Source organism: Brevibacillus sp. SIMBA_040, assembly GCF_046535075.1.
In the GTDB taxonomy this organism is placed as follows: Bacteria; Bacillota; Bacilli; order Brevibacillales; family Brevibacillaceae; genus Brevibacillus.
This window is the reverse complement of record NZ_JAWRXI010000019.1, coordinates 57,085-114,755: the sequence shown is the minus strand read 5'-3', so window position 1 is coordinate 114,755 and position 57,671 is coordinate 57,085. Positions and strand designations below refer to the sequence as shown.

Sequence of the window (57,671 nt, the reverse complement as noted above, 5' to 3'; positions counted from 1 at the left end):
GCCGAGCTGGAGAAATGAGGGGTAGGTTATGGCAGTAAAACCTTGTGTCATACAGCTGGTGGGCTACTCCAATAGTGGGAAAACGACGCTTTTGACCAAGCTGATTCCGCTATTGGAGCGATCAGGCATACGAGTAGGTGTGATCAAGCATGATGGCGGGCATGATTTTGAGTGGGACCAGCCTGGAAAAGATACGTGGCGCTATCGGGAAGCAGGGGCTTCACTCGTTGCGATTACCTCGAAAACAAAGACGGCGATTATGGAGCAGCGGCCGATGCAGCTTTCCGTTCTCGTCGAGCGGCTGACACAGGCCGGGGCTGATCTGATTCTCGTGGAGGGCTTCAAGAGAGAGAGCTATCCCAAGCTCGTCGTATTACGCAAACCAGAGGATCAGGAGCTGCTCCAACTCGTTACCCACGTGTGCGGTATCGTGAGCTGGGGCGCAATAGAGCAAACAGAGTTGCCCCATTTTGACATCAACGATATCGAAGCGATTATCTCGTTCATACAGGCCAAGATGAGCGAATAATATCAGATTTGTCTTTTATGCAGTGATCTAGCAGGAAGGGGGACGTCATGGTCGTAGACAACCAAGAATTTGAAGTAAATGAGCTGCTTTATACGATTCGCTCTGCGAGCATAGCAGATGCCCAGGAATTGTCTGCATTACGCGTGCAAATCGATGGCGAAACGGAGAACATGGACAGGGAACCAGGAGAGGCGTTCATCGATGTACCTGGATTCGAGCGGATCATTATGACGGATACAGAAAGTCCAAGGAACCTGTTTCTCGTTGCTGTCGTCCATAATCGAATCGTTGGTTTTTCCAGATGCGAAGGCGTTAATTTAAAGAGATTCGCGCACAAGGTAGAGTTCGGCGTATGTGTATTGAAGGAGTTCTGGGGATACGGGATCGGAAAAAATTTATTAAAGCAATCGATAAAATGGGCAGACGCAGCTGGGATCAAAAAAATGACGTTGAGTGTGGTCGAGACCAATGAGAAAGCCATCGACTTGTATAAAAGACTCGGCTTTGAAATCGAAGGCATTTTAAAAAACGACCGAATCCTTGCTGATGGCAACTACTACAACGCCATTATTATGGGAAGATTCAATCTATAAAACGGCGCAGATGCGCAAGGAGTGTGGCGATAAACATGGCTCATGCAAAAGACGTAGTAGCCGATCAAATGTTAGCCAACGCGAACGATCCGAGCTGGTATCTTCCTTTTTCTGACTCCGTGAAGGATGTTTCTGAGGAAGCAGCATTTTGGAGGCCAAGCGAGGATAGCAACAGTATTGCAGAGCTTACACAGCATCTCATCTATTGGAATGAGACGTGGCAAACCAGATACATAGAAAACGATGTTCAGGCAGTGCCATCCATCGGAGATAACAACAAGAGCTTTTTCATTCCCGAAAATCATACCTTTGCGATATTAAAAGAAAAGCTGCTAGAAGTACTGCTAAAGTGGCAGCCCCTGTTATCGGAGGAAAAGGTGGCAAGTAACGTACATGGATTCGGGGAACCTGTGTCATGGTGGGCGGTACTCGGCAACGTATCGACACATAACGCTTTTCATATCGGGCAAATCGTGTACATTCGCAAGCTTTACAAAAGCCACGGGGCAGTGAAGTAAAGCTTATCGTCACAAATCGTTTCGTTTTCCTGTGATTAGAATCACATGAGCAAGAAGGACCTTCCTATAAACTTGTGACATAAAGATGACACGATGAAATCAAGGAGGGTCCCAATGCTAAGCCAACAAACCATTGATGTGATTAAATCTACTGTACCCGTTTTAGAAGTGCACGGGACAGCGATAACAAAACGATTTTATGAAATGTTGTTCGGGAAGCATCCAGAACTGTTGAACATTTTTAATCATGCTAATCAAAAACAGGGCAGACAGCAAACCGCACTGGCAAATGCGGTTTATGCAGCAGCTTTGCACATAGATAATTTGGAAGCAATCTTACCAGTAGTGAAACAAATTGCTCATAAGCATCGCAGCCTCGGTATTCTGCCAGAGCACTATCCGATCGTGGGAGAGAACTTGCTCGCTGCCATCAAGGATGTGCTGGGAGACGCTGCAACGGATGAAATCATTCAGGCGTGGGCTGATGCGTACGGAGTTATTGCTGATGCGTTTATCAGTGTAGAGGCTGAGATGTATGAACAGGCTTGTGAACAGCCAGGTGGATGGGCAGATTTCCGGGAGTTCGTCGTACAGCGCAAGGTCGCAGAAAGTGACGTCATTAATTCGTTTTATCTGGTGCCAAAAGACGGCAAGCAGATTTCCGCTTATGAGCCAGGGCAGTATGTAAGTGTCAAGGTAGAGATACCTGGAGAGAAAAATACGCATATCCGTCAATACTCTCTCTCGGATGCTCCGGGAAATGCGTATTATCGTATCTCGGTTAAGCGAGAAGACGCGCTGGGGGACAAACCGGCAGGAAAAGTATCCGTCTATTTGGCGGAGAAAATAGGCGAAGGGGATGTCTTGCTCTTGTCCGCTCCGGCAGGGGACTTCACACTCGATCAGGAAGATAAGCGACCACTCGTTCTGATGAGCGGTGGCGTCGGTTTGACACCAATGATCAGTATGCTTACAGAATCGCTGAAAAAGAACCCAGAGCGTCCGGTAACCTTCATTCACGCTGCGCAAAATGGCAATCTGCATGCCATGAAAGGTGCTGTGGAGGAGCTGGCCATGAGGCATTCGCAGCTCAAGTATTACTGGTGCTATGAGAAACCGACCGATCGGGATCGCGAGGTAAACGTCTTCCATAAAGAGGGGTATGTGGACCTGCCTTGGCTGCAGAGCGTGGTTTCGCAAAAAGAATCGAGCTTCTATTTCTGCGGTCCCGTCCCTTTCATGAAAGCGATGAATCGGGCGCTAAAAGAATGGGGAGTTCCAGCAGCAGATATTCACTATGAGTTTTTCGGTCCTGCTGGAAGCCTGGAATAAACCACGAAACATTTAGGAAATTGCTCGGCTATTTTTTCTCTGCTTGAGCCTGAGCACGCAAAAGTCGGTTGACTGTCTCACGGCGCAGGCCGATGAACTGACCGATCTCGTCTTGGGTTAGCACCTCTGAAAGGGAGGCAACAGGAACAAACGACTGAAACCAGCGTTGAAGCTTGTTCAGTTTTTCAGCTGGCGATACCTCTGACAACTGGTCAATACGCTGCTGCATCATGCGGAGCTTGCCTTGCAGCTGTAAAGCGATTTCTCTACATTTGGTGTGGTTATGCTCCAGCTCGCGGTACCAATCCGAAGCGGACAGAACCTCTACCTCACAGGTGACAAGAGCTACTGCTGTCCCGTAATATGGATTCGGACTAAGCAGCGAGTGATGAGGGATAATTTCGTCGGGGATGATGACATTCACCAAGGTCAATGTTCCGTCAGCGTGCACCCGATTGATTTTCAATAGACCACTCTTGAGATGAAAAAGCGGCCCTGATTCTCCTTGGCGAAACAGTACCTCACCCTTGTGCAGAATCATGAGAACCTCCTTGATTGTGGCATATGTGGCCGTACGTAATAATGATGATCGCAGTTAGCAGTATATCATAAAAACAAAGCAAAGCATCTGATATCCGTACATGTGATGGATAATCAGGTGCTTTTTGCTTGGCTTTCTTGCACTCGGGAATTCTTTGCAATTTCAACAGTTTGCTCAGCTTTTACCCTTGCTAGATCAACGATGCTGTTTGCTATAATGAGGGAGTCAGTTTTAGATAAAAGGAGGTATTCCATGCTTGGCACCTTTTTTCTCTGGGCTGGTTCCCTCCTTGCAGTGCTGATTTTGGCGTTGATTGGATATGTGGGTTATCGCTATTGGTACCACATGGGCCAGCTTCCCAAACCATCGTATCGGCATTTGGATGCCAAGCCGAAACCAGCGGATTGGCGTGATGATGAAGTAACCTTCACATGGGTGGGCCACTCGACTATTTTATTCAATCTATTCGGTACGAAGATTCTCACTGATCCGGTCATCGGAGAAAAGCTGGGACTGCGTGTTGCCGGGGTGCTTCATTTTGGCCCTACACGTTTTACTCCTCCAGCCCTCACCTTTGATGAATTAGGTGAAATTGATTTGATTCTCTTGTCTCATGCGCATATGGATCACGTAGATTTGCCGAGTCTTCGCAAGCTGGCTCGTCGCTCTACCCATGTCATTACGGCGCAAAATACAAGTAGACTGATCGCCAAAATGCCGTTTGGGTCGTACGAAGAAATACAGCCAGGGCATAAGGCAACCACAAAAGAAGGCGTAACCATTACGGCAATACCAGTGCGTCATTGGGGTAATCGTTTTCCGTGGAATCACGATTACGGGTACAATGGATACGTCATCGAAAAAAACGGCGTGCGCATTTTGTATCCCGGAGATACAGCGTACATTTCTATGGAGCACTATCCGCAGCAGTTCGGTAAAATTGATCTTGTCTTTATGCCGATTGGTGCGTATAAGCCAGATTCCTATCAGCAAGCACACTGCACACCGGAGCAAGCGTGGCAAATGTTTAAACAAAGCGGTGGGCAATGGTTGGTGCCGATTCACTGGAATACATTCGTCCTCTCCCGTGAGCCTGTCGACGAGCCGATCGAGCGTCTTTTGGCTGCGGCAGGCGAAGAAAGAGACCGGATTGTAGTGGAGCGCCAAGGGGAAACCTATTCATTGCCAGGAAAGTAGTGAAAAAGACTGTGTACTGCGCAGTCTTTTTTTCTACGGAAGGAAACAGCTGATACGGGGAAGGAATCAAGGGATTATTATAGAAATTAATTGATCGTTAGAGTTTTATTTGGTTTTGAGCCATTGAGATGTTTAGGAGGGATACATATGGGAAAAACATTGCCACAACGCTGGGATTTGGATGTCCTTTTTCCAGGTGGAAGCGAGTCAGAACCATTTCGTTCGTTTCTTGGGCAGCTGGAAACGGATATTGCAAGCCTGAAGGGACGGGTCGACCAATCCGATCTGGCGTGGAACGAAAAAAATACGTTTATGGAAGTCGTTGATGAAGTCCAAAGCATCGCTGTGCGCGTGCGACAAGCGGGGGCATATATCTCTTGCCTGACCGCACAAAATGTCAAAGACGAGCAAGCAAAGCTGCTCGGTGGACGTGTAAAGACGATCTCTGCTAGTTTTGGAGCGGCTTTGACAGGATGGGAAGAGCGTCTGGTAAGCATCGAGGAGTCAGCTTGGAAAGCGCTGCTCGCAGAGGAAGACCTGCAGCCAATCGCGTTTGTGCTGGAAGAAAGACGTCGCCGTGCCCAGGAAAAATTGCCTCCTGAGCAGGAAGTTCTGGCGAATGACCTGGCAGTGGACGGCTACCACGCTTGGCAGGACTTGTACAATGCTGTTGTAGGACGCATGACGATCGAGATCGAGCAAGATGGTGAACTGAAGCAGTTGTCAGTGGGGCAAGCTGCTAACCTGATGAGTCATCCTGATCGCACTGTTCGTGCGCAAGTTTTTGCAAAATGGCAAGAAGCGTGGGGTAAGGAAACCGAGCTATGTGCACAAGCTCTCAACCATCTGGGCGGATTCCGTCTGTCCTTGTATCGTCATCGCGGTTGGGACTCCGTACTTCGTGAGCCGCTTGATATCGGACGGATGCAGGAAAAAACACTGGATGCGATGTGGCAGGCGATCGATAATCGCAAGGATCGTTTGGTTGCTTACCTGGAGCGCAAGGCGAAACTGCTCGGTATTGAAAAGCTGAGCTGGTACGACGTTTCGGCTCCAGTCGGAAAAACACACAAAAAAGTTTCCTACGATGAAGCAGCAGAATTAATTGTTCAGCATTTCGACCGTTTCAATCCGAATATGGCATCGTTTGCTCAGCAAGCCTTTGATGAAGCATGGATTGAGGCAGAGGATCGTCCTGGCAAACGCCCAGGTGGCTTCTGCACGAGCTTCCCGGTGAGCAAGCAGTCCCGCGTGTTCATGACTTACGCTGGCAATGCGAGCAATGTATCGACATTGGCTCATGAGCTGGGGCATGCTTACCATCAGCAAGTGATGTGGGATCTGCCGCCACTCGCACAAAACTATGCGATGAACGTAGCGGAGACAGCGTCTACCTTTGCTGAAATGATCCTGGCTGACGCCGCGGTGAAAAATGCAGCCAATGACGATGAGCGACTCGTTTTGCTGGAAGACAAGCTGCAATCCGTAGTGGCCTTTTTCATGAACATCCATGCTCGCTTCCTGTTTGAGAAAAGCTTCTACGAGCAGCGTAAAAATGGTCTCGTCAGTGCAGCAGAGCTGGATCGACTCATGCTCGAAGCGCAAGAGAGTGCATACAAGGGTGCGTTGTCGGAATATGAGCCACACTTCTGGGCTTCCAAGCTGCACTTCTACATTACAAGCTATCCGTTTTACAACTTCCCCTACACGTTCGGCTACCTGTTCAGCATGAGCGTTTATGCACGGGCACTGGCAGAAGGCGAGAGCTTCGCTGCGAAGTACGATGCGCTTCTGCAAGACACCGGACGCTTGATGGTCGAGGATTTGGCGAAAAAGCATCTGGGCGAAGACATGACCTCTGTCGATTTCTGGCAAGCAGCGGTTGATCTGGCTGTAGCAGATATTGAAGAGTTCCTGCGTCTGACGGAAGAGGCGTAGTTTCATTGGGATATAGAGTAAGAGAGCCTGTCGATTCGTCGGCAGGCTTTTTTTATTGCCAGCACCTGTCACAAATTGATGAAGGTTATTACGACGTTTTGTAAGGGGAGGGAATTATTGTGATTACTACATAACGTAAGGAGGAAAATATTATATGTACCTGGGGGTTCTTCATCTAATGATTTATACCCGCAGCAGGGGCAGGTGTATTTTTCTGAGATGACTAAATGATACCCGAAATTGTCAGTATGTAACACTTTGTGTATCCAGTTAAGAGAAAATAAAAAACCGACTCATGTTAAACGAGCCGGATCTTGAAACGACTTTATTAAGTGGTTGGCACTCCTGGTGGAGTAAAAGGAGGGGGGGGAATCAACCATCCTCTATTGCGCATAACGTTCTTGAGAGTGACGCCAAAAGTTAATTGTTCTGCCTGGAATTCTGTCCACATTAATCCAACGTCATTTCGAACTGCTTGAGCAGCTGAGGTCGCAGACGCGATAACAGCAGTGGAAACCTTTAGGGCTGCCGCATTTGCGATTTCTGCATCAGTTGATTTTACACCTAAAGGGATGGAGGCTGGATCAGATTCAGGCCTATTCGGTGAAGATGGAGGCAACGGTACACCTTCATTTCTCATGAAATCTTCAAGGCGCTTAGATTGACTGTTACACATGTCAATTGCCTTGTGTAAGATGTGTCGTAATTCCTCGTCTACGGTCGTGTTCAATGCAGCTTGTTCCATAACTACTGATTCTTTAAGAGATCCTAGATAAACCCAACAAGCCATAGCTTCACCAATATGTAGAGGTTGATCAGGATCTTTTTCCATTAATGCATTCATTGTAGTTGATAGAGCCTCTAATACATTCGGCACTTAATATCACCTCCGAGCTTTATTATGAACAACTTCAAAAAATAAATGCATGGTAGCAAAGCATACGCAATTTCACAAATTAGTTATTTTGTTGAAAACCTCTTCTTATAAAAAACATAGGCAGCCACTAAAAGAGGGAATGTTACACATCCGTACCAGAACAAGGTTTCATTGGGATGAAACAGTCTATGTTATTTATTTAGAATGACTGAGTATACAATCAATCCTTATGTTAAACAAGCAGGCCCTATAAAAGAATGGTAAAGAAAAAAGAAACGAGCCATACTGCAACACTTGTTAGGCAATACCTCCAGATACTTGAGGACTTTCGGGCAAAAAGAAAATTGGTTCCCAAACAAATGAATAAGTACATCAGGATAACCAAATATCCTAAGGGACTAGTACTTGGAGACTGACTACCATCAAGTGCACCACCATTCATTATCACAAATATTAAAACATAGACTCCTGCGATCCCAAAAAGGATGTTCAAGGCGACAGCAGTTAGCTTCATCCACAAAGTTATTCACCTCGACTAAGTTGTTATTTGTTTGACGCGCTTTAATCAATAATGTTGTCTTAAGTTGGTTTGGAAAAATATGCTGGGTTTATTTATCACAATGTGTAAAGGAAAAAGTACCCTTGCAAATTACAAGGGTACGGTTTCACCTAAATAAAAATTGTGTCCGAGCTGGTCACTGTTATTCGATTATGAGCGGTGCCAAATACAGATGCAATTGCTACAAGGAAAATCCCCTTAGGTGATACTTCTACGGAAGTTAACAGTAAAAAAGCATCTTAAAAATGAACTGGGCCCAAAAGTCCAATGATTAGCACTTGGGCCCAGCAGCTCTTCATTTTCTCACGCCCTTCTTCCGGATATACCAGCTGCGTTTATGAAAGGAGATGGACCTATAATTCTGGGCCAGTCTGATGATTCGTTTACGAGTAAGTGAGGCTGGTTTTGAAGTGAAGCTTTTGTTAAGGGAACTTCTTATAACCAGATGACCGGGGTAGTGAGCTTTCACGAAGTTACCGTAAGTTTCGAACTCGGAGAAACCGGCATAACTCTGTTTGTTGGTATTCTTGATAATCGCCCAGTACCACCTAGTCCTATGCCTGGCCTCAATTTTATACTTCAGCCGGGAGAGCTTCGATTTGTCGAACAGCATATAGTGGGCAACGAAAGAGCGCGAGGCGGTTGGCTTGGTCCCTAGTAATTTCTTATAGGTGCGAAAATACTCGGGACGACTCCAGTTACGGCAGTAAAAAACGGTTTTCCCGTTGACGAGGAAGACATGAGGGCGGATGAGAATGGTGTCGGCGTCAATCACAAGATAATACCTTTGTCTAGTCAAGCTTCCTCCCGCCAGCTTCAACAATTGTTGGAGCAGCCAGCCTGAGCGATTGGTGCGTTTGGTTTGGTAGTGAATGTCTTTTTTTGTAATCGGTAGGACGCGTTTTTCATTGATGAAGATGCAGTTTTTACGCCGGCAAAGGGCCTGGATTCGCTTGCTTGGTGGCGATATAACCATGATCTTACCGACGGGATGCTTCACTTGCTTATGGATGCTGTCAATGACATAGGGAAGAGTGCCAAGGTCTTTCTCAATAGCTGGGATCAGGACATCAATTTTGATAGAGCTGTTGAAGGCGCTTTTCGCTGAACGTGTCAATTTCTCACATCCTTTTCGCTAAGCAGTTTTAATCCTATGTGGGTTCATTAAAAAAGCCCCCAAATAAAGGGAGCCTGTGATGGTATTAACGACGAAGTGAATGCATCATCATTCTATGGTGATGTGCCCTCATACGATGGAAATGTTCCCTTTGAGCGAATGTGTGATGCATCATTCGGTCGTGCCTATGTGCAGTACTTAAAGCGCGAAAGCGTTCTGCTTGCCTTAAATGATGGCGCATTCTGTCTCGGTGATGCTCGATAGGATCCATAAATACATCATCTCCTTTCGCCGTAATAATTAATGTTATGAGATCAGATTTTAAACTGCTTGTGCGTTAGTGGATAAAGAACAAAATGGGTAGCAAGCGAAGTGGTGGTTTAGAGGCAACGAAAGAGGCGCTAAGGCTTTAATACGCTTAGCACCTCTATAATCAATCGGTTATTTCAGTACATCCAAAGCACGCCGTAGTTTCTTTGCAAACTCTAAGGGTGGCTCTACAGATTCAAGATGCAAATACATGAGACGTGGCTTATCAAAGAGCCAGTGATTGTGCAGGGCAGTAACGATAAAACCTTGTTTACGAACAGCGTCAATAAACTTTTGGACTTCGGATTGCAGGAGTGTAAATTCACCCGTATTCAAGGTGTTTCCTTCTTTATCAAGGGATTCAATGGTAATTTCGTGCTCAGTATCATATGGTTTACCCAAGATTGTTGCATTGAGATTACGCTTAACCGTGATAGAACAAGTATCATTTGACATGCCTGTCCCACCTAGAATTTTGGCTATACGATCGCATAAACTTTTCGGTATCTTCAAGTTTTATTCTCCTCTTCTTGTTTTAATGTATTTTATGTAGAAGAGAATAAGAGGTTCTGGACAAAGGTAAAAAAGGGTGCATGTACCAGTAGAATAGTGGTAATAGGACTACTATAAAAACATTACGTGTGACCCATTGATAAAGCTTTACATGGAGTGGGAGTTTTAAAAATGTATTTTTAAACAAGAGATATCGAATGATTGCAGGGGCATTGTTGAAATGAAGAAAACCCTCTAAGCAAGTGGGCTTAGAGGGGGTGAGGAAACAAACGTTTTTAGAAAATGAAACCCTATGACTTCTCGGGATTAGCTGTGTCGTTAACTCCCAGATATCTATGGTAGAACAACTCAGCAACACCTAGTAGGACAACAGTGACGAAAAGTTCTCCAAAACTTAAATCCCAGTTCAACATACTGGCTACAGCCCATAAATAAACGGCAGCAATTACAGCATCTGCTATTGTTGCAGTTACATTGTTCGTAGCACGGAGGATTAACTGATCTCCAATCAGATAGGCTATGACTGTTAATCCAAGCGCTGTTACTATGGCTGACAGCCATGTAGCGTTAGTAAAAGCTAAAAGGGAACCAACAACTATAACACCATTAATTATTACTTTGATTAAAAAACGATTGATTGTTATCACCTCACTTTATGTATTTACTTTGAGCAAAAACAAAATGTTTATACGGAAGTAACATTAGTTTAAATGTGAGGGTGAAGTGCCAAAGTATCTAGAAAATATAAAGTGGCGTTTGCACGAAGCAAAACGCCACTAGGAAGGAGATATTCTCCTTAATTCAATACATTAAGAGCACGTCGGAGTTTCTTTGCAAACTGAATGGGGGGTTCCACCGTTTCGATATGCAAATACATGAGACGTGGGTTATCGAAAAGCCAGTGATTGTGAAGAGCAGTGATTCTTAGTCCTTGTCGACGGGCAGCGTTAATGAACTTTTGAACATCCCTTTGCAAGAGCGTAATTTCTGCCGTGTTTAACGTATTTCCTCGGCTATCCAACGACTGAATAACAATCTCATGTTCAGTATCGTATTTTTTACCTAGGATTCTTGCATTGAGATTACGCTTAACCATTATTGAACAAGTATCGTTTGACATGCCTGTCCCACCCAAAATTTTAGCTAAGCGATTACATAGACTTTTTGGTATCTTCATCGATTCTCCTCCTTTTCTTGTCTTATTGCATACTATGAGGAGTAGAAAAACTTGTTCTGGACAAAAGAAAAAAAGGGTACATGCCCTTGCTAGTTTTCAGGGAATTAAAAGAAAGCCCCGATTGAGGTGCTTTCTTTTGCCATTTCCATCTTTCCTAGTTTTTCAAGTTTAGGGCTATACAAAGTGAACCTTAGGATGGTAAACTGAGAAAAATAAATATTCGATGGTGATCGAATGCATAGTTCATATTCTATTAAAGTTGAATGGTCTGCTGCTTACGAATGTATCATTAGTCTGTATGTGTACATCTATGAAAAAGAACGGAAGCACCTGCAACTAGGAAGCGCTTGGAAAGAAGAAACGACGCGAATGCTGCCTGATTCATTCGCTGCCGAGCTCGCTGATGAGCGTTGGGAAGTCCTACACCGACTCGTACTTTTGGTGGCACAGTCACCACGAAAAGCATCGGTGGCTGATTTTCTGGAATGGTTGGAGCTTATCCCGCCAGGTGAAATTTACGAACGACTCGCACCATGGGTGGAGACGATACCGCTCAACCTGGGTGAAATACGTGACCACAGCCTCTCTCTGCTGAAACGTTGGAACGAGCACTACTTTTCCAAGGTCGAGCCGCGCATTTTGGAAAGTTTGGAGCAAAGTGCTCGGCAAACGGAGGAACTGGCAAAAACATTGTCTGCGATCGAAACCATCGATCAGGTTACGCATGGTATCTGGATCGAGCCGATAAGCGAGCTGCAGGAGGTTGTGCTGATCCCCCAGTATCACTGTGCACCTACCTCGGTGCTTGATTTTCATCGTGGAATCGCGACCTGTCTATACCCTGTGCGGGATGCGGAAAGGCTGCGTCCCGAGCCGCTACTGGAGCTGTTGCCAATCACGCAATGCCTGGCAGATGAAAAAAGACTCCAGATTCTTCGCTGTCTGTCTGACGGGACATGTACGCTGGGAGAGCTGCAGCAGCAAGTATCTCTCGCCAAAAGTACGGTTCACCACCATGTTACGGCGCTGCGTCGGGCTGGCTTGATCCGTGCTCATTACACTGGCAGCTCCACTATCGCTTACTATAGCTTGCGTGGGCAATTTGTAGAAAGGCTGCCTGTCCTGCTGCGCTCCTTTTTAGAAAGCGGGGGAAAACAGCAATGAACAAGCTAAAGCAAGCATGGGGGGCGTATCATCCCGTTGTTCATCTTTTGATGGGCGGAACCGTATTTGTCATGCTTACACAGTGCATGAGCTTGCCGTTTTTGGCGATCTATCTCAGCGAAACGACGACACTTTCTCCGGCTTATATTGGAGTCATTGTTGGCGCAGGACCGCTGGCGGGGACGTTCGGCGGCTTTGTTGGAGGGGTTTTGTCTGACCTGTTTGGCAGACGCAAGCTGATGATTTTGTCCATGCTGATGATGGCTGTGGCGTTTGCCTGCTTTATTGTGTTCAGCCAGCCGCTAGCGCTGCTTTTCATCAGTTTGGCGCTAGGACTCGCGGCATCCTTTTATGGCACCATTTCCAAGGCAATGATGGGGGATTTAACACCTGAGGACAAGCGATTTCGAGTGTTCTCCAACCGGTATTTGGCAATTAACCTCGGTGTGGCGATTGGGCCAATGCTGGGTGCCTTTTTAGGAATTGCGGGCAGCGGAATTGCCTTTTTGCTTACGGCGATTTCGTATGTCTGCTTTGCTGTACTGCTCGCGATTGCGTGCAAAAAGTACGCGATCGTCGATACGACTGCAAAGCAGGGCGAAGGAGAAGCGGAGAAGCCGAGCCTGGGCAAGATGTGGCAAGTGCTGAGCAGGGATGTCGTTTTGCTTACCTTTGTTATCGGAGGAATTCTTTTAGTGACGGTGCATGGGCAGATGTCTGTCACCTTGTCCCAGTATTTGCGTGAAAATATTGAAGAAGGCGTAGCACTGTTTGGTGTCGTGATGAGCGTGAACGGGATGACGGTCTTGTTGTTGCAGATTCCTTTGACGCGACTCGTGGAGCGATTCTCCTTATTTTCGCGTATTGCAGGAGGGGCGATCCTGATGGCTGTTGGTGAGGTAGGCTTTGCCACTTCGTTATCGTGGAGCTGGTTCATCGCTGCAATGGTCGTATTCACTTTGGGCGAAATATTGATTGTTCCTGCCGAATACGCCCAAATCGACCAAATTAGTCCAGCCAATATGAGAGGGACGTATTATGGAGCGCAAAGCATCAGTAATCTAGGCAGCTTCCTCGGGCCTTGGGCAGGAGGGATGGTCCTATCAGCGTATGGGGGACCCGCGATGTTCCTGGTCATGGCAGGGCTTGCTCTTCTAAGTCTGATTTTTTACAGGCTAGGACAAAGACTGCATGAAAAAAAGCAGCAAAGAAGCAGCGTGGTGGTTGAAACCGCAAGCTAAAATATGGTTTTTCCTTGATTCGCTGCCTGAACTTTACTATACTAAGAAGTAACTTTTTCAAAGGGGATGTCTTTTTGTCGGTGGTCGTTCTTAACTAAGGAATTTCATATGGCTTGGTCCAATTTATTCGCGAAAAACCATGAGTGTAGTGGTTTGTTTGTAATGCGGAAAAATGACCAGACCTGATTAGTTAAGAACAGCGGTCATCTACCTATCTCTATGTCAACCAGAACCGTGCTCTTAGGCACGGTTTTTTTGTAGGATCACTGAGGCTCGGCCAAAGCATGGCGTAGCCCGGTTTCCTCATTTGGCAGAAGGTGAACTTTGTTCATTTTCTGCCTTTTTGTGTTCTGGTGGGCATCATTCCTTTTGAAAGAGGGTTACCCATAACTATGAAAAAATATATCGAAGAAACATATAAACGTGTAGAACTTCAAGAAGGCCAACGTGTGATTGAGCATTTTCTCATTCAGTGCTATTTGAATCCAGATATCTCAACAAAAGAGCTTGCAAGGAAAGTACTGCTGCCGCTCCCTGTTGCTACGGCGATCAAAAAAGAATTGATCAAGGCAGGGGCTTTGGAGCAAGGAAGCGGTGTTCGTTGCAGCGCCAATGGACGTGAATATGTGGAGCAAGCGTTGGGCTATGGCGGACTAGACCATGCTTTGTTTCAAAAGCTGATAAGTGAGGACGATGCATGGAGGACAGAGCTCGCTGAGGTACGCACAAGTATGGAAGAGATATTCTCCTTAAGGCCACAAGTGGATGTGCTGCTGGATCAGTCCAAAAGTACAGTGGAGACGAGCTTGCGCCGTGCTCTCTTATGCCTGCGTGATCAGGCGCTGCTTGGGAAACGAATATTATGTGTAGGCGATGATGATCTCGTAAGCGTAGCACTCGGCTTGCTGCTCAAACGATTGTATCCAGCTGCCGAGAAGCAAGCAGCCAAAATCGATGTGGTTGATATTGACCAGCGATTTTTAGGATATATTGAATCGATAGCAGCAGAGCAAAAGCTGCCGATTACATGCCATCAGGCTGATTTGCGGCAGCCACTCCCCAAGCGATTGCACGGCAAGTACGATTGCTTTTTCACAGACCCGCCGTATACACTCTCGGGGATGTCACTCTTTTTGTCGCGAGGAATCAGCGGCTTGCAGAAGCAAAAGGGCTTGTCCATTTATCTTTCCTTTGCACACAAGTCTCCCGATTTTACGCTGGCCATGCAGCGAGAATTCGTTCGCGCTGGCTTGACAGTACGTGAGGTCATCAGCCATTTCAATGAATACGAAGGGGCGCAGATGATTGGGAACCGCGGACAGATGATTGTGCTGACGACAACCGAGATGACTGCTGCAAGTATTCCACAGGCTTTTCACGATGCCTTATATACAGGCGAAGAAAAGCAGACGCTCCGTACTTATCGGTGCAAGCGTTGTGATGAAGCTATTCGAGTAGGCATGAAGGGGGCGTACAAAACGATCGAGGAATTAAAGAAGCGAGGCTGCCCCCGTTGTAAAAATGGTACCTTCAGGCTGATCTCCCGCAAAAGAGTCTAGGCCCCTCTGATAATAATGACGAGCCTCTACTGATTGTCCACTTGTCGGCATAAAGTAGTGATGAGGAGGGGGGATCGCATGGCCCAAGAAAAAGCTTTCGTGGCATTACGGATGGTTACCGGCATCATCTTTCTCATGCATGGATTCGCCAAGCTGCAAAGAGGGATGGATACGGTTACGGCCATGTTTGTGGAGCTGGGCTTACCCAGTTGGCTTATTTATCCAGTGCTTGCAATCGAGCTGATGGGTGGACTTGCCTTGATACTGGGGGTAGGGGCGAGCTACGCGGCATGGGGGCTTGCCGTTATTATGGCGGGCGCGATTGTGACGGTAAAATGGAAGAATGGCTTTCTCGGTGGTCCGGAAAAAAGCGGTTATGAATTTGATTTGATCCTGCTCGCCGTCACCGTATGTGTGGGGTTAAAACGAACAGAAAAGAGACCTGGCTGAACGTGTGTGAGTCGTCAGCCAGGTCTTTTTCGTGTAGAGAGGATGTCCAGCATAGCGGCTAGGATGTGACAGCCGCGAGGAATGGGCTTTTTTCACCTATATAGTAAAGGTGCAGCTCGTGCATGGCGCGAGTACATGCCGTATAAAACAGCTTTCTCTCGCTTTCCTGTCCGTAGCAAGCGCTGGACGCGTTGTAAATAATGACGGCGTCAAATTCCACCCCTTTTGCCAAATAGGAAGGAATGACTAACGTGCTCGCATCGTAGGAGGTCGTCGTGGTTCCGATCAGACGCACAGGTAGCTGCTGGTGCAAGGCATCGTAAGCAGCTTGTGCTTCCTCTGCCGTTTTGGTAATAACGGCTATGGTTTGATGACCGTTTGCGGACAGCTCCTTGATTCGTGAAATGATCGATTCGTTCAGTTCTGCTGGATTAGCAGCTTGGGTCATGCTTGGTTTACGCCCGTCTCGATTGAACGTCTCGATCAGCTCGCCGCCAACGATCAATTGGCGAGTAAACTCCACGATGGGTCGTGTCGAGCGATACGTTTTCGTCAAGACGAATGTTTCCGTTTCAGTCGGAGCATACAGCGAGCTTACGGCGTCAAAGCTGTCACTCTGATAGGCATGTGCATAAATCGCCTGATTCCAGTCACCTAATACCGTCATTTTGGCGCGGGGAAAGAGTCGCTGGATAAGAGCAAATTGGAACGGCGAGTAGTCCTGTGCCTCATCGATAAATACATGGCGAACGAGATTGTTCGTTTGAAAGCCCTCCAGTCGCTCCTGCAAATACAAATAGGGAGGGATATCCTCGTAGGCAAGCTCGCCTGTCGCCAATTTCTCCAGTGTTTGCTCGCAAATAGTCGCCCAGTGGCTGGGAAGCTCTTTTTCGGTTGGCAATAATGTCGCCAGAAGCGCAGGCTGTGAAAAGAGCAGCCTGTAGATGGCGGGAGTGTCGATGAATTGCAGCTCACGAATGGAGTCGCGAATCGGCTGAAAATGCTTTTTCACGATCCTGGCGGCCAGCAATTCCTGCTCCTTGTCAAAGTCGTCAAACGAATCTTCACGGAACTGATTTTTCCTGCGGAGCTCCTGGTAAACGGCAGCGTAGGCATCTTTATCGAGCAGCTCCATCTCATCTTCCACCCACGGCTTTGTTCGTTCGCGAATCTCCAGCTGCTTAAGCTCACCATAGAGCGCCTTTGCGACGAGGCTCATCCGATTGGGAATAGGCAGGGAGGTATCATACGAGTAAAAGATGTCATGAATATGCTCGGAGCTAATGAGGACCTTGCCGCGAAAGGTGATGGGCGAAAAAAGAATACCTGCTTGTTTTAGATGTGACGCATATTGATCAATGGCCTGCATAAACAGGGCAGAGGATTTGAATTGAATTCCTTCCAGGCGCTCAGTGTAGCCGGGAAGCTGCATAGCGGTCAGTACGTATTCCATTTGTGTCAGTGGACTTTCCAGTTGAAATTGGTGCCCAAGACGATGCTCCGTATACTCCTGAAAAGTGGTTTGCTGCATATTTTCCTCGCCCAGCTCTGGCAAAACAGTCGACACATAGCTGTTGAAAAGCGAGTTGGGTGAGAACAAGACAATCTGTTCGGCGCGCAGGGTTTGGCGATAACGGTACAGCAAGTAGGCGATGCGCTGCAGAGCTGCTGATGTTTTTCCGCTGCCCGCTGCCCCTGATACGATGACGAGTCGACTGCGCTCGTTGCGAATAATACGATTTTGATCGCGCTGGATTGTAGCAACGATGCTTTTCATTTGGGAATCCGCCTGTTTGCCGAGCACTTCCTGTAACAGCTCGTCACCGATCGTTACACCCGTATCAAACAGATGCAGCAGACGACCATCCCGAATGACGTACTGCCGCTTGCCGGTCATTTCACCTGTGACGGTCCCGCTCGGTGTTTCATATTGGACAGGACCAGGCGAATAATCGTAGTACAGGCTAGAAATCGGCGCGCGCCAATCATACACGAGAAAGTTTTCGTCGTTTTCGTCGAGCAAGGAGGCAATCCCCAAATAAATCGGCAGAGTCTCTTGCTCGAATTCCTCCCGAAAATCAATCCTGCCAAAATAGGGAGAGTGCAACAATCTGTTCAGGGTTCGCAACTGATTTTGGGCATGGCGGTGAATACGCTCTCGCTCAGACAGTACTTCCGCTTGTTGCTTGATGCTGGCGTAGGTTTCTACCGCTTCAATAGCATCCTCGAAGTTGACGGTGACATCATCCCAAAAATGCTTGCGGATGCCGATGATATCAGCACTTACCTCGCTGACATGCTCCTTTAGATCGTCAATCCGCTTATGAATCTCTGAAATCACTTGCTCAACCCGCTGTTGCTCATGTAGCCTGTCTTGGTCAGCCGCGTTCATGGAACCGCTCCTTTTTCATTCCCCATTTTTGGTCGAAGGGTTTGGTTTGACAACCAGCATTGGATGTGGTACTATTATATTGGAGATAAAATGTGGTGTTTCAAACCATGCGCCAAAAGACCAATTTCCATTTTAGCATAGGAAAGTTGGGCTTTCAACATGGTTTCGAACATTTTTTTGTGTTGTTAACGACTATGAATAAATAGCAAGCGGAGTGCCTGTCTCAGGTTTCCGCTTTTTTGTATTGTTTATAACCTAAACCGTCACAGAGAAAACGCAGGAGATTGTCCCTGCGTTTTCTCAACGTATCATGTTCCAGCTAAATAAAGCTTGTTTTGCCGCCGGTCACAGGAATGACCGCTCCTGTGATGAAATCGGACCGCTCTTGTGTGAGAAACTCGACCACCCGCGCAATATCCTCGCCCGTCCCTAGTCGACCGATCGGAGTATTGTTGCTGTCCAAGCCTGTGACATCTTGTATGCTCGCTTCCTTCCATGGATGGACAATATCACCGAGATTGACCATATTGACGGTAATCCCATGGGGAGCTTCTTCAATCGCGAGGCTTTTGGTTAGCGAGACCAGACCCGTTTTTGCTGCGGCATAGGCTGCCCGCTGCGTCCAGCCGGGAGCTGTTTCTGCCAAATGATACCCGAAATTAATAATTCGTCCCCATTTGTTTTCCCGCATGATCGGGACAATGCGCTTCGCCAGGTAAAAGACAGCACTCAGATTACCATTTACCATATAGTTCCATTCATCGAGTTCGTAGTCTACGAGATTTTTATACTCAAATACAAATGGTCCGGCATTATTGATCAAGACATCGATAGTGGCAAATGCTCCGAGGGATCGATTAACTATTTCATTTACATCGTCTATGTTTGCTACGTCGCCTTTGACACAGAGCGTTTTGACCTGATAGTGCTCCTCTACAAAGGCGGCTAGGGCTATTGCTTCCTGTTCATTTGATCGATAGTTAATGATGAGATCAAATTGGTGCTTTGCCATTTCCTTGACGATCCGATGACCGATCCCCGTGGCTCCACCAGTGATTAAAGCTACTTTTCTGTTCAACCTCTCACCCTATTCTGGTTTCATTACCATTACTATTATGAAGCAATGCTTCGGGCATATTCCTACTTAATTACTTCATCCGCTAGCATAATTCCTTTTGAATTCCAGGAAAAGTGGCGAATTGTATGTAAAAAGCACATAAAAAAGCTTCGGACAGATGAGAGTCGAACAAGAAGCAGTCAAAAGAAAAAACCGCTCACTGAAGCGGTTTTCGTTAACCGTATACAGATTGTTCCCACCAATCCACCGAAAAAAAGAATGCTGTAGCTTCTTCCGATTGTGGCACATGGATCATCAACGCCATCCCGGGTCCGATAATCCACTGACCGTTTGAATTCCCACCCGCCGTAGTCATAGGAGGAATGATTCGTGTACTTGCCACGATGCCGTCTCGCGTGACGTCTGCACTGTTTGAGCCGTAGAGGATTTGACCTTGTGAAGCAGGAGAGGGAGGAAGCTGAACAAAGCCAGATGTCACTTGTCGTGAGGTCTTGCCACCAATGATTGATTCTGCTTTTCCGAACCATATATGTGCGACCAGAGGCTGGGTCGTGCTGTTAGTAATCGACCAATGCTGGACGTACAGGAGGGCGGTGGAGCGCAAAGGGTTGATCAAAGCTCCAAAGCCCTGGTCCTTGTCTGTAGCTGCGATTTTCTCGGTTTGCCCCATGTAATATTTGGATTGGGAGGCCATCGACATGGCATAAGGAACGTGGACACTCCTAGGCAGTTGCTCTGTCTGGGGCGGGGTGGGGAACGGATAATATCCCATTTGCATGTATACATCAGGCATGCCGTAAAAGTAGGAGGGCTTTGTCATCGGCTTACGCTCCTTTTGATAAGTGCTAGCCCTGTAGTATATGGCAATCGTTCTGCTAGGGTGCGGATGAGCGAATCAGTCTTCCTGTGAGAATATGTCTACGCCCATCGCATTCAGTATGGTAACGGCTTCACGGATGGGTAGACGAGGCAGTCGGAACTCCTCTGTGATCGCGGCTTCCAGCTCGTTTATAGACCGCAGTACAAATTTTTGATCCTCTCCGTTTTCCTGCATGATCCAGAGCGAATTGTTTTTGAGTGAGACGCCACGCTGGCGATCCAATTGATAGATATGAATTCGCAGCATAGATAAAAAAGTAGCTCCTGGCGCAAAGGAACGCACAATAGCTGCCGAAAAATCACCTAATTCCCGCGGTTCAAGATGGGAAAAGTGCCAGCTGTCGCTCACCAGCTCTTGGCTGCGCATGCGATGGAAGCGAAAGCGGGAGGGAGAGAGCGGATCAGGAACAAGCTGGACTGCTTCCTTGCCAAACGCAGAGAGGTAGTCGGGATCAGAGAGGAAGCGAACAGGTTGAAAAAAAGGGGCTGCGGCACCTGCATCTACATAGAGAGGCTCTCCATCTGCCAAAAGACCCGTGATGATGATCGCAGCATGATCATCTGCGAGAGACACGAGGTATCCCGAATAGCCCAACTCACGCAACAAAGCAAGAAAATTGGCATTAATGGCATAGCAGGTACCCCCGTAATCGTAACGGCTTGCATTTTCCACGTATTCAGTTGGAGCGGGAACAATGCTTTTTTTGTATGTATGGTAATAGAGCAGCTTGCTGACGTTTTCGTAGGGAAAAGCTTGCAGATGAGAGCGGCATAGCTCATTTAGAAATTCGAGATCGGCGGCTCTTTGCTCTACCCCTAAACGCTTTAGGTACGCCTTGCTCCAGGCTGGTATTGCTGGCAATGGTAATGCTTTTTGCATGATCTACACCCCTTCTACACAAAAGAAAAACGCCCGAATCTACTGCTCCCAGCAGGGATTGGGGCGCTCGCCTATGATGTCATATTTAAGAGACTGTTTTCCAGGCATGGATGGCGAGCAGTGCCCAGCCAACAAGAAACAGCACTCCGCCAATCGGTGTGATGGCTCCCAGGACTTTGATTCCGGTCATCGCCAGCGTATACAGGCTTCCGGAGAATACGAGCGTACCTGCGACAAAGCACCAGCCAGCCCATACAAGCCCAGAGGAATCCGGATACCATTTGAGCAGAAGCGCAACCAGCACGAGTGCCAGCGCGTGTGTCGTCTGATAAGTAACGCCTGTATGGAAAATGCCAAGCGAATACTCATCCAGCTTTTCTTTAAGTGCATGGGCACCGAATGCTCCAAGCGCAACAGAGAGAAATCCGCTGATACTCCCGAGCATCAAAAACAGTTTCATGAGTGAATCACTCCTTTTTCAATTCAAACCTACACATGTGTCCGATATCTATTTTACCGTATCAGGACTGCCCCTGCCCAATTGCAATTTGATGAACACGGTTTGGACTCGCGTACAGACCGCTTGTCAACTCCCGACATAAATTGAAGTATCGCAGCGGAATCACTGTCACACCGCTGGATCGGGAGGTGAAATACGACATGAACAAATGGCTCTCTCTTGCTGGTGGACTTGTTGGCGGATATGCTTTGCTGAAAACGCCGTTGGACGGTACTTTTCTGAACGGATTGAATCCGTTGGTCGATGGAATTGGCCTGATTGCCATGCTGGTCTTCTCGGGTGCTCTTATTTATACTGGTGTACGCGACTGGTTCCAGCGATAAGAAAACCTCTATCGAGCCTCCTATAGGGAGGAGCGACCGCGTTTTAGCGGAAGGTTATTCTTGGTAAATCAATGTACTGCTAGATAACACGTAAAGGTATCTCCTAGTGGGATGCCTTTTTTCCTGACCGCTTTGACTCGATTTGTGTCATATTTGCATATTTTGGTAAAAATGTAAGAAAATTTGTTTTTCGTGACAGCATTCGACAGTATCTGTAAAACTCCTGCGGTATACTTTTGGTAGCTAAAGGAGGATTATTGATAAACATGGATATTATTTTGTTTGTCGTTGGTTCTGTTTTAGAATATATGGCGATATTTGCTTTCATGTTTTCCCTTTTTAAATTAGGATTTCGAGAGTATTTGACTGAAATCTTTATCTCATGCTTGATGCTTACTTTCGTTTCATTCGCGATGAGATACGCCTTCCAACTAGAACAATACTCCTCCTTTGTTCAAATTGTAATCTTCTGCCTCTTACTGCGTAGTGTTTTTCACTTCCATATTCTTTACTCCATTCTATTGAGCTCAATCTATGTCATTTATGGCTTTTGGCAAGTGTTTGTTGTCTTGAACGTCCTCGAAGCGCTGCATGTTTTGTCCCTCGACCAGGTGCTCGGCAGGGAGAATTCCTACTATATTTTACAGGCAGTTACGATCATTTCCATTTTCTTCATTTCAAAAGGCATAGGCTCCGTTATACAAGGATTCGATGTGCCCCATGGAAAAACCGTTTTTTTTAAGAACAAAATGAATTTTATTTTACTTGGACTCGTTGTCAGTCTCATATTCATTTTTAGCATGGGTTATTATCTGCTCATTACAGGCGGGAACGTCAACGAAATGGTAGTTATGCTGGCATTGTCCCTTTTCATTATTATTATTTTCTCATACATAATTGCGAGGCGAGCCCATTGATAGAAACGATCGCATTAAAGATTGCAACGGGGATCAAGCGTGTAAATCCAGACGTGCCGCAATCCGTGGAGCGGATGGAGTATGCATTAATCATTTTGCTAAACGGCGTGACGGTCATCATCGCTTCCCTAGTCGTCGGGGCTATCTTGGGAACATTGCAGGAAACGATGATCTTTTTGATCGCATTTGCCCTTTTGCGGCAAGTCTCGGGAGGCTACCATTTATCGACTGCACTTGGCTGTGCAATCGTCTCGATCTCGCTAGCTGCCGTCATTCCGCTCATTCCTGTAACGGACAGCATTTGCTACGTCATGAGTGGGATCAGCGTGATTCTCGTAGCCTGGTTTGCTCCATCCAAAATCGAAAATCAATCTCGTATTCCCAGCAAGTATTATCCGCTATTAAAAGCGATATCGATAGCCATCGTCTGTGCGAGTGTATTCATTGCCTTGCCTGTCATAACGAAAGCTTTGTTTGTACAAGCACTGTTTCTGATCAGGAAAAGGAGGTGAAAAATATGCGGAAAATGATGGAGAAAATGACGAAAGCAGCTACCTTTGGATTTGCAAGCTTCTTGTCAGTCGTTGCTGTCACCACTGTCAATGTAGCCTCTCCTTGGCTCACGAATAGCCCGAAGGTTCCCAATGAATTGCTCAAAAAGTAACATAGGGAAGGGAAAAGGCGCGTAAATGCGCCTTTTTCTTTTTGCGCAGGCCGGATCAAGCAGCGCTTTTTCATCGTATAGGAATTTATAAGCGTGATGCTTATGAATTCCGGAGCGCATGACAAGGTGCCTCAGCGTACGCATCCGGCATAACTACGGTAAAACTTTCCGCTATACGCGGTCGCTACTCCTTGAGGAAGCCTCGTTAGAGGTTTTCTTATGAAAATCTGGCTTCTTTTGCACCACATCCCCATATACATATAATAGGCTTTGGCAAATGGGGGGGAACGGTCTTGACCAATGATGAGCGGAAAGAACTCGAGCGATCGATTGACGAAATTACGGAAATCGCCAAGGGCTTCAACCTCGATTTTTATCCGATGCGATATGAGATTTGCCCGGCGGACATTATTTATACGTTCGGGGCTTACGGAATGCCGACGAGATTCTCGCACTGGAGCTTTGGAAAAAGCTTTTATCGCATGAAGCTGCAGTACGACCTCAACCTGAGCAAAATTTACGAGCTGGTGATTAACTCTAATCCATGCTACGCGTTTTTGCTGGATGGCAACTCGCTCATCCAAAACAAGCTGATTGTCGCCCACGTTCTGGCGCACTGCGATTTTTTCAAAAATAATATGCGCTTTTCCAACACCAATCGAGATATGGTGGAGAGCATGGCCGCCAGCGGTGAACGGATTCGCCAGTATGAGATTGAATATGGAAAAGAAGCCGTAGAAAACCTGCTGGATGCAAGTCTGGCCGTCCAGGAGCACATCGATCCGAGCCTGCTCCGGCCGAAGCTGCGCTGGAAAAAGGAAGGAGATGTCGCTCCTAAAAAGACAACGGGAGAACGAATCTCGCCCTATGATGATTTATGGGGATTGGATCGCAAAGAAAAACAAGAGCCCGACCAAACGAAAGCAGTCCGCAAATTCCCGCCTGTACCGGAAAAGGACTTACTGCTGTTCGTTATGGAGTACAGCACCGTGCTGGAGGATTGGCAGCGTGATGTACTGACGATCATTCGGGACGAGATGCTGTATTTCTGGCCGCAGCTGGAGACGAAGATCATGAACGAAGGCTGGGCGACCTACTGGCATATGCGCATCCTGCGGGAAATGGAGCTGACGGAGGCAGAGACGATTGATTTTGCCAAGCTGCATTCTTCCGTTATACAGCCCTCAACGACGAGCATTAATCCATATCATCTTGGACTTAAAATTTTCGAGGATATTGAAAGACGGTGGGATAAACCGACCAAAGAAGAGCAGGAGCGCTATGGAAGAAAGCCGGGTGAGGGGCGCGCCAAAATTTTTGAAGTGCGTGAGCTGGAATCGGACATCAGCTTCATTCGCAATTTCTTGACCAAGGATCTGGTAAGTGATCTGGATTTATACATGTTCGGCAAGCAGGGCAACGAGTGGGTCGTGGCTGAAAAACAGTGGGAGCAGGTACGGGATGGCTTGGCTGGCACACGGGTCAACGGCGGATTTCCATACGTGCTCGTCCACGATGCGGATTACTTGCGCTCGGGTGAGCTGCTCTTAAAGCATCATTTTGAGGGACTTGAGCTAGACGTCAAATACGTGGAGAAAACATTGCCGTACATCTACACTCTCTGGGGCAAAAATGTCCATCTCGAATCGATCGTAGAGGATCGGCAGGTCTTGTTCACTTACGATGGCAAGAAGGTGCACCGGAGATTTTTATAAACGTATAGGAATTTATAAGCGTGACGCTTATGAATTCTGGAGCGCATGGAAACTTTCCGCAAAAACGCGGTCGCTCTTCCTCGAGTAAGCCTCGATAGAGGTTTTCTTAACACTTGTACCAACAATCAGGTGAAAAGAGGCCGTATCCTTGGTGAAAATCGAAGGGTACGGCTATCTTTTTGAAGTAAAAGCGAAATATTTCAAAAATTCATTGACAGTTTATAAACAGGGCTAGTAATATAAATCATGAAATAACAAACTAATACATCAGATATTAGATACCAGAGAAACGAATCATAATAGGATTCTTGTTAAGGAGGGATTCCGATGGAAAAGAGACGTGCTGCTATCGTTACAGGCGGTGCCTCTGGCCTAGGATTCGCCGTTGTGAACCGATTTGTTGAAAAAGGGTATGCCGTTGCAATCGTTGATTTGGCGGAGGAAAAAGGCAAGGAGATCGCACATCAGCTCAGGGAGAAGGGGGCAGACGTCCACTTCATCGGAGGAGATGTGACAGATCAAGCGCAGGCTCGCGATATTGCCAAAAGGGCATTCGAAGCGCTGGGAGACATTCATATCCTGGTGAATGCTGCGGGAATCATCAGGCGCACACCCGCGACCGACGTCAAAGACACAGAGTTACTGGTGGTTTTGCAAGTAAACCTGAGTGGCACTGTCTTCATGTGTCAGGCGGTTCAGCCCTATATGGCGCGGGGCGGCGAGGGAGCCATCGTCAACTTTAGTTCTATGCTTGCCCATTATGGCAGCGAAAATCTGCTTTCGTACGCTGCCTCCAAAGGAGGGATCGTGCAGGTGACAAAATCTTTGGCGGTATCATGGGCGAAGTACGGCATCCGTGTGAATTCGGTCAGTCCAGGTTATATCGAAACGCCGCTGTCTTCCGGAGCTACGCAAAACCCGGCTTTCCGGGAACGGATTTTATCCCGCACACCACAAGGCAGATACGGCAAGCCAGAGGAAGTGGCAGCCGTGGTTGATTTTCTTACGTCTCACGATGCCAGCTTTGTGACCGGAGCTGTTCTACCGATTGACGGCGGACTGCTCGCTGGTGATCCGATGCTTTACCCACCCGCAACACCTATTGCTTAACATAAAAAATCCGATAAAAAAGTGAGGGAATTACCATGACAATGACTTTGAATCAATTTACCGAAATGATGCAGTTGCCAGATCAAGCGATTGACAGCACGGAGATTCCATGGGTCCCGCAATCAGAACGTGTATGGTTCAAGCCAGTGCGCTTTGACCTCGCATCGGGCAGCTGGATCAATCTGCTGAAAGTAAAGCCAGGCGGAGCCGTAAACCGCCATCGTCACTCGGGTGGACAAGTCATGGCGTTCACGCTCCAAGGCGAGTGGCGCTATTTGGAAAGAGAGTGGGTTGCAAGGCCAGGTACTTTCGTTTACGAGCCACCAGGTGACATCCATACTCTCGTCGTGGATGGGGAAGAAGAAATGATTACACTGTTCATGCTCCAAGGCGTGATTCAATATTTGGATGAAAACGACCACATCATCTATCAGGACGATGTATTTACCAAGCTGAAGCTGTACAAGGAATACTGTGAAAAGCACAATATCCCGATGAAAGACTTGCAATTTTAAACGCCTCTTTAATATGCCACGACGCGAAAGAAGCTTCTTCGCGTCGTTTTCCTGATGAAATGGCGGCAGCTATGCGCATGTTATTTATGTGAAGGCACGTTTTATGGCTTGTTGATATACTGTGGTTTTGCTAAAGTGGGTATTATTCCCAAGTAATCGCAGCCTCTTATCCAAAGCATGGCATTAAGATGGGAGAGAGGATTTTATTCTGGTACAATGAAAAAAGAAATACGGATTGAAGGATGATAGGATTGGGCAAATCAGGGATGTTTGATAATTTAAATCTGCATGAGCGAGTCTATCTTTATCTACGTGACAAAATCGTACATAACAACCTGAAGCCAGGCTCGCGAATTGACTATGACGAATTGATGGCGGAGCTTGGTGTTAGTCGTACTCCTGTACGCGATGCCTTAAATAGACTGCAGATTGATAACTTGATAGAAGTGAGACCACGGTCTGGTACTTTTGTCAGCACTCCCAATAAAAAAGCCATCGAAGACCTCTATAATGTACGGAAGCCGCTGGAGTCTACCGCGGTGGAACTGGCAGCATCACATCTTTCCGAGGAAAGTTATCTCGCTCTCCTGAAAGAGGCCGAGCAGGCCGAGGCGGAGCTAGGGAAGGGCAACCCGGATCTCTTTTTTGCTCACGATCGCAATTTTCATCGCACGCTGATCAGTCATTCCGATAACTCCAGACTGATCGCTATCATGGATTCGTTGGAGGTACAGGTTAAGTGGTTCGGCATTATCATGACTAAGAACCTGGACAGGCCACATAGAGCGATCGAGTTTCACAAAAACATAGTGACAGCGATGCAGGCAAAAAAGATCCAAGAAGCAAAACGACTGATGGAAATGCATATCGAGGAAGTCAAATTGGACATCATGAGTGATTATCCAACGGAGTAGTAGGATCAGGCCATTTTCCCGACGAGGACGATGGCTTTTTTTACTGCGTCAAAAAGGAAAATCCCTATCGTCTATGGAAAGTTTTATTAATCAATCAATGAAATACGTTAGGAGGATGCGCTGCATGGCAAAGCAAGTAGCGGTGATCGGTTCAGGTGTGATGGGACATGGAATCGCTCAGCTTTATGCGCTGGCTGGTTTTGTAGTCGCTCTGTATGACTTGCAGGACGAGCTTTTGTCGAACGCCAAAAAGAGCGTGGAAAGAAGCTTGTCGCTGCTCGTGACAGAAAACGTCATCACTGAGCAGACAAAGCATGAGGCGCTGGAACGAATTCTTTTGACAACGGATCTGAAACAGGCTGCAGCTGAGGCAGTCGTCATCACAGAAGCGATCCCTGAAGTAATCGAGCTCAAATGGGATTTGTTTGCGAAGCTAGAGGAAGTCGCCAGACCAGATGCGATCATCGCTTCAAACACGTCTACGTTCTCCATTTCGCGCCTGATCGAAAAGGCAAAATCTCCACAGCGATTTATCATTACACATTTTTTCAATCCCGCACAGCTCGTACCTTTAGTCGAAATCGTACGGCATGAAACCACTTCCGAAGAAGTCGTGCAGACGACGCAAGAGCTGATGAAACAAATAGGCAAATCGCCCGTTCTGTTGAAAAAAGACGTTCCAGGCTTTATCGCTAATCGTTTGCAAGCAGCGCTGATGAGAGAAGCCTTCTTCTTATTGGAAGCGGGGGTCGCAGATGCCGAAGAAATTGACACGGTGATGAAAGACGGAATCGGGTTTCGCTGGGCATTTGTCGGTCCGATTGAAACGGCTGATTTCGGAGGTCTCGATACGTGGAAGCGCGTCATGGACAATTTGACTCCTGTATTGGATCCATCCAAAAGCGCTCCGGCACTGATTGAGGAGCGGGTAGCAAAAGGCGAGCTGGGAACAAAAACAGGGGCAGGGATTTACTCGTATCACAATACGTCTGTTGAAAAAAGGCTGCATGAGCGAGATGAGCAATTCATTCGCTTGGGGAAAATGAAGCGGGGCTAAGAGGGTATTGAATTTGAAATATTCTGCATTACAAATAGAAAGGGATGGGTAAACATGAAAGAATTATTGCAGCAGCTCCACATCGCAGTAGAGGAAGTAGAAGCAGAGATGATTGCGATTCGCCGAGATTTGCATCGCCATCCAGAGCTTTCGTTCCACGAGGTTCGGACACCTGCACTGATCGCAGACTTTTTGGAAGGGCTAGGTCTGGAGGTTAGAAGAAATGTAGGTGGACGAGGTGTTGTCGGGACGTTAAAAGGCGGCAAGCCAGGGAAAACGATTGCGCTGCGGGCGGATTTCGATGCGCTTCCTATTCAGGATGAAAAAGAGGTAGAGTATCGCTCGACTGTTCCTGGTGTGATGCATGCATGCGGACACGATGGGCACACGGCGGCGCTGCTCGGAACAGCAAAAGTGCTGACGAAATATCGGGACCAGTTACCAGGGACGGTAGTTTTTATCCATCAGTTTGCCGAAGAGCTCGCACCTGGAGGAGCTCGGCCGATGATTGAGGACGGCTGCCTGGACGGGGTAGATGTCATTTACGGGTGCCATTTGCAAAGCACAATGCCGTTTGGCAACGTGTATTACCGCGAAGGCTACATCCAAGCTGCTGCCGACAAGTTTACAATCACCGTAAAGGGAAAAGGCGGACATGGGGCTATCCCGCATGAAACGGTCGACCCGATCATCATTGGCGCGCAGATCGCGATGAATCTGCAGACGATTGCGAGCCGAAAAGTGGACCCATTGAAGCAGCTGGTTGTTTCCATCGGATCATTTCATGCAGGAGACGCGTTTAACGTGATTCCGGAATCTGCTGTGCTGACGGGAACGGTTCGCACCTATGATCCGGAAGTGAGAGACATGGCTGAGCAGTCGTTGATAAAAATTGCGACCACCGTAGCAGAAGCCAATGATGCAGTCGCAGAGGTCAACTACGCACGCGGCTATGATGCACTGTACAATCATCCTGCTGAAACGAGGCTCGCGAAGGAGGCGCTCACCACTGTTGATTGCGTGAATGTAGTGGAGACTCCGCCTATCATGCCGGGAGAGGATTTCTCCTATTACACGCAAAAAGTGCCGGGCAGCTTCTTTTTTACCGGGGCGCAGATGGAGAATCCAGCAAGTGTCCATCCGCATCACAGTGCCAAATTCGATTTTGACGAGCGAGCCATGGTGATTTCCGCCAAAGGGTTCTGCTCGATTATTGTAGCGTATCAGCAAAAACATGCGAGTGAAGCGGAGGAAGGCGCCGTTTACTCCAAATAAGCAGTAAGCAGTATAATCAGCCGTTTGCTTGATTTCTCGGAAGTTGTTAGCCGGGGAATCAAGCTTTCTTTTGTTTCTGAACTGAACATGATTTTAGTATTTTTACAATCATTTTACTAATGCTTTGTAAGTCACTTACCGATATAAGACATTGGGATTTATTTCAACTCTTATACTCCCTAATACAACCAGGAAAGAAGATGACAACAAGTGAAGTTATGGCAGATTGGATGGTTCAGAAGCAATTTCAAAACGAAATTAATATCGGCATTTCTGTTGATATTGATTGTTCCTTCCGTCGTGATTGGAACGTTGGCTTATGACACAGCCAAGAAAGAAATTGAAACACAAATTATGAAAAGCGCTAATGAAAATGTAAGTCTGGTCAATTCGATTATTACTAATACCATTGAGCCCAAAATGAAGGATGCAGATTACCTCGCTACGCTCATCAAGGAAAACCAATATTCACAAACAGATGGCTCCGAGGTCCTGCAGTATTTGGACTTGTATATGGGCATGCATCCGGAGACAGCGAGTATTAGCGTAGGTACGGAGGCTGGACAGTATTTCCGTTCCCCGAAGCAAGAGGTAAAGGCTGATTTTGACCCGCGTACAAGAGATTGGTATAAAAATGCGATGGCCAGCAAAGGATCGGTCTTTATTACAGAGCCGTATGTATCCTCGGTTACAGGCAATATCATAGTGACGATTTCCAAAGCTACGAATGACGGCTCAGGTGTCGTCGGTATAACGCTCGGGATTGAACAAATTAAAGAGGTTGCCAATACCGTAAATATCGGTACAGAAGGCTATATCATGATTCTGGACAAAAACAAGAAGTACGTCGTTCACCCGATGATGGCGGCAGGAACAGAGGCGACGGAGAGCTTTTACGATCAGCTCTATCTGGAAAATGAGGGCAAGTTGAAGTATGAGCTAGAACAGCAGGAAAAAGAGATGTTTTACACCACTAACAAGGTGACTGGCTGGAAGGTTGCCGGTTCGATGTATACGTCAGAGGTAGATGATTCGGCACAGCCGATTTTTGTAAATACGCTTTTGACCATCGTGATTTGCCTGCTTGCAGGTGGTATCCTCATGACGATCATTTTGCGTTCGATCATCCAATCCATTCGTACGATTAAAGTAAATGCTGTCAGGGTCAGCGAAGGTGTCTTGACGGAAACGATCGAAGTACGCTCCCATGATGAGATTGGTGAGCTGGGCCAAGCCTTCAACACGATGCAGGAAAATCTCCGCTCGCTCATTCAGGACGTGGAAGCGAGAGCGGAGCTGGTAGCGGCATCCTCAGAGCAATTGACTGCTAGCGCAGAACAAACTAGCAGTGCAACGGAACATGTAGCGACAGCCGTGCAGGAAGTTGCAAACAGCGCAGAGAAACAAACGGCAGGCATCGATCACAATGTGGATTCCTTGCAGGAGATTTCTTCAGGCGTTACTCGTATCGTTGAGAGTGTTCATCTTTTGTCTGATCTGACCAAGCATACAACGGATCAAGCCAACGAAGGTGGAAACTCCGTCAATCTGGTCATGGGGCAAATGAACTCGATTCACGAATCTGTGGAGAAATCCGATCATATGATCAAGTCGCTGTACGATCGCTCCAAAGAGATCGGCAGCATCTCCGAAGTGATCAGCGGAATATCGCAGCAAACGAATCTGCTCGCTCTCAATGCAGCGATTGAAGCGGCGCGTGCGGGTGAGCATGGAAAAGGCTTCTCTGTCGTAGCCACAGAGGTGCGCCTATTGGCTGAGCAGTCCCAGGAGTCAGCCAAACAAATCTCGGAATTGATTACGGAAATTCAAAAAGAAACGAAAGAATCCGTGGAAAACATGGAGAAAGTCAAACAGGATGTAGCGAACGGTTTGGAGCTTTCTACCGATACGATCCACAAGTTCGAGCAAATTATGGAGAGTACGAAACAAACGAGACCGCATATTGATGAAGTCTCCGTTATTGCCCAACAGATCGTAGCCGCCGTCCAGGAAGTAAAAGAGACAGCAAATCAGCTAGCCATGATTGCAAAAGGCAATGCCGAAACTGCTGAGGAAGTAGCAGCCTCTACAGAGGAGCAGCTCGCTTCGATGCAAGAAATTTCGGTTTCTGCACAATCCCTCTCTGCACTGTCTGAGGAATTAAAGCTTTTGATCAATAAATTTACGTACTAGTCATAAGCTGGCGTAACGATTACATCAAGCAAGAAGCCCTGCTCTATTTTACATAGAAGACAGGGCTTTTTCTTATTACTCGCGATCCTACAGGTTTCTTGCGATATGCGGTTTGCTGTAATGGCTTGTTCCACCGCCTCCGACCAAAACTCTTCCGCCGCGGTTAAAGACAAGTAATTTTCTCGATCCATCTGCAAGCAGGACAGTTACTTTGGCACGATTGGCAGTAGCGATATAAACAACATACCCGGTCCTGGACACAAAGGTGCGCCAGTTTTTATCGAATTCCGAACGCAGAACCCGATTGGAATACACTTGATTTTCGACTCGCGTGGCAGTAATTCTTTTCATCGAGCTTCCTCCCTCCCGTTTTCTACTAGCTTATTCGCTGGAAAAAGAAAGGAGTGGACAAGTGTTACTGGATATTGCCCTATTTTAGTTGCATCGTTTGTGCAAGCGTACTATGATAACAGCAAGAACGACATTCTAATGCTACCACAGGAATGCTCGTCACTAAAGGAGTGAAACACATGGCAAAAAGCAGTGCACGCAAGCAGCGGGAAAAGCTGGCGAGGGAAGGCAAGCGAAACCCGGATCAAAACAGAAGTATCTTTGCTTTCACAGACATGAGAGCGAGACAGACGAAAACAAAAACGGAAAAACTCCGTCAGCAAAAGCACAAAAGGTCGTATTCCTATCAACAGGAAGATGGCCTTTTTTGTTTGACGATGGCGAGCATAGTGGTATAGTTACATCTCATTTTTGAGAAAAATGTGGTAGCATCATGGAAAGAGTAAGAGTAATGAGGTGAGGAAAATGGAAAACCCTCCGTTTACGGTAGAACGGCTTTTGCAGCTGCCTGTATTTCGTGGTGCAAAGGTGATGGCAGGACACGCAGGGATCAATAAAGAGATTTTCTACATGACCTCGATGGAAATGCCCGATCTCACCGGGTTTCTTAGGCCAAATGAATTGATCATAACGACAGGCTACTCCGTACGTGATGAACCTGCACTAATCAGTCGCCTCTTGGATGAAATGCATCAGACTGGCTGCTCGGCGATCGGCATCAAAACGAGAAAGGTCATACAGGAAATCCCTCAGGAAGCACTGTACAAGAGCGAGCTGTACGGAATTCCATTGTTTGATATTCCCTTGGAAAATTCCTTTATTGATATGACCCATGCGGTTATTGACCAAATTCTTAATCGGCAGGCATTCATGCTGCGCGAGGTTCGGGAAGTCAACCAGCAATTTACGAATCTGGTCTTAAATCGGCGAACGACAGAGCTGGTAGTTCTGATTGGTCATCTCCTTTCCTGCGAGACTGCCGTACTCAAAGAAAATGGGGAGATCGAAAGCTGCACCTCCCATTTTCAAGCTGCCGAAATCAAGGAAAAAAGAGTGGTTCAGGTAGGAAGCAGGGTCATGGGCTACTTCGCTATTACCCGGGAATTAAAAGAACAGGATCGGTTTGAGCAAATGTGTCTTGATCATGCGGTTACCGTATTGGCGATTGAGTTTACGATTCGCCAGTCGCAGCAGCTGCAGCGCGAACGTGAGCAGGAGTCTTTTCTGGTAGAGCTTTTTTCCGGGTCATCTCACCAGGAAGATCTGCTTCGTTATCGGGCGAAGCAGCTGGGAATGTCGCTGCGCACCTTTCATTACGTCATCGTTGTTCGGATTACGAATAAGTCTGGACTGGACAAGAGCAAGCAGGAAGAACAGTATACGCTTCTGTACAATCAGCTTCTTCAAAAGGTAAACAGGCCAGGGGTAAATACTCGTAAAGGAGTCATTATCAACGATTCGATGATCGTCCTGTGCTCATCTGTCCATGCAGAAGTGGAAAAGCAGAGAGAGGATGCAGAAGCACTGCTAAAGGAGCTGCTTTCTCATAAAGAGGGGCTTCCCTCAGACTTGCAGCTTACTGCGGGCATTGGGGGAGCACGCCAGATGCTGGTTGAGGTTCCCGCCAGCAGTATGGAGGCACATAGAGCTCTATCTATCGGTCAGCACACTTTGCCCAAGCAACAAATCATCCATTTTCATGAGATATTGGTGGAGAATTTACTGCTGGATGCAGCGGGACACCCAGTATTGACGATGCTGACCTCCATTTTGATTGAGCCGCTTGTCAACTACGACAAGGAATACGGTACCGAGCTTGTTGCGACGCTGAGCGCCTTTCTCAGATCGGGTGGAAATACAAAGCGGGTCGCAGAGGAATTGTTCATTCACCGTAATTCTGTTTTGTATCGCTTGGAGCGGATTGGGGAAATTTTGCAAATGGATGTGAACGATCCAGAGGTGCGCTTTCGGCTGGATGTGGCAATGCGTGTCTGGAAAACCAAGGGAGTCGACGTCCAATCGATTCAGTAATTTCATACCGTTTGTGATCGTGCCCAAAAAGGGGCGCGAAGTTTTGGGTCGCTTTCCATAGGGGAAAACGACTTTTTTTGTACTATCAGAAAGTATAAAGAATTTAGGGAAGATAGTTTATATTCCCTACGAGCTTAGATGAGCGAAGTTTTCAGTCAATCGTGAAAAATCACGGAATGAAAGAAATGAAGTGATCGGGGGGAGGAGCGAAGCCGCGGATTTTATGCTGGCGATCCTGTATGCGCTTACAGGCCTGTAGCGAATGATTTTTGCTTTACGTAGCAATTATACAACTAGCTTAGTTGGATAGCTCCATTTTGCGATCATTCCATTCCTTTTAGCCAAGTCTATTTACGAAGGAGGCGCTATTATGGCCAAAGACAAGACTCCAAGAGAAAAACATCCCTCCGCATTTGAACCGTCGACATTGATTTTGAATATTGCCTTGTCTGTATTTGGGGCAATTATCGGGATGCAATTGATCACGTCACTGGGGGTTACGCCAAGTACCTCGATTATTGGTGCGATTGCAGCGATGCTGATTGCACGGATTCCAATGGAGATTTTCTCTAAATACCGTTCCATTCACCGCCAAAATCTTGTGCAAACATCGATTTCCTCGGCAACATTCGGTGCAGCAAACAGCCTCTTGATACCGATCGGGATTCCTTTTGCGATGGGGAAGCCAGAGCTGATTGTTCCAATGCTGATTGGTGCGGGACTCGCGATGTTTGTTGATACGGCTCTGTTGTACAAGCTGTTTGGCTCCAAGGTTTTTCCAGCGACAGGCACGTGGGCACCAGGTGTTGCTACTGCGGAAGCGATTATTGCCGGGGACAGAGGCGGCAAGCGTGGATTGCTTTTGGGCGTTGGCACAGCGATTGGTTTGCTAGGCTCGTATCTTGGAATCTCCATGTCCGCTTTTGGTGTTGCGTTTATCGGGAACATCTGGGCACTGGCTATGTTTGGGGTTGGGCTTTTGCTCCGTCAATACTCCGGGCCACTCTTTAACGTAGATCTGAATGCCTTGTACATTCCACACGGCTTTATGATCGGGGCAGGTATTGTTGCCTTGTTCCAGGTAGCTTATGTGATTCTGAAGAAGAAAAAGCCGGCTGTGGCAGTAGATGGCTCGGCAAGTGCAGAGGAATTGAGCTACACGCAAAGTGAAAAAACAACCTCACGTGTACTCGGCTTTGGATTCCTCGCATATCTCGTTGTGGCACTCATCGTTGCACTCGCTGGTGGACTTATCACGCATATGTCCTTTGGCATGCTGATCGGCTTCTTGCTCTTTGCCGCGTTTGCAGCTTATGTCCATGAATTGATTGTTGGGATTGCCGCTATGCACTCTGGCTGGTTCCCTGCCTTTGCGATTGCGTTGATTACTTTGATTATCGGGATGATGATTGGCTTTCCGCCAGTGGCACTTGGTCTGCTCGTTGGATTTAGTGCTGCGACTGGACCTGCTTTTGCTGATATGGGCTACGATTTGAAAACAGGCTATATATTGCGTGGGAATGGTGCAGATGCGGCTTATGAGCTGGAAGGCCGCAAGCAGCAATACTTCACTGGTCTGATTGCTTTTGGTGTCGCTCTGATTACGGTTGCATTCTCTTATCAAAGCTTCTTTTCCCAAGGCTTGATTCCGCCAGTCGATGCCGTTTATGCGAGCACGATTGAAGCAGGAACCTCCCCGGAAATTGCCAAGCAACTGCTGCTGTGGGCAATTCCAGGAGCGATTTTGCAGCTGATTGGTGGAGCAAATCGTCAAATGGGCGTAATGTTCGCCACCGGATTGTTGATTTTGAATCCATATGCCGGATTTGCTGTTCTGGCAGGGATTTTGATTCGTAGCATCGCGGTTAAGTTAAAAGGCAAGCAAGCGGAAAGCACGCTGAGCATTCTTGCTGCCGGCTTTATTGCGGGAGATGCAATCTACAGCTTCTGTAACTCCTTGTTCAAATTCGCGAAAAAATAAACAATCATCTGGAGGAGAAACGAAATGGCAAAAATGACAATTACCAAATCCATGATGGAAGCAGCTGTTTACGGAGGATGCGTATTGGGCGGAGGTGGAGGCGGTTGGATTGAAGATGGTATGGAAACAGGTCGCCTCTCGCTGGAGGTTGGAACTCCTTATTTATATACAGCCGACGAAATGAATGATGACGATTTGCTCGCGACTGTAGCCTTGGTCGGAGCACCGGCTGCTGAGAATCAATTTGTGAAGCCGATGCATTACGTTCGTGCCTTGCAGCTGTTGGAGCGCACTATCGGGCAGCCGATCAAAGGGATTATTACGAATGAAAATGGCGCAGGAACCACTGTCAACGCCTGGTTCCAAGCAGCAGTGACTGGTTTGCCTGTCATTGACCTGCCGTGTAATGGTCGTGCCCATCCGACTGGTTCCATGGGAGCTATGAATCTGCATCAGGTAGAAGGCTATATTTCGCATCAGGCAGCAGTCGGCGGCAAGGATGAGCTGTATCACGAGGTGTGCGTCAGTGGGCAATTGCAGCAGGCAGCCGGATTGGTTCGCAAAGTCTCTGTAGAAGCAGGCGGCCTGGTTGTTGTAGCGCGCAACCCGATCACAGTATCATATGCAAAAGAAAATGGTGCACCGGGTGCGATTCTTCAGGCGATTGAAGTAGGCGAGGCATTGCTTGGAGCAAATGGGGAGGCGGCAATCGAGGCTGTTTGCAAAAAGCTTGGGGGTCGCGTCGTCACTGCTGGACAGGTAGATGAGTTCGAGCTGAAGACGGCAGGCGGATTTGATGTGGGTCGTGTCGTGATTAGTGGACATGAGATGACGTTTTGGAACGAATACATGACGCTGGAGCAAAATGGGGAGAGATTGGGTACATTCCCTGACCTCATCATGACTCTCGACGCCCAAACTGCTAAACCAATTGTCTCAGCTGAGATTGAAAAAGGTCAAAAGCTAGCAATTATTCATGTGCCAAAAGAAAAGCTGATCCTCAGCACAACGATGCACAACAAGGAACTGCTGTCAGCAGTAGAGAGCACTGTCAACAAACCGATTCTTCCCTATATCTTTGGCTAATAATAATTGACTGGCATATCAAAAGATTCGACACCAATCGCTTGTACCCGGGAGGATTGACTATGTCATTAAAACAGACGATGCCTGTATATAAACCGATGGGTTTTGAAGCAGGGAAGTAAGGAACAAGGCGAGCAGGGAGATGATAGGTCTCCCTGCTTTTTCATAAAAAGAAGAAAAGAAGAACTGATAAAGGAGGCTTCACGCATGAAACAAGTAGGGATGATTACGATTGGTCAAGCTCCGCGCAATGATGTAGCGCCGATTATCGAGACACATTTGGCAGGACGTGCTGAGCTGATTCAATGCGGCGTCCTGGACGGCATGACTCTGGAGGGTATCAGGCAAAATCTTACTCCTGGACCAGGAGAGTATGTCCTCACCTCGCGATTGCCTGACGGGGAACAGGTCGTCATGTCCAGGGAAAGCATCCAACCGATTTTGCAGGAAAAGATCAAGGAGCTGGAGAGCTGCGAAATTCCGAATATTCTGCTTTTTTGTACCGGTGTATTTCCAGGGCTGCATACAGAAAGCGCTTGTTCTTCTGGAGCCGGATCAAATGATTCCTCCTGTCGTAGCCTTACTTGCAAAAGGGCGTAGGCTGGGTGTCCTGTCGACCGCCCTCATGTCGAAGCTGATATCGGAAATCATCTAGGAAAATTCGATACGTCCATAGTAAAGTGAAGGGAAGTGATATGTCTCTTGTCATACGAATAAGAGAGAAAACGTTTGAGGAAGGGGATTTACCATTTTGCCGAGCAGTCAATCCATTCATCCTGAGTGCGAACAAGCCATACGCCGCCTGATCCAGCTAAAAGAGCCGAAGCGGGAAGATTTTTTGGAGCTGAGAACGTACGGAACAGACCGGTACTCCGCCATGGGCTGGGACGAGCTTCAAACGTACATTAATGAGCATACCATCATGATTGTCGAGCAGTTTGAAAATGAACAAAATATTATGTCTGCCCTGCGCTGGGTAGCGAGAGGGCTGCCAGTGTGGCTAGCGATCCGGAAAGTACGTGCGGACTATTCCGTGTATGGGTACAAGGGGCAGAAGTAGGGCTGGAGGTGGTTTTATGAAAGAGAAGCTGGAGTCTCGAACAGGACTATCTGGACAGCCTGCAAAAAAACAAGGAGATGGCTCGTCGCCAAGGAATCGATTCTGCTTTGGCTGAGCATGGACTGGATGCACTCCTGTTTTTGGGGAATGAAGGTGGTCCAGATCTTGCGGCGCGAGCAGGCTACCCTGTTATTACAGTACCAGGAGGATATGCAGAAAACGGAGTAATCGCGCCTGGTGGATACATAACAAGAGGACCGCAGGGAATAACATTCGTAGGTACGGCATACAGTGAGCCTACTTTGCTCAAAATCGCATATGGCTTTGAGCAAGCGACCAAGCATGGAGTCGCTCCGCCATTAACGGAAAATCAGAACAGCTTGTCTGACCAATAGGTAAAAAAAGGATATTAATAAATAATTAATTGTTTATATGAATCTGTCTGCACAGGCAGGTTTTTTCTTTATACTCCTGGATTTTCTAAAGAAATTGAAAAATAAACGGAAATTAGTAATGCGGAATGAAAAATAAAGGTCTATTATTGACACTACAAGTTCATTTTTAAAGAAAGGAGCTATTATCATGGCAGATTTTTTCCTTAGTTTATTGCAAATTATTATTGTTAATTTGGTCTTAAGTGGAGATAATGCGATCGTGATTGCGCTCGCCTGTCGAAATCTCAGTCCAGAGCTGCAAAAGAAAGCTGTGTTTTGGGGAAGCTTTGGGGCGATTGGGTTACGGGTGATTCTCACAGTGATCGCTATCTGGCTGCTAAAAATCCCTTTTGTACAGGTCGTAGGAGGACTTTTGCTCATCTGGATTGCGATCAAGCTGCTGAAGGGCGAGGATGAGGATAGTCATATTGGCGGTGGTTCCAATATGATGGAAGCCTTGAAAACGATTATTTTTGCTGACCTGATTATGAGTCTAGACAATGTGATTGCCGTTGCAGGTGCGGCCAATGGAAATCTGCTGTTGGTGATTATCGGACTTGCGATCAGTATCCCACTGATTATTTGGGGAAGCCAGCTGTTAATGAAGCTGATGAACCGTTTTCCTATTATCGTCCTTCTGGGTGCAGCTTTGCTTGGATATACAGCGGGTGAAATGATTGTGGGCGACAAGGTTGTAGGAGCATTCCTGGAAGAAATACTGCCAGCGCTACATATTATTTTGCCAGTAGCCTTAGCTCTGATTGTCATTGCTGTTGGAAATTACCTCAAGCGCAAGGCTGATAAAGCAAGAGAAGATAAAATTCGTCAGGACGAGCCAGAAATACTGTAACTCATCAGGCAATAGGATAAAGGCCATTGCTATTGGACATGCCCTAAGCATGTATGTCTAATGGCAGGAGGTCTTTTTTTGCTATGGAGATTTGTGACGAGAAACAGTTTTTGAACAAAGTAATTTTGACATTTTCACATTTGAGACACAAAGGAAAATTGTAACAACAGCTATTCCAATAGGTTTACGCAAAAACTTTTGACAATTTTTCAATAAAAATTTGAACAAAACGTGACCAACAAATGAATTTTGTGTTACAATACATCTATCGGATGAAACGAAAATCTTAGATGACGGGGGTCATGATATATGAATAACGAGAAAAAAGCCGCAGATATGCTCAGATGGATGGCTTGGACGACAACAATCATCGGTGCATTGTTAATGGCATTCAGTGTAAGCGATTTCAGATCCGAGAATTTCACATTGATGGTTTCGATTGGATTCCTGATCGCAGGTATGAACATCTTCCTGTTGAGCACAGTTTTCCGTCTGATGAACATCCGCAAGCAACAAGTGTAAGACGATGAATACAAAACCATAAGCAGACCTCTCATTGTGTACGCGAATGAGAGGTTTTTTGTTGTACAGTTAATGCTTTCAGGCTTCCTGTGAGTCGAGAGGATGAAAGCGTTCCAATTATATATAGAAGAAACAGGGTACACCTCGGAGGATAGAGCCTTTCAAAGGACGCTTTCTTCGAGGTTTTTTTGTGTTGCAGAAAAGTCCCTCACAGTAGTCGGAATGTGCTTTTTCCCGTGATGACGTAGGCCATGTTTTTTATTCATAGTGAAAGCGCTTCCTGAATTTTTGGAATTGGGCATGTCGGCCAATTATGGATGGCGATGTGAAATAGAGGAGATTCGTAACAATATTATGATCAACTCGTGACTGCCATGTGAACACTTTGTCACAGAAATACTACGAAATATTGAACGTGCAAAAAAACAAGTACAAAAGAGGCCACTCTCTGATAGTATGTAGATGCGATTAGGAGATGTGTTCACCTACATTGAAAAAAACGTAAAAGAGTTACATGCTTTCTGCTTGTGAAAGAGGAGGGATTAGGAGAATGAGTGGAGGAAAAATGCTGAGGCAAATCCAGTTTTGGATCTTGGCAGCGCTAGCAACCGTCCTGCTTTCGGGATGTGGTAGTGAATATCTTGTCTTGAATCCGAAAGGACCGGTAGCCGAGACACAGTACAATCTCATCATTATTTCTACGATTTTGTGCGCGGTCATCATCATTCCGGTTCTTGCGCTTACTGCCTTTATCGTATATCGCTATAGGGATACGCCTGGCAATAAAGCACCGTACAAGCCGGAATGGGCTCATAACACGGCGCTTGAAGTGATTTGGTGGGGAATCCCGGTGGTTATTATTGCGATCCTGGGTTACTTTACCGTTCGAGATGTTTATGTCTTAAAGGAATCTCCTAATAAAGAAGTGGCACCAATAACCATTCAAGTTACGGCATTGGATTGGAAATGGATGTTTACTTATCCGGATCAAAACATCGCGACAGTTAACTACCTAGAGATACCTGCTGGAGTACCGATTCACTTCCAAGTGTCTGCAGAAGCTCCGATGAACTCTTTCTGGGTACCAGAGCTGGGTGGTCAAATTTACGCGATGGCGGGAATGGCTACTGAGCTGTATTTGCAAGCAGATGAGCCAGGTGAGTTCCAAGGCTTTAGCTCTAACTTCTCTGGAAAAGACTTTGCTCATATGCAGTTCAAGGTGGTTGCCAAACCACAAGATGAATTCAATAAATGGGTGGATGAAGTAAAAGGTACGACTCCAGCCATGTCTAAAGAAGACTACAATGAATTGAAAAAGCCTGGATTGACTGAGAAGAAGCTGTACTCCGCTTTCCCAGAAGGCTTGTTTGAAGAAATTCTTGCTCGATACAGCCATGGTCATGATATGGATCATGTGATGAAAAAAGAACCTGCCGAGACTGGTGCGAAGTCTACGGATAGTTCACAAGCTACACATCAAATGTCTGATATGAGTAGTATGCCGGGTATGGATCACTCCGGTATGAAGCATTAGAGAGGGAGGAGGAATACCAAGTGTGGGAGAACATTAAGGAATTTGCATCCACGTTCTTTGTAACTGGTGACCCGCTAATTTACGGTGCGGACGTTTCGATTGCCCTTACCATGATAGCAATCGTGTTTGTACTGACCAAGTATAAAAAATGGGGTTGGCTGTGGCGCGAATGGCTGACTACGGTTGACCATAAACGTATCGGTATCATGTACTTGATCGCATCACTCTTGATGCTATTCCGCGGTGGGGTCGACGCCCTGCTGATGCGATTACAGCTGGCATTCCCGAATATGGAGTTTTTACATTCGGAGCACTACAATGCGATCTTTACGACTCACGGTACGATCATGATTTTGTTCATGGCGATGCCGATGATGTTCGGTTTGTTCAACATGGTAGTTCCGCTTCAATTAGGTGCGCGTGACGTAGCGTATCCATTCCTGAACGCACTCAGCTTCTGGTTGTTCATGCTCGGTGCGATGCTGTTCAACCTTTCGTTCGTAATCGGTGGTTCACCAGAAGCTGGTTGGTTGTCTTATCCACCGTTGTCACAAAATGATTTCAGTCCGGGACCAGGACAAAACTTCTGGATCTGGGGTATTCAGATTTCTGGTATCGGTAGTTTGGCTACGGGGATTAACTTCATCGTAACCATCCTGAAAATGCGTGCTCCTGGCATGAAATTGTCTCAAATGCCATTGTTCAGCTGGTCTGTATTGTCTTCCAGCATCATGATCATCTTTGCTTTCCCGATCTTGACTGTAACAATCGCACTGTTGTTCCTTGACCGTTTTGCAGGCGCCCACTTCTTTACAATGGACGGCGGCGGAAATCCGATGATGTATTTGAACCTCATCTGGATGTGGGGTCACCCTGAGGTATATATCGTTGTTGTACCAGCATTTGGTATCTTCTCTGAGGTTGTAGCAACCTTTTCGCGTAAAAAGATTTTCGGTTACAAATCCATGGTTTGGGCATTAATGGCGATTGCCGTTGCATCCTTCTTTACATGGGCTCACCATTTCTTCACCATGGGTACTAGTGCAAGTGTTATTGCGTTCTTTGCGATATCGACGATGGTCATTGCAGTTCCGACCGGGGTTAAGGTATTTAACTGGTTGTTTACGATGTTCCGCGGTCGGATATCCTTTAAACAACCAATGCTGTGGACTATCGCTTTTATCCCTTGTTTCCTCGTAGGTGGAGCAACAGGTGTTATGTTGGCGGTAGCACCGGCAGACTATCAGTATCACAATAGTTACTTCCTGATTGCCCACTTCCACCAAGTATTGATCGGTGGGGTAGTGTTCGGTTACCTGGCAGGTATTTACTACTGGTGGCCAAAACTGTTCGGCTTCAAGCTCGATGAGAAATTGGGCCAATGGGGCTTCTGGTTCTGGAATATCGGTTTCTATGTATGCTTCATGCCACAATACGCACTCGGCTTCATGGGTATGACTCGCCGTTACTATACGTACGGCTGGGATCGCGGTTGGGCTGATATGAACCTGGTTTCTACCGTCGGTGCTTTCATGATGGGGATCGGTTTCATTTTCCAAGTATGGCAAATCGCTTACAGCATCAAGCATGGGGAACGCGATAAAACAGGCGACCCATGGAATGGACGCACGCTGGAATGGTCGATTCCATCGCCAGCTCCGTTCTATAACTTCGCTGTCGTGCCAACGGTGAAAGACTCTGACGACTGGTGGGCAACGAAACAAGCGAAAGCAAATGGTACGTATAAAGAAGAGCCTGTGCATCTGGAGCCAATCCACATGCCGAAAAACTCGGGCATACCGTTTATCATGTCTCTGTTCTGGTTCATGGTTGGATTTGGTTTCACGTTCGGATGGGTTTGGATCGCAGTAATTGGATTCATTGGAGTGTTTGCGTGCATGTGGGTACGTTCCTTCCAATATGATACGGATTATTATGTACCGGTGGATGAAGTGCGACGCACCGAGGCTTCACTGGGGAGGGTATTGTAATGCAACAGATGGCTAAGCATCACGACCATGGTCACGGACACGATCATGATCATGGTCATGAAGAGCACGAACAACTAAAGGTTCTTGGTTTTTGGATCTTCGTTGTAACGGACTGCATTCTGTTCGGTTCGCTGTTTGCCACCTATGCAGTAATGATGCATAGCTTCGCTGGTGGGCCGACTGGTAAAGAATTGTTTGAGCTTCCTGGGATTATCGCTTCCACCTTTATCTTGCTGACAAGTAGCTTTACGAGTGGTTTGGCTGTCTTGGCAATGAACAAAGGCAAAGTGAAAGAATTGATCGCGTGGCTGGCTGTAACTGCCGTCCTCGGTCTGTCCTTCGTAGTGCTGGAGATTAACGAGTTTACGCATTTGATGCATGAAGGAGCAACCATGGCCACTAGTGGTTTCTGGTCCGCCTTCTTCACGCTGGTTGGTACGCACGGATTGCACGTATCCGTTGGTCTGTTCTGGATGGTAGCATTGATGATTCAGCTGAAACGCCGCGGAATCACACCTGTTACTCGCCGCAAAGTAACCAACCTGAGCTTGTACTGGCACTTCCTGGACGTAGTGTGGATCTTCCTCTTCACAGTCGTCTATCTGATGGGGGTGATGTAAGATGACGCAACATGAAAATCATGGAGATCATCACAATCATGGTTCGTTGAAGTCGTACGTGATTGGTTTCATCCTGTCGATTGTGCTCACCATTATTCCATTGGTGCTAGTCATGAATCAGATGATGAGTAAAACAGCTACGCTGATTACCATCATGGTGATGGCCATCTTGCAATTCGTGATTCAGCTGTTCTTCTTCATGCATATCCGCGAGGGAGAAAAGCCGCGTTACAACGTACAGACATTGATCCTGGGACTTGTGATTGTTTTGACAATCGTTCTTGGTTCCATTTGGATCATGACCTTTAACAAATACTAAAAGAAGTTCAAAACCTCTTGGGGAAATCCCGAGAGGTTTTTTGCTGTTCTTGCTTGTTGGCGCTTCGATCGCGTGGTAAGATGTACGGAATTTACAAAAGACCATGCAAAAGGGGAGTGAGAGTATGGAGAAGCAGCTTCAATTGGTGAAGCCATCCCAAGAATACTACGACGAATATGTTTCTTTTTATGAGGAATGGAAAAATAGCAAAGAACCAATCGTGCCCTGGGTGGTGGACAAGGAGCCTTACGATTTTGCAGCCTATCTGCATTTTCTGGAGAGTGAAGTGGACGAAAATATTCTTCCAGCAGATTTTGTGCCTCATACTACGTACTGGCTGAGGCGAGAGGATGGACGGATCGTGGGAGCGGTCAACATTCGCCATCGATTAAATGACCGCTTGCTTCGCGTAGGAGGGCACATCGGTTACGGGATCAGACCGTCAGAGAGACAAAAGGGCTATGCCACTGCGATTCTGGCCAAGTCCTTAGAAATAACGAGAGAGTTGGGACTGGAAAAGGTATTGGTGGTCTGTGACAGCTGGAATACGGCATCGGAAAAAACGATACTAAAAAATGGCGGAGTGCTGGAATCCGATTATACGGAAGAAGATGGCAACGTAGTCAGAAGATATTGGATAGAACTATAGGTAAAAGAGAGGGGGCTTTTTGAAAGACAGATAACCCTCTCCTTATTTGTTTTGATAATAGGGAGTGAACAATAATATAAATATTCTTTATATTCAGAATAATTATCTTGCCTATTTATTACACTGGAAATAAAATATCAAGTAAATATGTGCGCCTTTCAAAACTGTTTTTCATCCTGCATCATTTTCTCACCCACAAAGCTGTGAAATCCTGCCCCCGCAACTACGATCAGCTACCGCGCGACAAACTTCCTGTTTTTTATCGTATGGACTAGACTCCTCTTGGTATATAACCCAGCAATCGTTGGCTTATATAAATCAGTACCACCCTAGTTAAGGAGGGGCACGCTTTTTTATTGCTATCACGTTTTTTTATGCGTAAGCGGCAAAACAGATCGTTGAAAATCGACTAGGGGGTAAAGAGATGAAGAAATGGACGTTTATGTGGTTGGTGCTGCTGCTGGTCATCGTAACGGGATGTTCTCAGGAGGCAGCGACGGGAGTGAGTGGTCCGTCCACGATCCAAAAAGTCGTGGATAAGAAAAAGCTTGTGATCGGTACTTCTAGCGGTTATTTTCCGTTTGAAATGAAGGACAAGGAAGGAAAGTTCGTCGGGTATGACATGGATTTGGGAAAAGCAATGGCAGATGCCCTGAAGGTAGAAGTCGAATTCAAGGATTACAGCGATTTTGGCGGTCTGATTCCTGCTCTGCAAACTGGTGATATCGACATGGTCATCTCCGGTATGACGATTCGCGGGGATCGAGCGCTCGCCGTCAGCTTTTCCGATCCATACTACTCATCGGGACAAGTCCTCATGGTTCCGAAAAAAGATAGTACGACACAAGGTTGGAAGGAATTGGACCAGCCTGGTAAAAAAATTGCTGTAGGACAGGGCTCCTCTGGTGCCCTGCTGGCTAAGCAGCTGTTCAAAAACGCGACAATCATGGATTTCGATGGCTTTACCAACGCTGCGCTGGCAGTGAAGCAGGCACAAGCAGACGCGCTTGTCTTTGATGAGCCCGGTGTTCGCGTTTTTGAAATCATGAATGCCGACTCGGTTCGAGGTGTGTACGAAGTGTTGTCTACGGAGAATCTGGGTATCGCATTGCCTCTGAATGATCAGGCGACGATTCAATGGGTGAATTCCTTCCTGGCTTCGTATCGGAATGGGCTGGACGATCAGATTTCGGTCAATAAATGGTTCAAATCAAGTGAGTGGATCAATCAGGTGCAGCAACAATAAAAAATACGCCATGGATTTAAATAGGAGCGGATGAAAGGAAGGGGGTAGAACATGGGTAGCGCCTGGAATGTGATTCCTCAAAATATGCATTTATTATGGGATGGTTTATTGTTGACGCTGCAGCTGTCCGCATGCGCACTGCTCGTGAGTATCCCCGTAGGAATTTTGCTTGGGCTGTGTAGAATCTCTGGAAATCGGGTGGTTTCTTTTCTGGCAGTCAGCTACGTGGAGTTTATTCGTGGAGTTCCCTTGCTCGTCTTGTTGTTCTGGATCTATTTTGTCCTCGGCAAGTATTTGAAAATGGGTCCCTTTTTGGCGGGAGTTTTCGGTTTGGGCTTGTTTTCGGCAGCCTTCATAGCTGAGATCGTACGGGCAGGAATTCAAGCTGTACCACGAGGTCAGATGGAGGCTGCTCGTTCCTCCGGGATGACATACGTGCAGGCGATGCGTTTTATCATCCTGCCGCAAGCAATGCGCAAAGTATTGCCGCCCATGGCTTCTCAGTTTATTACCCTTATCAAGGACTCCTCGCTCGTATCCGTCATCTCAGTGGTCGACCTGACGCTGGTCGCCAAAAACCTGGTATCTACAACGTTTCGCTCGCTAGAGGTATGGACGTTTGTGGCGATTATGTATTTCTGTATCACCTTTTTCCTGTCTCAAATCATCAGTGCGCTGGAGAGGAGATATCGGGTATCCGAATAGGGGGGCGCATAATCAACGGTACAAGGAGGCCAGGCAGTGATCCAAATTAAACAGGTGAACAAAAGCTACGGCAGTGTGAATGTCCTGCAAGATATTAATCTGGAAATACCCGAGTCCAATGTGTATGCCCTGATTGGACCAAGCGGCGCGGGAAAAAGCACACTGATTCGCAGCATGAATGCACTGGAAAAAATCCAGACAGGCGAAATCATTGTCGATGGGACGTCCGTACACGATCGACGGACGAATATAAACAAATTGCGGTCAGATATCGGCTTTGTGTTCCAAGCTTTTAATCTGTACCCGCATCTGACTGCGGTTGAAAATGTAGCGATAGCCCCTGTTCAGGTGAAAAAGGTGTCAAAGGAAGAAGCGACAGAAAAAGCAAAAAAACTGCTGACATCTCTTGGGCTGGGGGAGAAGTACGACTCGTTTCCAGGCCAGCTTTCTGGCGGACAGCAGCAGCGGGTAGCCATCGCGCGGGCCCTCGCCATGGACCCGAAAGTCATGCTTTTCGATGAACCGACCTCGGCCCTGGACCCCGAGATGATCAAGGAAGTGCTGGATGCGATCAGAGGATTGGCGTCCAGTGGAATGACGATGGTAGTCGTCACACATGAGATGGGGTTTGCCCGGGAAATTTGTGATCAGATCGTATTTATGGCAGCTGGCAGGATTGTGGAAGTCGCCCCGCCGGAACAGTTTTTTACCGATCCAAAGTCAGATCGGGCGAAAGATTTTTTGTCAAAAGTACTGAATCATTAGCCGTTTCGCAAAGTAATCACGAGCTGCTTGTTTGGAGGGCGTGTAGATGAAAGTGGACACAAGCGGCTGCTAATCAAATTAGTCGTCGTTCTCAGGCAAATATTGCGGCTGCAAAAATGACGTTTACAGGATGATAGAGGAGGGATATCTATGACGACGATTTTTACCAACGGCAGGTTTTATACATTCGATCAGTCGCAGCCGACGGTTGAGGCTGTCGTAGTGAAGGATGGCAAGATTGTGGATTTGGGGAGCCATCGGGACATGCTACTGCAGTGGGGAAGACCAGAGGCATCCGTGAGAGATTTGGATGGAAAAACGGTGACACCGGGCCTTATAGACAGCCACCTTCATTTATCCTCAATCGCAACCAAAATGATGGCAATGGATCTGGGGAGCATAACCTCCAAGGATGGCTTGCTTCAATTGGTGAAGGAAAGAGCGAACAAAACACTAGCAACGGAATGGGTACAGGGAAGAGGCTGGGACGAAAATCGTTTCATCGCAGGTGGTTTGCCGACGATTGAGGAGCTGGACGCTGTGGCGCCGCATTGTCCTGTCCTTTTGACACGCGTTTGTGGCCATGTCGTCTTGGTAAACAGCAAAGCATTGGAGATTGCAGGCTATACTGCGGATATGGACATTCCAGCAGGGGGAACGGTTGTTCTTGATCCGATCACGCAAAAGCCGACTGGTTTGCTATTGGAAACAGCAGCCAATATTGTCCAGAGGCACATTCCTGATCTTACCTATGAGCAGCTCAAGCAAGCGCTGAAAAAGGCGATTGGGCAAGCGATGCAGTGTGGACTTACCAGCGTGCATACGGAGGATTTGCGTGGTCTCGGCGGATTGGATCAGACCTGGCGACTGTATGACGAGCTATTAAACGAAGAAAAGCTGGGGCTTCGTTGTAACCTGTTAATTTATTACCCGCATGTGAAACGGCTGGTTGAGCGCGGGATGTACGCTGGTTATGGAAATGAGAAGCTGCAGATCGGTGCTGTGAAAATATTTGCTGACGGAAGCTTTGGCGGTCGTACGGCGTATCTTTCCACGCCCTATACGGATGATCCAGGGAATGTGGGAAGTGAGATTCATGACGATGAGACATTGTATCAGCTGTTTAAGGAAGCTCGCGATGCCAAAATGCCAATCGCTGTTCATACAATTGGCGATCAGGCATTGGAAAATGTACTGGATACATTGGGCAAATTCCCGACTGTAGCGTACCGGGACCGGATGATTCATACTTCCCTGCTTCGCCCAGATTTACTGGAACGATTAAAGAGTCCAAATATCGTGGCGGATATTCAGCCCCGCTTTGTCGTCGGAGACTTCCCGTGGGTTGCGGAGCGGATTGGAGAAGAGCGGGCCAAGCAAGCTTATATTTGGAAAAGCATGCTGGATGCAGGTATTATGTGCGCTGGTGGCTCCGATGCTCCCGTAGAACCTTTGGAGCCACTCTTGGGCATTCACGCAGCGGTTTCACGTCGCGCCCCACAAGATACACATGAGGGATACTACCCGAGCGAGAATTTGACGATCGAGGAAGCAGTGCGCATTTTTACATACGGTGGCGCTCTGGCAACGAATGAGGAAGCGGTCAAAGGAACGCTTGGTAGAGGGAAGTATGCTGATATGACCGTGTTTTCGAAAAATCTGTTCCAGATCGAGCACGACGAGCTGTTGTCGACGATTATCGAGATGACGATCATCAATGGAGAAGTTTGTTACGAGCGCGGTGGCAATAAAAACTTGTGTGAAATCTAGGCTGCTTGACATACTAAATGAAGCCCGTTTTTCCTCTAACATGGAGGGAAGCGGGCATTTCAAATGTTGACTCGCATGTTTTAGGACTTTTTCTTTTTCGAAACTAAGTATATAATTATGTTGTGAAACACATTTTGGAAAGGGGAGTTACCTATGTTCGATATCGTGATTATTGGTGCAGGTCCAGCAGGGGGAAGTGCAGCATTGTTTGCAGCGAAGTCGGGGAAAAAGACATTGCTGATTGATAATGACAAAAGCATGACGAAACGCGCTTGGTTAGAAAATCATTACGGCATCCTGGAAGTGACAGGACCGGACTTGATTGAAACAGGCAAGAAGCAAGCGGCAAAATTCGGTGCGGAGCTGGTCACCGATCAAGTCAACAATATTACGAAATCCGAGCAAGGTTTCGTTGTAGAAACAGCTGAAAAAGGCTCCTTTGAAGCAAAGCATGTTATTTTGGCTACCGGTGCTGTGGTGACACTGGCTGAAGCGATTGGCGTCAATACCAAAGAAGGTACAGAGCCGCGCATCAAAACAGTAGTGGATGTTGATCAGCAAGGCAAAACAAACGTGGATGGTATCTGGGCAGCTGGTACGTGTGCGGGTGTAAGCGTACATACGATCATTACAGCTGGCGATGGAGCCAAAGTAGCGATCAATGTCATCAGTGAGCTGAATGGCGAGCGCTATGTAGACCACGATGTACTGAAAACGACCTAAGCAATTTAGATAGAGTTAGAAGCCATCTTCTTTGTGAGCCTCGTGTTCAGCCAAAGAAGATGGTTTTTTAATGTAGCGAAGGCTTTTTACGAGGAAGTAAATTTTTTACAGACTTTTGGTCAAATTTGAATATAATATTTAGAGTAATCATCATGGGAACGATAGGAGGAACTTGCTTGATTGCTAAAGAAAGCAAAGTAAATTTTGTCCTGGCGGGGCTATTACTGGGACTGCTCATGGCATCGATGGACAATACAATCGTAGCAACAGCGATGGGAACCATTGTAGGCGAAATGGGCGGGATGGATAAATTCGTTTGGGTTACCTCGGCTTATATGGTTGCTACGATGGCGGGGATGCCGATCTTTGGAAAGCTCTCAGATATGTACGGCAGAAAACGATTCTATGTGTTCGGACTGATTGTGTTTTTGATCGGCTCCATCCTCTGTGGAACGGCAAACAGCATCGTGGAGCTAAGTATTTATCGTGCGATTCAAGGGATCGGCGGCGGTGCCTTGATGCCGATTGCGTTTACCATCATCTTTGACGTATTCCCGCCTGAAAAGCGAGGAAAGATGACAGGTTTGTTCGGAGCTGTATTTGGTACATCCAGCGTATTTGGACCGTTGCTCGGTGCGTACATAACAGAGTATGTGGGCTGGCATTGGATTTTTTACATCAATGTGCCAATCGGCGCTCTGTCACTCTGGTTCATTTCCGTTTATTACCGAGAGTCATTGGAGCATCGCAAGCAAAGCATCGACTGGTGGGGAGCAGTTACACTCGTCGGGGCTGTTGTCAGCTTGATGTTCGCGCTTGAGCTGGGTGGCAATCAATTTGCCTGGAATTCGGTTCAGATCATTGGACTGTTTGTGTCCTTTGCTGTGCTGTTCGTCATTTTTCTGATCGTGGAGACCAAAGTACCAGAGCCGATCATCTCGTTTACGATGTTTAAAAGACGTCTGTTTGCTGCTTCCAATGCGGTAGCGCTATTGTACGGCTCTGCTTTTATTATTACGACTGTCTATTTGCCGCTTTTTATCCAAGGTGTATTCGGAGGCTCGGCTACGAATTCCGGATTGCTGTTGACACCGATGATGCTGGGCTCTGTTGTTGGCAGCCAGCTGGGTGGATTTTTGACGACAAAAACGAGCTTTCGCAACATTATGCTGACCTCGTCCGTCTTTTTCGTACCAGGCATTTTCCTGCTCAGTACATTATCACCTGAGATTTCCCGGGGGATGGTCACTTTTTACATGATCATTACCGGTTTTGGTGTAGGCTTTTCGTTCTCTGTACTCGGCATGGCAGCCATTCACGGCTTTGACATGCGGCAACGCGGTTCGGCCAGCTCGACTGGTTCCTTTTTCCGTTCGCTTGGGATGACCTTGGGGATTACGGTCTTTGGGATTTTGCAGCGTAACCAGTTTGAACATGGGATGTCATCTGCTTTTGCAGGACAAGACACAGGAATCGGAGCGATTACTGATCCGCGTGCGATTCTCACACCAGAGACACGTGCAGCGATTCCTGCTCCTGTTCTGGATAAAATTACGGATATCCTCGCCTCGTCTATTGCTCATACGTTTTTATGGGCGCTGGTTCCGGCAGTACTTGCGGTCGTATGTATTGTGCTGATGGGCAAAGAGCGAGTACTGATTCCCTCAAAAGAAAACAGGCCGAACCCTGAGCAGCACTAGAGGAGAAGCGGCCATGAGTATAAAACTGCTCATTCTTGGTCTGTTGATGGAGTGCGAAAAGCATCCTTATGAAGTCCAGCAGGTGGTTAAACAGCGTGGGATAGACTGCTATATTAAATACGCCAAAGGCTCCTTGTACTATGCCTTCGACCAATTGGCAAAAGCACATCTGATCGAGGTCGCAAACATTATCCGGGAGTCCAATCGCCCGGATAAAACGACCTATCGCATCACGGATAATGGAAGAGAAAAGTTTCAGCAGCTGTTGCTGGCAGAGATGCGTCGCCCGATTCAGCTGCATAATCCGATCTATGCGGCCCTGACTTTTTCTGCATACGGCGACCCAGAAAAAATGGCAGAGGCAGCTGCGGAAAATATTCGGGAGGTTCAGCGGGTGGCGGAGCTGCTCGAATCGATTTTGGAGCAGTCGAAAGACGCATTGGACTTTGGAGCGAGGGCAATTCTGATCGGGGCGATCGAGCATCTGCGTGCAGAAGAACGGTGGATTGAGCGTGTACGCCAAGAGGGGTTTGGAATTTGATTTTGAAATAATTATGAACATTGGACAATTGTTATCATTTCGATAGTTTTTCGTTTATAATGATGGTAATTACTTTCAAGGATGGTACCCCTCATGATGAATACCCCGCTTGGACGTTTTCGCGTAATTGGCATTCTGGAAGGAATCTCGTATTTGGTTTTGCTCGGGATCGCTATGCCACTCAAGTATTTTCTCGATGTACCAGCCGCAGTGAAAATTGTTGGTGCCCTTCATGGGCTGTTATTTGTACTCTACATTTTGGCACTAGCCCATGTAACGCTTAAAAACAGATGGTCAATCATTCGGGTGATCGGTGCTTTTATTGCATCCCTTCTTCCTTTTGGAAACTTTGTGTTGGATGCGAGATTGAAAAAAGAGCAATAGCAAGCTGTTTGGACTGTAAAGGCGGGTAAAAAGGTACCCGTCTTTGCTTCATATGTAAATATAAATCAAGAGAGATGAGATGGGGAGGATTCGTGTGGAGACCAGAATATTGTCAGGTAATCTAATATGGGACAAGGAAGGACAAATCCTTCTCGAAACCGTGACGGAGGATCAATATGTATTGGTACTCCCACAAATCATTACGCTAACGGAAACAGAGGAAAAGGTAGCGAGCGATGAGTTAACGGAGCAGCATAGCGGACTGAACGTGATTGCACGCTGCTTTGTTTATGAATAATAGAAAGCCGGGAGAGTCGCGGCTTGATTTGTTCGTCCAAGACTGATAATTCGGAAAACTAGATATAAAAAACCAGTTCATCTCACTTTGTAGGATGAACTGGTTTTTGAGCTGAAGAAAGAGTGATTTAGCCTCGTACAGTCATGACTGTCTTATCCCGATACTCCCTACGAACAAGATGAATGCGCAGTCCAATGCAAACAAGCGCTGCAACCAGATAGCAAAAGCCACTCCACAGGGTCCCGTGTATGCCAAACATGGATAGGAACCAACCACCTGTCCCCGAACCGAACGTCACGCCTAGATTGATAAATGAAATGTAGAGCGCAGTTGCAAATTCTGGAGCTTCAGGAGCTTCATCTGTTAGCCAAATTTGGGTCACGATCAGGCCGCTTGTATGAGCAGCTCCCCAATAAATCATGATCACGACGATCAGGAGCACGGCGGAGATGTCCCACATAAGAAGAAAATAAGCAATGCCGAGAGCAAGCGGATGAAGGAATGTTGTTTTGAGCTTGTTTCTGCTAATCAGGTTCCCCGCCAGCAGATTGCCTGCAACCCCACCAATTCCGAAGATGACGAGCAAGATACTGATCACTTCACCACCAAGGCCAAATGCTTGGCTCAGGTATTCGGCAGAATAGCTGTAGACCGAGAACATGGCTGCAAAAATGAACGTTGAAGCTCCGATATTAATCCAGAGAGGCACCTTGCGCAAAATGCTCAACTGCTTAGGGAAAGACATTGGTTCTGCCTGTTCCTTTTCAGGCAGCATAAGTGCAATCCCCAGACCTGCAATTCCGTTTACAATGGCGCAAAACAGGAACGCAGCCTCCATGGAAAATTGAACCGCAATGTACGCCGTGATCGGAACACCCAGCACCATTCCCATACTGGTGCCTACGAACGCTTTTGCGGCTACTTGGGTAGCCTTGTTTTCTGGATACAGAGATTTGGCAGCGACAAAAGCCAATGAAAAATAGACTGGGTGAAACATCGCTGGAATGATCCGAAGGGCTAAAAGAATAGAAAAGCTTGGCGCATAGGCTGACAGTAAACTGCTTGCAGTGAAAATAAATAGGGAGATCATCAAAACCTTTTTGCGATTATATTTGGACAGAAGCAGTACCATAAAGGGGCCGAGTACCGCAATAACCAGTGCGAATATGCCGACCAGCGTGCCTGCCATCGATGCTGTGACCTGATAATGTTCCATAATCACTGGGAGAATACCAACTACGCCAAATTCTATCGTGTATACACCAAATAAACCAAGTGCGATGAAAAATAACGGGTTTTTGAATGAACGTGTGACTGTCACTTGATTCCTCTGTAAATCTCATCGCATAGCTCTACTGTAAATAAACCGGCCATCCCCTCATACGCCGTATTGGTAAAAGCGACGACACTGAGCTTGCGAGCCGGGTCGACGAACCAGGAGTGACCATATGCTCCACCTAATCGCCAGGTGCCAGGAGATTCTGGAGTTTGGGCTGCTTCAGCGTCATGAAGGACGGTAAAGCCAAGTCCGAAGCCGCGTCCAGGCCAATTTGCCAATGGCAGCTCTCCTGTTTGGATCGTTCCCATTTCTCGGACCAGATCAGCAGGTAGAAGAGGGGCACCACCACTACGTAGTACCTCCAACAGGTGGAGGAAATCGCCTGCTGTACCAATCATCCCAGAGCCGCCAGAAGCAAAGGCATCTGCATCAAAAGCACGGGCTGGCTCAAAACGGATTCCGGCTGTGCCTTCAAAAACAGGAACAATATCGATTTCGCGCATACGGCGAGGATGAGGCTCGTCATTTACATAGGGAGTGACCAGTCTTTGCCCGTCACGAACGCCAAAAGAGGTATCAGTCAAATTCAATGGACGTATAACCAAGTCGTGGACCGCATCGGAGAGTGATGCATTCGTCACACGGCTAATCAGCGCGCCGAGCACATCTGTCGCCAAAGAATAGCCCCATTTCGTGCCTGGATCATAGAGCAGTGGCACGGAAGCGAGACGACGCAGATTTTCTTCCAACGTAAGACCAGAACGATCCATCCCATCCGACACACCTGCCAGGTGATAAGGACCGTTCTGATCTGCCTCCAAAAAGCCGTAGCTGAGTCCAGCCGTGTGTGTCAGCAACTGACGCAATGTGATTTTGGCTGGTTCACCACTACGTAAATGAGGACGGAATTCAGGCAGCCATTGATGGATATCGTCATCTAACCCGATTCGTCCTTGGGCAACCAGGACAAGCGCAGCGACTGAGACGATTGGCTTGGACACAGAAGCCAAACGAAATAAGGCATCCTCGGTCATCGGCTTGCTTGTCTCCCGATCAGCGAGTCCAGCAGCTCGACTATAGACGACATCACCATCTGCAGCTACTTTAACGACTGTGCCTACTAATCGGTGGTCCGCAAGTGTACGCTGGATCAAATCATCAATCAACAAACCAAGCTGAGTATATTGTGTGCTGGATGCATGAGAAGCTGACAAAGGAATCATCCTTTCTTCATCGTAAATTAATTACTTTATTTACGTAAGTATATTGTATAAATTCAGTTAATCCATTTACATAAGGGAACAAAGGTATTATGGTATTCTTACAAAGAAAATCCATTTATTTTCCCACAAAGGCTTTGAAATCATAGGAGGGGTTATGGTGGATCAAGTGGATAAGCATATACTGCTACAGCTGCAGGAGCATGGACGAATTTCCATGACTGAGCTGGGCAAGGCAGTCGGTTTATCGCAGCCTGCTGTAACGGAACGCGTACGACGGTTGGAAGAAAAAGGAGTTATTCAAGAGTATAGGGCTGTGCTCTCTCGGGAGAAAATCGGTAAGCAAGCGGCAGCATACATGCTTTTCCGGACGAAGGAATGCACTGCTTTTTTAGAGTTTTGCCGCAATAGTCCAGAGGTCATCGAATGTCACAGGATAAGCGGGGAACATAATTATTTGCTCAAAATAGTGACGGATTCGATGCAGGAGCTGGAAAGATTCGGGAACAGCTGTGATTTGTATGGAAATTATACGATTTTGATTGTCTTGTCCTCTCCGATTGATTACAAGAGCTTCGTACCCTCTATAGAAGAGAGGGTGTTGTAGGATGAGGTAGCGGAAAGCAGAAGGAGGGAGAGTAATCAGCCAATGAATACGAAGCGGGCACAGCCACATACGGAAAACAGCAAGCTGAAAAGAATACTCGAGTTATTTATCGTTTCTATGAAACTGGGAGCTACTTCATTTGGCGGACCCATCGCTCATCTCGGTTTTTTTCACGATGAATATATCAAGCGTAGAAAATGGCTGGATGAGAAAAGCTTTGCTCAGCTGGTAGCTGTTTGCCAAATCCTTCCGGGTCCTGCGAGCAGTCAGGTAGGGATCGGCATCGGAATCATTCGTGGTGGTTTGCTTGGAGGTATCGCTTGTTGGCTTGGTTTTACGCTGCCATCTGTTCTTGTCCTCGTGTTGTTTGCCATGTTTATGCAGGGATCAAATCTTGCACAGGCAGGGTGGATTCACGGACTAAAAATCGTAGCCGTTGCGATTGTTGCTCATGCCGTCATCGAGATGGGCAAAAAGCTGGCTCCTGACAAAAAGCGGGCAACGATTGCTGTATTGGCTGCTGCCGCTACTTTATTATGGCAAACGGCATTTGGGCAGGTCGTGGTCATCGTCCTTGCTGGACTACTCGGTTGGTCCTTTTATCGAAGTGAGCAGGCTTCCGTCGGTCAAGCCATTCGCGTACCCATAAAAAGATCAGTTGCTGTGCTTTGTTTGACGTTATTTATTTGTCTGCTGGTTGCACTGCCCGTTTTGAAAGGAGTGCTTTCTATTCCTTGGCTCGCGATGTTTGACAGCTTTTACAGGGCAGGCTCGCTTGTTTTTGGGGGAGGCCATGTCGTTCTTCCTCTGTTAGAAAGGGAAGTATTGCCGGCAGGATGGCTAACAAAGGAACAGTTTCTAGCCGGGTACGGCGCGACCCAAGCGGTACCAGGTCCGTTATTTACGTTTACAGCCTATTTGGGCGCTGTTATGAATGGATGGGCAGGGGCGGCAGTTGC

The 57,671-nt window shown here is 47.1% G+C and carries 61 protein-coding genes and 1 pseudogene (2 of these 62 only partly in view); 47 read left to right on the top strand and 15 right to left on the bottom strand.

Annotated elements, in window-relative coordinates; all coding sequences use genetic code 11:
* The 5 genes from SB752_RS25860 to hmpA form a co-directional block, all read left to right on the top strand.
* Positions 1-25: the 3' end of a molybdopterin molybdotransferase MoeA gene (locus SB752_RS25860; protein ID WP_410718358.1), read on the top strand. The gene continues 1,235 nt to the left of window position 1, outside the view; the window shows 25 of its 1,260 coding nt (coding positions 1,236-1,260); its start codon lies beyond the left edge, outside the window; it ends in the stop codon at positions 23-25.
* A 3-nt stretch (positions 26-28) separates the two neighbouring features.
* The gene (gene mobB, locus SB752_RS25855) at positions 29-529 is read left to right on the top strand and encodes a molybdopterin-guanine dinucleotide biosynthesis protein B (protein ID WP_410718357.1); all 501 of its coding nucleotides are present in this window, start codon (positions 29-31) and stop codon (positions 527-529) included.
* Between the two features lie 47 nt (positions 530-576).
* On the top strand, positions 577-1,122 hold the full coding sequence (locus tag SB752_RS25850) for a GNAT family N-acetyltransferase (protein WP_410718356.1): 546 nt from the start codon (positions 577-579) through the stop codon (positions 1,120-1,122).
* Between the two features lie 35 nt (positions 1,123-1,157).
* On the top strand, positions 1,158-1,640 hold the full coding sequence (locus SB752_RS25845) for a DinB family protein (protein WP_410718355.1): 483 nt from the start codon (positions 1,158-1,160) through the stop codon (positions 1,638-1,640).
* A gap of 114 nt (positions 1,641-1,754) precedes the next feature.
* Entirely contained in the window at positions 1,755-2,972 is a 1,218-nt protein-coding gene (gene hmpA / locus SB752_RS25840; RefSeq protein WP_410718354.1) for an NO-inducible flavohemoprotein, read from the top strand.
* A 28-nt stretch (positions 2,973-3,000) separates the two neighbouring features.
* Here hmpA and SB752_RS25835 read toward each other — a convergent pair whose 3' ends face one another.
* The gene (locus SB752_RS25835; RefSeq protein WP_410718353.1) at positions 3,001-3,513 is read right to left on the bottom strand and encodes a Crp/Fnr family transcriptional regulator; all 513 of its coding nucleotides are present in this window, start codon (positions 3,511-3,513) and stop codon (positions 3,001-3,003) included.
* Positions 3,514-3,765: 252 nt separating this feature from the next.
* On the opposite strand from SB752_RS25835, the gene SB752_RS25830 reads away from it, so the two are divergent.
* Together SB752_RS25830 and SB752_RS25825 are read left to right on the top strand one after the other, a co-directional pair.
* Positions 3,766-4,710, top strand: coding sequence for an MBL fold metallo-hydrolase (locus SB752_RS25830; RefSeq protein ID WP_410718352.1), 945 nt, complete (start codon positions 3,766-3,768; stop codon positions 4,708-4,710).
* Positions 4,711-4,857: 147 nt separating this feature from the next.
* A complete protein-coding gene (locus SB752_RS25825; protein WP_410718351.1) occupies positions 4,858-6,648 on the top strand; it encodes a M3 family oligoendopeptidase in 1,791 nt (596 codons plus the stop codon).
* Positions 6,649-6,716: 68 nt separating this feature from the next.
* Here SB752_RS25825 and SB752_RS33535 read toward each other — a convergent pair whose 3' ends face one another.
* The 6 genes from SB752_RS33535 to SB752_RS25800 all read right to left on the bottom strand — a co-directional run bounded on the left by SB752_RS33535 (position 6,717) and on the right by SB752_RS25800 (position 11,200).
* Entirely contained in the window at positions 6,717-6,905 is a 189-nt protein-coding gene (locus tag SB752_RS33535; RefSeq protein WP_486304121.1) for a CPCC family cysteine-rich protein, read from the bottom strand.
* Between the two features lie 71 nt (positions 6,906-6,976).
* Complete coding sequence (locus SB752_RS25820; protein WP_410718350.1) at positions 6,977-7,525, bottom strand: DUF3231 family protein; 549 nt, start codon at positions 7,523-7,525, stop codon at positions 6,977-6,979.
* A gap of 854 nt (positions 7,526-8,379) precedes the next feature.
* Positions 8,380-9,201 carry a DUF6492 family protein gene (locus tag SB752_RS25815; protein WP_410718349.1) on the bottom strand — a complete coding sequence of 274 codons (822 nt, stop codon included), beginning with the start codon at positions 9,199-9,201 and terminating at the stop codon, positions 8,380-8,382.
* Between the two features lie 441 nt (positions 9,202-9,642).
* Entirely contained in the window at positions 9,643-10,023 is a 381-nt protein-coding gene (locus SB752_RS25810) for a DUF1259 domain-containing protein (RefSeq protein WP_410718348.1), read from the bottom strand.
* Between the two features lie 290 nt (positions 10,024-10,313).
* Complete coding sequence (locus tag SB752_RS25805) at positions 10,314-10,670, bottom strand: DUF2512 family protein (protein WP_410718347.1); 357 nt, start codon at positions 10,668-10,670, stop codon at positions 10,314-10,316.
* Positions 10,671-10,819: 149 nt separating this feature from the next.
* Positions 10,820-11,200: a DUF1259 domain-containing protein gene (locus SB752_RS25800; protein ID WP_410718346.1), complete on the bottom strand. Its 381-nt coding sequence runs from the start codon at positions 11,198-11,200 to the stop codon at positions 10,820-10,822.
* Positions 11,201-11,434: 234 nt separating this feature from the next.
* Here SB752_RS25800 and SB752_RS25795 point away from each other — a divergent pair, with 234 nt between their 5' ends.
* The 4 genes from SB752_RS25795 (at position 11,435) to SB752_RS25780 (ending at position 15,614) form a co-directional block, all read left to right on the top strand.
* The gene (locus SB752_RS25795) at positions 11,435-12,364 is read left to right on the top strand and encodes an ArsR/SmtB family transcription factor (protein WP_410718345.1); all 930 of its coding nucleotides are present in this window, start codon (positions 11,435-11,437) and stop codon (positions 12,362-12,364) included.
* The gene (locus SB752_RS25790; RefSeq protein WP_410718344.1) at positions 12,361-13,605 is read left to right on the top strand and encodes an MDR family MFS transporter; all 1,245 of its coding nucleotides are present in this window, start codon (positions 12,361-12,363) and stop codon (positions 13,603-13,605) included. The genes SB752_RS25795 and SB752_RS25790 overlap by 4 nt, the downstream gene beginning before the upstream one ends.
* A 392-nt stretch (positions 13,606-13,997) precedes the next feature.
* The gene (locus SB752_RS25785) at positions 13,998-15,164 is read left to right on the top strand and encodes a bis-aminopropyl spermidine synthase family protein (RefSeq protein WP_410718343.1); all 1,167 of its coding nucleotides are present in this window, start codon (positions 13,998-14,000) and stop codon (positions 15,162-15,164) included.
* 78 nt (positions 15,165-15,242) lie between these two features.
* A complete protein-coding gene (locus SB752_RS25780; RefSeq protein WP_410718342.1) occupies positions 15,243-15,614 on the top strand; it encodes a DoxX family protein in 372 nt (123 codons plus the stop codon).
* A gap of 58 nt (positions 15,615-15,672) precedes the next feature.
* Here SB752_RS25780 and helD read toward each other — a convergent pair whose 3' ends face one another.
* From helD to SB752_RS25755, 5 genes are all read right to left on the bottom strand, one after another.
* Complete coding sequence (gene helD / locus SB752_RS25775) at positions 15,673-18,006, bottom strand: RNA polymerase recycling motor HelD (protein WP_410718341.1); 2,334 nt, start codon at positions 18,004-18,006, stop codon at positions 15,673-15,675.
* A gap of 319 nt (positions 18,007-18,325) precedes the next feature.
* Complete coding sequence (locus tag SB752_RS25770; protein WP_410718340.1) at positions 18,326-19,084, bottom strand: SDR family oxidoreductase; 759 nt, start codon at positions 19,082-19,084, stop codon at positions 18,326-18,328.
* A 214-nt stretch (positions 19,085-19,298) separates the two neighbouring features.
* Positions 19,299-19,904, bottom strand: a complete 606-nt coding sequence (locus SB752_RS25765) for a DUF6143 family protein (RefSeq protein ID WP_410718339.1) — start codon at positions 19,902-19,904, stop codon at positions 19,299-19,301.
* A 75-nt stretch (positions 19,905-19,979) separates the two neighbouring features.
* Positions 19,980-20,843: an arylamine N-acetyltransferase gene (locus tag SB752_RS25760; protein ID WP_410718338.1), complete on the bottom strand. Its 864-nt coding sequence runs from the start codon at positions 20,841-20,843 to the stop codon at positions 19,980-19,982.
* An 85-nt stretch (positions 20,844-20,928) separates the two neighbouring features.
* Entirely contained in the window at positions 20,929-21,303 is a 375-nt protein-coding gene (locus SB752_RS25755) for a DUF423 domain-containing protein (protein ID WP_410718337.1), read from the bottom strand.
* Positions 21,304-21,503: 200 nt separating this feature from the next.
* Between SB752_RS25755 and SB752_RS25750 the strand changes: the two genes are divergently transcribed.
* The 11 genes from SB752_RS25750 (at position 21,504) to SB752_RS25700 (ending at position 32,046) form a co-directional block, all read left to right on the top strand.
* Positions 21,504-21,686, top strand: a complete 183-nt coding sequence (locus SB752_RS25750) for a hypothetical protein (protein WP_049737187.1) — start codon at positions 21,504-21,506, stop codon at positions 21,684-21,686.
* Between the two features lie 266 nt (positions 21,687-21,952).
* On the top strand, positions 21,953-22,603 hold the full coding sequence (locus SB752_RS25745) for a hypothetical protein (RefSeq protein ID WP_410718336.1): 651 nt from the start codon (positions 21,953-21,955) through the stop codon (positions 22,601-22,603).
* Complete coding sequence (locus SB752_RS25740; RefSeq protein WP_410718335.1) at positions 22,600-23,115, top strand: accessory gene regulator ArgB-like protein; 516 nt, start codon at positions 22,600-22,602, stop codon at positions 23,113-23,115. The genes SB752_RS25745 and SB752_RS25740 overlap by 4 nt, the downstream gene beginning before the upstream one ends.
* A 5-nt stretch (positions 23,116-23,120) precedes the next feature.
* Positions 23,121-23,267: an AgrD family cyclic lactone autoinducer peptide gene (locus SB752_RS25735; RefSeq protein WP_084765618.1), complete on the top strand. Its 147-nt coding sequence runs from the start codon at positions 23,121-23,123 to the stop codon at positions 23,265-23,267.
* Positions 23,268-23,560: 293 nt separating this feature from the next.
* Positions 23,561-24,982, top strand: a complete 1,422-nt coding sequence (locus SB752_RS25730; RefSeq protein ID WP_410718334.1) for a SpoVR family protein — start codon at positions 23,561-23,563, stop codon at positions 24,980-24,982.
* A gap of 327 nt (positions 24,983-25,309) precedes the next feature.
* The gene (locus SB752_RS25725) at positions 25,310-26,092 is read left to right on the top strand and encodes an SDR family NAD(P)-dependent oxidoreductase (RefSeq protein ID WP_410718333.1); all 783 of its coding nucleotides are present in this window, start codon (positions 25,310-25,312) and stop codon (positions 26,090-26,092) included.
* A gap of 35 nt (positions 26,093-26,127) precedes the next feature.
* On the top strand, positions 26,128-26,607 hold the full coding sequence (locus tag SB752_RS25720) for a 2,4'-dihydroxyacetophenone dioxygenase family protein (protein ID WP_410718332.1): 480 nt from the start codon (positions 26,128-26,130) through the stop codon (positions 26,605-26,607).
* A 242-nt stretch (positions 26,608-26,849) separates the two neighbouring features.
* Positions 26,850-27,521, top strand: a complete 672-nt coding sequence (locus SB752_RS25715) for a GntR family transcriptional regulator (protein ID WP_410718331.1) — start codon at positions 26,850-26,852, stop codon at positions 27,519-27,521.
* A 124-nt stretch (positions 27,522-27,645) separates the two neighbouring features.
* A complete protein-coding gene (locus tag SB752_RS25710) occupies positions 27,646-28,578 on the top strand; it encodes a 3-hydroxyacyl-CoA dehydrogenase family protein (RefSeq protein WP_410718330.1) in 933 nt (310 codons plus the stop codon).
* Positions 28,579-28,632: 54 nt separating this feature from the next.
* Entirely contained in the window at positions 28,633-29,853 is a 1,221-nt protein-coding gene (locus SB752_RS25705; RefSeq protein WP_410718329.1) for a M20 family metallopeptidase, read from the top strand.
* A gap of 210 nt (positions 29,854-30,063) precedes the next feature.
* Entirely contained in the window at positions 30,064-32,046 is a 1,983-nt protein-coding gene (locus SB752_RS25700; protein WP_410718328.1) for a methyl-accepting chemotaxis protein, read from the top strand.
* Between the two features lie 87 nt (positions 32,047-32,133).
* Here the strand turns inward: SB752_RS25700 and SB752_RS25695 are convergent, their stop codons facing one another.
* Entirely contained in the window at positions 32,134-32,397 is a 264-nt protein-coding gene (locus SB752_RS25695; RefSeq protein ID WP_410718327.1) for a hypothetical protein, read from the bottom strand.
* 179 nt (positions 32,398-32,576) lie between these two features.
* Between SB752_RS25695 and SB752_RS25690 the strand changes: the two genes are divergently transcribed.
* The 23 genes and pseudogenes from SB752_RS25690 to SB752_RS25580 all read left to right on the top strand — a co-directional run bounded on the left by SB752_RS25690 (position 32,577) and on the right by SB752_RS25580 (position 53,606).
* On the top strand, positions 32,577-32,795 hold the full coding sequence (locus SB752_RS25690) for a hypothetical protein (RefSeq protein WP_410718326.1): 219 nt from the start codon (positions 32,577-32,579) through the stop codon (positions 32,793-32,795).
* Between the two features lie 67 nt (positions 32,796-32,862).
* Positions 32,863-34,428 carry a PucR family transcriptional regulator gene (locus SB752_RS25685; RefSeq protein ID WP_410718325.1) on the top strand — a complete coding sequence of 522 codons (1,566 nt, stop codon included), beginning with the start codon at positions 32,863-32,865 and terminating at the stop codon, positions 34,426-34,428.
* Between the two features lie 370 nt (positions 34,429-34,798).
* On the top strand, positions 34,799-36,409 hold the full coding sequence (locus SB752_RS25680) for an OPT/YSL family transporter (protein ID WP_410718324.1): 1,611 nt from the start codon (positions 34,799-34,801) through the stop codon (positions 36,407-36,409).
* 24 nt (positions 36,410-36,433) lie between these two features.
* Complete coding sequence (locus SB752_RS25675; protein ID WP_410718323.1) at positions 36,434-37,495, top strand: S-methyl thiohydantoin desulfurase family protein; 1,062 nt, start codon at positions 36,434-36,436, stop codon at positions 37,493-37,495.
* Between the two features lie 207 nt (positions 37,496-37,702).
* On the top strand, positions 37,703-38,095 hold the full coding sequence (locus tag SB752_RS25670) for an AroM family protein (protein ID WP_410718322.1): 393 nt from the start codon (positions 37,703-37,705) through the stop codon (positions 38,093-38,095).
* Positions 38,096-38,246: 151 nt separating this feature from the next.
* Positions 38,247-38,555, top strand: coding sequence for a hypothetical protein (locus SB752_RS25665; protein ID WP_410718321.1), 309 nt, complete (start codon positions 38,247-38,249; stop codon positions 38,553-38,555).
* Between the two features lie 38 nt (positions 38,556-38,593).
* Positions 38,594-38,950: pseudogene (locus SB752_RS25660) on the top strand (amidase); the annotation flags it as partial.
* 187 nt (positions 38,951-39,137) lie between these two features.
* Entirely contained in the window at positions 39,138-39,839 is a 702-nt protein-coding gene (locus SB752_RS25655; protein WP_410718320.1) for a TerC family protein, read from the top strand.
* Positions 39,840-40,148: 309 nt separating this feature from the next.
* Positions 40,149-40,361, top strand: coding sequence for a hypothetical protein (locus SB752_RS25650; protein WP_103110878.1), 213 nt, complete (start codon positions 40,149-40,151; stop codon positions 40,359-40,361).
* 550 nt (positions 40,362-40,911) lie between these two features.
* Positions 40,912-41,895 (top strand): ubiquinol oxidase subunit II, encoded by a 984-nt coding sequence (locus tag SB752_RS25645; protein ID WP_410718319.1) that lies wholly within the window; start codon positions 40,912-40,914, stop codon positions 41,893-41,895.
* 20 nt (positions 41,896-41,915) lie between these two features.
* The gene (locus SB752_RS25640; protein WP_410718318.1) at positions 41,916-43,886 is read left to right on the top strand and encodes a cbb3-type cytochrome c oxidase subunit I; all 1,971 of its coding nucleotides are present in this window, start codon (positions 41,916-41,918) and stop codon (positions 43,884-43,886) included.
* Between the two features lie 8 nt (positions 43,887-43,894).
* Positions 43,895-44,506 (top strand): cytochrome o ubiquinol oxidase subunit III, encoded by a 612-nt coding sequence (gene cyoC, locus SB752_RS25635; protein WP_410718365.1) that lies wholly within the window; start codon positions 43,895-43,897, stop codon positions 44,504-44,506.
* Position 44,507: 1 nt separating this feature from the next.
* Positions 44,508-44,825 carry a cytochrome o ubiquinol oxidase subunit IV gene (gene cyoD, locus SB752_RS25630; RefSeq protein ID WP_049737207.1) on the top strand — a complete coding sequence of 106 codons (318 nt, stop codon included), beginning with the start codon at positions 44,508-44,510 and terminating at the stop codon, positions 44,823-44,825.
* 124 nt (positions 44,826-44,949) lie between these two features.
* Positions 44,950-45,474, top strand: coding sequence for a GNAT family N-acetyltransferase (locus SB752_RS25625; RefSeq protein ID WP_410718317.1), 525 nt, complete (start codon positions 44,950-44,952; stop codon positions 45,472-45,474).
* A gap of 424 nt (positions 45,475-45,898) precedes the next feature.
* The gene (locus tag SB752_RS25620) at positions 45,899-46,720 is read left to right on the top strand and encodes a transporter substrate-binding domain-containing protein (protein ID WP_410718316.1); all 822 of its coding nucleotides are present in this window, start codon (positions 45,899-45,901) and stop codon (positions 46,718-46,720) included.
* A 51-nt stretch (positions 46,721-46,771) separates the two neighbouring features.
* The gene (locus SB752_RS25615; protein WP_103106787.1) at positions 46,772-47,425 is read left to right on the top strand and encodes an amino acid ABC transporter permease; all 654 of its coding nucleotides are present in this window, start codon (positions 46,772-46,774) and stop codon (positions 47,423-47,425) included.
* Between the two features lie 36 nt (positions 47,426-47,461).
* Positions 47,462-48,190 carry an amino acid ABC transporter ATP-binding protein gene (locus SB752_RS25610; protein WP_410718315.1) on the top strand — a complete coding sequence of 243 codons (729 nt, stop codon included), beginning with the start codon at positions 47,462-47,464 and terminating at the stop codon, positions 48,188-48,190.
* A gap of 150 nt (positions 48,191-48,340) precedes the next feature.
* Positions 48,341-49,960 carry an amidohydrolase gene (locus SB752_RS25605; RefSeq protein ID WP_410718314.1) on the top strand — a complete coding sequence of 540 codons (1,620 nt, stop codon included), beginning with the start codon at positions 48,341-48,343 and terminating at the stop codon, positions 49,958-49,960.
* 153 nt (positions 49,961-50,113) lie between these two features.
* Positions 50,114-50,683, top strand: coding sequence for an FAD-dependent oxidoreductase (locus tag SB752_RS25600; protein WP_410718313.1), 570 nt, complete (start codon positions 50,114-50,116; stop codon positions 50,681-50,683).
* A 176-nt stretch (positions 50,684-50,859) separates the two neighbouring features.
* Complete coding sequence (locus SB752_RS25595) at positions 50,860-52,383, top strand: MDR family MFS transporter (RefSeq protein WP_410718312.1); 1,524 nt, start codon at positions 50,860-50,862, stop codon at positions 52,381-52,383.
* A gap of 13 nt (positions 52,384-52,396) precedes the next feature.
* A complete protein-coding gene (locus SB752_RS25590) occupies positions 52,397-52,924 on the top strand; it encodes a helix-turn-helix transcriptional regulator (RefSeq protein ID WP_410718311.1) in 528 nt (175 codons plus the stop codon).
* Between the two features lie 93 nt (positions 52,925-53,017).
* Positions 53,018-53,308: a DUF3817 domain-containing protein gene (locus tag SB752_RS25585; RefSeq protein WP_103106796.1), complete on the top strand. Its 291-nt coding sequence runs from the start codon at positions 53,018-53,020 to the stop codon at positions 53,306-53,308.
* Between the two features lie 94 nt (positions 53,309-53,402).
* Entirely contained in the window at positions 53,403-53,606 is a 204-nt protein-coding gene (locus SB752_RS25580) for a hypothetical protein (RefSeq protein WP_410718310.1), read from the top strand.
* Between the two features lie 127 nt (positions 53,607-53,733).
* Here SB752_RS25580 and SB752_RS25575 read toward each other — a convergent pair whose 3' ends face one another.
* The gene (locus SB752_RS25575) at positions 53,734-54,927 is read right to left on the bottom strand and encodes an MFS transporter (RefSeq protein ID WP_410718309.1); all 1,194 of its coding nucleotides are present in this window, start codon (positions 54,925-54,927) and stop codon (positions 53,734-53,736) included.
* On the bottom strand, positions 54,924-56,099 hold the full coding sequence (locus tag SB752_RS25570; protein WP_410718308.1) for a serine hydrolase domain-containing protein: 1,176 nt from the start codon (positions 56,097-56,099) through the stop codon (positions 54,924-54,926). Before SB752_RS25570 ends, SB752_RS25575 begins: the two co-directional genes overlap by 4 nt.
* 166 nt (positions 56,100-56,265) lie before the next feature.
* Between SB752_RS25570 and SB752_RS25565 the strand changes: the two genes are divergently transcribed.
* Both SB752_RS25565 and SB752_RS25560 read left to right on the top strand, forming a co-directional pair.
* Complete coding sequence (locus SB752_RS25565) at positions 56,266-56,712, top strand: Lrp/AsnC family transcriptional regulator (RefSeq protein WP_410718307.1); 447 nt, start codon at positions 56,266-56,268, stop codon at positions 56,710-56,712.
* A gap of 42 nt (positions 56,713-56,754) precedes the next feature.
* Positions 56,755-57,671 carry the 5' portion of a chromate transporter gene (locus SB752_RS25560; RefSeq protein ID WP_410718306.1) on the top strand. It continues 289 nt past the right edge of the window, so 917 of the gene's 1,206 nt are visible here — the first part of the coding sequence; the start codon lies at positions 56,755-56,757; its stop codon lies beyond the right edge, outside the window.

Excerpts from the sequence above, each read along its gene's own strand:
- SB752_RS25620 (WP_410718316.1), top strand. The coding sequence starts at position 45,899 with ATGAAGAAATGGACGTTTATGTGGTTGGTGCTGCTGCTGGTCATCGTA.
- SB752_RS25590 (WP_410718311.1), top strand. The coding sequence starts at position 52,397 with ATGAGTATAAAACTGCTCATTCTTGGTCTGTTGATGGAGTGCGAAAAG.
- SB752_RS25790 (WP_410718344.1), top strand. The coding sequence starts at position 12,361 with ATGAACAAGCTAAAGCAAGCATGGGGGGCGTATCATCCCGTTGTTCAT.
- SB752_RS25725 (WP_410718333.1), top strand. The coding sequence starts at position 25,310 with ATGGAAAAGAGACGTGCTGCTATCGTTACAGGCGGTGCCTCTGGCCTA.
- SB752_RS25695 (WP_410718327.1), bottom strand. The coding sequence starts at position 32,397 with ATGAAAAGAATTACTGCCACGCGAGTCGAAAATCAAGTGTATTCCAAT.
- SB752_RS25835 (WP_410718353.1), bottom strand. The coding sequence starts at position 3,513 with ATGATTCTGCACAAGGGTGAGGTACTGTTTCGCCAAGGAGAATCAGGG.
- SB752_RS25615 (WP_103106787.1), top strand. The coding sequence starts at position 46,772 with ATGGGTAGCGCCTGGAATGTGATTCCTCAAAATATGCATTTATTATGG.
- SB752_RS25600 (WP_410718313.1), top strand. The coding sequence starts at position 50,114 with ATGTTCGATATCGTGATTATTGGTGCAGGTCCAGCAGGGGGAAGTGCA.
- SB752_RS25690 (WP_410718326.1), top strand. The coding sequence starts at position 32,577 with ATGGCAAAAAGCAGTGCACGCAAGCAGCGGGAAAAGCTGGCGAGGGAA.
- SB752_RS25795 (WP_410718345.1), top strand. The coding sequence starts at position 11,435 with ATGCATAGTTCATATTCTATTAAAGTTGAATGGTCTGCTGCTTACGAA.
- SB752_RS25830 (WP_410718352.1), top strand. The coding sequence starts at position 3,766 with ATGCTTGGCACCTTTTTTCTCTGGGCTGGTTCCCTCCTTGCAGTGCTG.
- SB752_RS25850 (WP_410718356.1), top strand. The coding sequence starts at position 577 with ATGGTCGTAGACAACCAAGAATTTGAAGTAAATGAGCTGCTTTATACG.
- SB752_RS25785 (WP_410718343.1), top strand. The coding sequence starts at position 13,998 with ATGAAAAAATATATCGAAGAAACATATAAACGTGTAGAACTTCAAGAA.
- SB752_RS25735 (WP_084765618.1), top strand. The coding sequence starts at position 23,121 with ATGCGGAAAATGATGGAGAAAATGACGAAAGCAGCTACCTTTGGATTT.
- SB752_RS25800 (WP_410718346.1), bottom strand. The coding sequence starts at position 11,200 with ATGAAGATACCAAAAAGTCTATGTAATCGCTTAGCTAAAATTTTGGGT.
- SB752_RS25825 (WP_410718351.1), top strand. The coding sequence starts at position 4,858 with ATGGGAAAAACATTGCCACAACGCTGGGATTTGGATGTCCTTTTTCCA.
- SB752_RS25765 (WP_410718339.1), bottom strand. The coding sequence starts at position 19,904 with ATGACAAAGCCCTCCTACTTTTACGGCATGCCTGATGTATACATGCAA.
- SB752_RS25650 (WP_103110878.1), top strand. The coding sequence starts at position 40,149 with ATGAATAACGAGAAAAAAGCCGCAGATATGCTCAGATGGATGGCTTGG.
- SB752_RS25680 (WP_410718324.1), top strand. The coding sequence starts at position 34,799 with ATGGCCAAAGACAAGACTCCAAGAGAAAAACATCCCTCCGCATTTGAA.
- cyoC (WP_410718365.1), top strand. The coding sequence starts at position 43,895 with ATGGCTAAGCATCACGACCATGGTCACGGACACGATCATGATCATGGT.
- SB752_RS25585 (WP_103106796.1), top strand. The coding sequence starts at position 53,018 with ATGATGAATACCCCGCTTGGACGTTTTCGCGTAATTGGCATTCTGGAA.
- SB752_RS25625 (WP_410718317.1), top strand. The coding sequence starts at position 44,950 with ATGGAGAAGCAGCTTCAATTGGTGAAGCCATCCCAAGAATACTACGAC.
- SB752_RS25760 (WP_410718338.1), bottom strand. The coding sequence starts at position 20,843 with ATGCAAAAAGCATTACCATTGCCAGCAATACCAGCCTGGAGCAAGGCG.
- mobB (WP_410718357.1), top strand. The coding sequence starts at position 29 with ATGGCAGTAAAACCTTGTGTCATACAGCTGGTGGGCTACTCCAATAGT.
- SB752_RS25750 (WP_049737187.1), top strand. The coding sequence starts at position 21,504 with ATGAACAAATGGCTCTCTCTTGCTGGTGGACTTGTTGGCGGATATGCT.
- SB752_RS25780 (WP_410718342.1), top strand. The coding sequence starts at position 15,243 with ATGGCCCAAGAAAAAGCTTTCGTGGCATTACGGATGGTTACCGGCATC.
- SB752_RS25755 (WP_410718337.1), bottom strand. The coding sequence starts at position 21,303 with ATGAAACTGTTTTTGATGCTCGGGAGTATCAGCGGATTTCTCTCTGTT.
- SB752_RS25710 (WP_410718330.1), top strand. The coding sequence starts at position 27,646 with ATGGCAAAGCAAGTAGCGGTGATCGGTTCAGGTGTGATGGGACATGGA.
- SB752_RS25675 (WP_410718323.1), top strand. The coding sequence starts at position 36,434 with ATGGCAAAAATGACAATTACCAAATCCATGATGGAAGCAGCTGTTTAC.
- SB752_RS25705 (WP_410718329.1), top strand. The coding sequence starts at position 28,633 with ATGAAAGAATTATTGCAGCAGCTCCACATCGCAGTAGAGGAAGTAGAA.
- helD (WP_410718341.1), bottom strand. The coding sequence starts at position 18,006 with ATGAACGCGGCTGACCAAGACAGGCTACATGAGCAACAGCGGGTTGAG.
- SB752_RS25720 (WP_410718332.1), top strand. The coding sequence starts at position 26,128 with ATGACAATGACTTTGAATCAATTTACCGAAATGATGCAGTTGCCAGAT.
- SB752_RS25745 (WP_410718336.1), top strand. The coding sequence starts at position 21,953 with ATGGATATTATTTTGTTTGTCGTTGGTTCTGTTTTAGAATATATGGCG.
- hmpA (WP_410718354.1), top strand. The coding sequence starts at position 1,755 with ATGCTAAGCCAACAAACCATTGATGTGATTAAATCTACTGTACCCGTT.
- SB752_RS25670 (WP_410718322.1), top strand. The coding sequence starts at position 37,703 with ATGAAACAAGTAGGGATGATTACGATTGGTCAAGCTCCGCGCAATGAT.
- SB752_RS25605 (WP_410718314.1), top strand. The coding sequence starts at position 48,341 with ATGACGACGATTTTTACCAACGGCAGGTTTTATACATTCGATCAGTCG.
- SB752_RS25715 (WP_410718331.1), top strand. The coding sequence starts at position 26,850 with ATGATAGGATTGGGCAAATCAGGGATGTTTGATAATTTAAATCTGCAT.
- cyoD (WP_049737207.1), top strand. The coding sequence starts at position 44,508 with ATGACGCAACATGAAAATCATGGAGATCATCACAATCATGGTTCGTTG.
- SB752_RS25685 (WP_410718325.1), top strand. The coding sequence starts at position 32,863 with ATGGAAAACCCTCCGTTTACGGTAGAACGGCTTTTGCAGCTGCCTGTA.
- SB752_RS25655 (WP_410718320.1), top strand. The coding sequence starts at position 39,138 with ATGGCAGATTTTTTCCTTAGTTTATTGCAAATTATTATTGTTAATTTG.
- SB752_RS25645 (WP_410718319.1), top strand. The coding sequence starts at position 40,912 with ATGAGTGGAGGAAAAATGCTGAGGCAAATCCAGTTTTGGATCTTGGCA.
- SB752_RS25845 (WP_410718355.1), top strand. The coding sequence starts at position 1,158 with ATGGCTCATGCAAAAGACGTAGTAGCCGATCAAATGTTAGCCAACGCG.